The organism is Streptomyces sp. NPDC001700 (genome assembly GCF_053596435.1).
Genome location: NZ_JBSFGE010000037.1, coordinates 1 through 54,018, shown reverse-complemented (window position 1 = coordinate 54,018; position 54,018 = coordinate 1). Strand labels below are relative to the sequence as shown.

Sequence of the window (54,018 nt, the reverse complement as noted above, 5' to 3'; positions counted from 1 at the left end):
AGCGGGCGGCCGGTACGGAGTTCCAGGAGGAGACGCTGCGCGACGCGGACGCCGTCGTCGCCTTCTCCGTCAAGGACACCGGCATCGGCATCGCGCCCGAGAAGCTGCCCGTGATCTTCGAGGCGTTCCAGCAGTCCGACGGCACCACCAGCCGCAAATACGGCGGCACCGGCCTCGGCCTGTCCATCAGCCGCGAGATCGCCGGAATGCTGGGCGGCCGGATCATCGCCGAGAGCGAGCAGGGCGTCGGCTCCTGCTTCACGTTCTACGTGCCCGCGCACTACGCCGGAGTCGTCCCGCCGCCCGATGTCTCGGACCCCCGGGCCACCGGCGCCACCGTCCCGGCGGCGCTGCCCCCCACGGACGAATCACTTCCGGACACCGCCGACCACGCGCCCAGCGGCGTGTTCAGCGACCAGAGCGGCGTGACCGGCGACCGCAGCTCGCTGGAGAATCTGCTGGCCCCGCAGGACCGCGACGGCGACGGCGAAGAGGCACCGCCGGACGCCCCCCGGCTCCAGCAGTGGCAGCGCGGCCGACCCGGCCGGGTGCTGACCGGCCGCCGCATCCTCATCGTCGACGACGACATCCGCAACGTCTTCGCGCTCACCCATGTGCTGGGCCGGGTCGGCATGACCGTGAAGTACGCCGAGAACGGCCGCGAGGGGCTGGACGTCCTGCACCGCAACCCGGATGTGTCCCTGGTGCTGATGGACGTGATGATGCCGGAGATGGACGGCTACGAGACGATCCGGGCCATCCGCGGCACCCCCCGGCTCGCCGATCTGCCGATCATCGCCCTGACCGCCAAGGCCATGCCCGGCGACCGCGAGAAGGCCCTTGAGAGCGGCGCCAACGGCTACGTCCCCAAACCGGTGGACGTCGACCGGCTGATGTCCACGGTCTGCGATCTGCTCGACCCCGCGGGCTGTCCGCCGGAGCCGGTGGAGGCGGGCGAGGCGGCCGACCCGGTGGCGGCTGACCCGGTGGAAGTCGTGGAAGCGGAGGAGCTTGTCGAGGACGGCGACGAGCCCGGCGAAGAGTCCCCCGGCGAAGAATCCGGGGACGAGCCGGGCCCGGACGCGGAGACGCGACCGCCCAGGCAGCGACGGGGGGAGTCATGAGCGCCGCCGCCCCCGACCGGGCCGGAATACTGATCGTCGACGACATGGAAGAGAACCTGATCGCGCTGGAAGCCGTCCTGGGCCCGCTCGATCAGCGTCTGGTCCGCGCCCACTCCGGCGAGGAGGCGCTGAAGGCGATGCTCCGGCAGGACTTCGCCGTCGTGCTGCTCGACGTCCTGATGCCGGGGATGGACGGCTTCGAGACCGCCGCCAACATGAAGCGTCTCGACCAGACCAAGGACGTCCCGATCATCCTGCTGACCGGCACCGACGCCGACTCGGACTACCCCTACCGGGGTTACGCCATCGGCGCCGCCGACTTCCTCACCAAACCCATCGACCCCTGGCTGCTGCGGACCAAGGTCAACGTCTTCCTGGATCTGCACCGCAAGAACCTCCAGCTCGCCGCCCAGGCCGAGCAGCTGCGCAGACAGCTGGCCGGGGAACCGGACCCCTCGGACGTACGGCTGGAGCGGGTGTCCGAGCAGCTCGCCCGCACCGCGGTGGCGCTGCGCGCGGGCGAGGGAAGCGAGGAGGCGCTGGGCCTGGCCGACTGCGTCACCGAGCTGGCCCACACCGTCGAGGAGCTGCGGGCGGCCCGCCAGGCGTTCCAGGGCCGATGATCCCGCCGGGGCCGATGACCCCGCCGGGACGGCTGACGGCCGCCCTATGGCGTCCCCGCGTCCCCCTCCGCCCCTGGCGGCGTGGCCGACATCGCCCGGGTGCAGTCGATCAGCGCGTGGCGCAGCCCGCCGCGCTGTTCCTCGGTCAGCCCGCCGAGCATCCGCTCTTCCAGCAGCCGCACCTGCTCGTCGTAGCTCCGCAGCGCCTCGCGGCCCCGGTCGCTGAGGCTGATGAGCAGCACCCGGCGGTTGGCCGGATCCCGACGGCGCTCGATGAACCCGCGCTCCTCCAGCGTCTGGACCATCTCGTGCATGGTCTGCGGCTTGACGAACGAGCGCCGGGCCAGCTGGGCCGACGACAGCCCGTCCCGGCGCTCCAGGACGGTCAGCGCCGTGTACTGCAGCGTGGTCAGGCCGAGGGGGCGCAGCAGCGCGTCCAGATGGGCCCGTATCGCCTGTTCCAGCCGTTTCACCAGGTAGAGCGTGCCGACCTGGTCCAGCTGCGCCGTGTCGGACTGATCGGAAGTGGTCATCCGGCCATCTTGCCCGACCGGCGGACCGGGCCGACCGGCAGACCGGCGGATCGGCCGAGGGGGGCCGCCCATTGACACCCGACCTCCCGGAGTGCTCCACTCACCATCAGGGATCCTGATGATACTCCGATACCGGAAGGAACCGAAGCCCATGGAGCTGACGGGGAAGACCGCCGTGGTCACCGGCGCGGGGCGCGGCCTCGGCCTCGCGTACGCCCGTGCCCTGGCCCGGGCGGGGGCCAGCGTGGTCGTCAACGACGCCGACGCGGCCACCGCAGAACAGGCGGTCAAGGTCATCACCGACGAGGGCGGTACGGCGGTCGCCGCGCCCGGCGCGGTCGGCACCAGCGAGGTCGCCGACGCGCTCGTGGACCGCGCGGTCGAGGCGTTCGGGCGGCTGGACGTCCTGGTCACCAACGCGGGCATCCTGCGCGACCGGGTGCTGTGGAAGATGACCGACGAGGACTTCGACGCGGTGACCGGCGTCCATCTCAAGGGCACCTTCACCTGTGCCCGCGCCGCAGTCCGGCACATGCGCGAGCGCGGCGGGGGCGGCCGTCTGATCCTCATCGGCTCGCCCGCGGGACAGCGCGGCAACTTCGGCCAGACCAACTACTCCGCCGCCAAGGCAGGCATCGTCGGCATGGCCCGCACCTGGTCGATGGAGTGCGCCAAGGCCGGGATCGGCGTCAACGCGGTGATCCCCGTCGCCGCTACCGCCATGACCGCGACCATCCCCGCCTTCGCGCCGCACGTCGAGGCGTACGAGGAGCGCGGTGAACCGCTGCCCGCCTGGCTGCGGCAGGGCGAGGGCTTCGGCACCGCCGACGACGTCGCCGGGCTCGTGGTCTTCCTCGCCTCGGACGCCGCCGACGGCATCACCGGGCAGGCCATCGGCGTCGGCGGCGACCGGCTGACCCTGTGGACCCACCCCGAGGAGCAGTCGGCGGTCTACCGCGAGGGCGGCTGGGACGCGGACGCCATCGCGGGCGTCTGGGGTACGTCGCTGGGGCGGCGCCCGGAAGGGGTGGGCATCCCCGCGCCCGTCGACCCGACGAGCCCGGAGAGCCCGAAGAACACGGAGAGCCCGAAGAGCACGGAGGGGGTCGGACGGTGAACCCCGACGACCTCGTCGCCATCGACGTCCACACCCACGCCGAGGTCTCGGCGGACGGCCACTCCTCGCTGAGCGGCGAGCTGGCCGAGGCCTCCGCCGCGTACTTCAAGACCCATGGCGCCCGGCAGCCCACCATCCCCGAACTGGCCGCCCACTACCGCGAACGCCGCATCGCCGCCGTCGTCTTCACGGTCGACGCGGAGACCGCCACCGGCCATCCGCCGATCAGCAACGAGGAGGTCGCCGCCTCCTGCGCCGAGCACGCCGACGTCCTCATCCCGTTCGCCAGCGTCGACCCGTGGAAGGGCCGGGCGGCGGTGCGGGCGGCGCGGCGACTGGTCGAGGAGCACGGGGTGCGCGGCTTCAAGTTCCATCCGTCCCTCCAGGCGTTCCACCCGAACGACCAGCGGTTCTATCCGCTGTACGAGGCCATCGAGGAGCTGGGGGTGCCCGCGCTCTTCCACACCGGGCAGACCGGGATCGGCGCGGGGGTGCCCGGGGGCGGCGGGATCCGGCTGAAGTACTCCAACCCGATGGACGTGGACGACGTCGCCGTGGACTTCCCGGAGCTGCGGATCATCCTGGCCCATCCGTCGTTCCCCTGGCAGGACGAGGCGCTGGCCGTCGCCACGCACAAGCCGCACGTCTACATCGACCTGTCCGGCTGGTCGCCGAAGTACTTTCCGCCGCAGCTGGTCCGCTATGCGAATTCGCTGCTCAAGCACAAGGTCCTGTTCGGCTCCGACTATCCGGTGATCGACCCGGACCGATGGCTGGCCGACTTCGACAAACTAGAGATCAAGCCCGAGGTACGGCCGCTGATCCTCAAGGACAACGCGGCGCGGCTGCTCGGTCTCACGAAGGAGTGAGCGGAGATGCTGGAGCAAGGCATCGGCCGGGGCGCCGGAGAGGGCATCGGATCGTGGCCGCGCCGTCGGGCCCGTAAGACCCCCGGGCGGATCGCGGTCGTCCACGGGGACGACACCCAGACCTACCGGGAGCTGGACGAGACCGTCACCCGGTACGCCCGCGCGCTGCGGGCGCGCGGGATCGGGCGCGGCGACCGCGTCGCCTACCTCGGCCCCAACCACCCCTCGTTCCTCCACGCGCTCTTCGCCACCTGCGCGGTGGGCGCGGTCTTCGTCCCGCTCAACACCCGGCTCGCCGCGCCAGAACTGGCCTACATGCTGGACGACTCCGGTGCGCGGCTGCTCCTCCACGATCCGCGCTGCGCGGAGACCGCCGGGGAGGCGGGCGCGGGCATCGCGGTGGCGCTGGACGAGCTGACCGATGGAGGTGACGACTCCCCGGACGAGGTCATGGCCCCCGACGACCCCTGCATGATCATGTATACGTCCGGTACGACGGGCCGTCCCAAGGGCGCGGTGCTCAGCCACGCCAACATCACCTGGAACAGCCTCAACGTCCTGGTCGACACCGATCTCGCCTCGGACGAGATCACCCTCGTCACCGCGCCGCTCTTCCACACCGCCGCGCTCAACATGACCTGTCTGCCGACCCTGCTCAAGGGCGGACGCGTCGTGATCGAGCCCGGCTTCGACGCGGAACGGATGCTCGACCTGATCGAGAGCCAGGGCGTGACCTGTCTGTTCGGCGTGCCCGCCATGTTCGCGGCGGTCGCGGAGTCGCCGCGCTGGGAGACGGCCGACCTGTCGTCCGTCCGCACCCTGATGTGCGGCGGCTCGCCCGTCCCCAAGGCGCTGATCGACACGTATCTGCGGCGCGGGCTCTCGTTCATCCAGGGCTACGGCATGACCGAGGCGTCCCCCGGGACGCTGCTGCTCGACCGTGAGATGAGCGCGGTCAAGGCGGGCTCCGCGGGCGTGCCGCACTTCTTCACCGACGTCCGGCTGGTCCGCTCGGACCTGACCGAGGCGGGCCCCGGCGAGCCCGGCGAGATCCTGGTGCACGGCCCCCACGTCATGCGCGGCTACTACGGCCTGCCGGACGCGACCGCGGACGCGCTCCTGGAGGGCGGGTGGTTCCGCTCCGGGGATGTGGGGGTGCGGGACGAGGACGGCTACGTCTCCATCGTGGACCGCGTCAAGGACATGATCATCTCGGGCGGCGAGAACGTCTATCCGGCCGAGGTCGAGAACGCGCTGTACGACCACCCCGATGTCCTCGAATGCGCCGTGATCGGCATGCCGGACGCCCGGTGGGGCGAGGTCGGCAAGGCCGTCGTCGTCCTCCGGGCCGGAGCCGTCACCGATCAGCAATGCCTGCTCGACCACCTCGCGGGCCGCCTCGCGAAGTACAAGGTGCCGAGGGCGGTCGAGTTCCGGACCGCGCTGCCACGCACCGCCAGCGGAAAGATCCGCAAATCCGCCCTGCGCTGACCTGCGCCGACGCTACGCACACCCTGACGGGAGACCCCGCATGCCCACGACCGTGAACAGCTTCGACGAGCTGAAGCAGCTGACCGGACAGCACCTCGGCCACAGCCAGTGGCACCGGATCGAGCAGAACCGGGTCGACACCTTCGCCGACGCCACCGGCGACCACCAGTGGATCCACGTCGACCCCGAGCGCGCCAAGGACGGCCCCTTCGGCGGCACCATCGCCCACGGCTATCTCACCCTGTCCCTGCTGATCCCGCTGTGGGGCGAGATCCTGGAGCTGGGCGGCGTCCGCATGGCCGTCAACTACGGCCTCAACAAGGTGCGCTTCCCGGCGCCGGTACCGGTCGGCGCCACGATCAGGGCCGGGGCGACGCTCGTCTCCGTGGACGAACTCGGCGACGGCGGCGCCCAGGCCGTCATCGACCTGGTGGTGGAGCAGGACGGCGGCGACAAGCCGTGCTGCGTCGCCCAGGCGGTGCACCGCTACCACTGGTGAGGGTCAGGGGGTGTCCACGGCGGTGACGAGGACGGCCACCGTCGCCGGGGGCGGCGCGGTGGCCGTAACCGCCGCGCGTACCGCGCGGGCCACGTCCAGGGCGCGGTGGCCCGGGGCGACGGCGACTTCGATACGGACATGGCCGCCCTCGACCCGTACCGCCCCGCGCCCCAGCACCGGGGCGAGCCGGGCCACGCCGGGCACGGCGGTGACCGAGGCGGCGATGCCCGAACCATCACCTGGCCGCTCGGCGGGCGGCTGCTCTGCGGGCGGGGACTGATCCTCCGGGACTGCATGCTCCGGAACCTCATCGAGGACGTCCGTCACCCGCACATCCACCGCGCCGACCGCCAGCCCGAGCCGGTCCGTGGCCGCGCCCAGCAGGGCGTCGCGCAGCCGGTCCGCCGCCACCGGCAGGGGCAGATCCGCCGTCGCCGCGCACTCCGCCCAGGCCCGCAGCGGCCCCGGCGGCAGCGCGCTCGGCGGGGCCGGAACCGAGGGCGGCGCGGCGGCCTCCGGGTCGGCCAGGGCGATCCGGAGCGCGCCGAGCCGTACGCCGGGCACGGCGTCGGCCGCCTGGCGCAGCACGGCGTCCGCCGCGCGCTCGGTCAGCCAGGCGCCGTCCTCCGGCCCGCCCAGGGGGAGGAGGCGGCCGAGCCGCAGCTGTTCCCGTACGGCCTGTGCGAGCCGGTCCGCGACCACGGCGCCACCCTTCGGCAGGTGAGTCCCTGAATGATGCATAACAGAAGCTTTCCGGACCAATCACCCCTAGTGTGGCAAGTAGGGAAAATATGCGAGAAAGGGGCGATCGGTGATGTCCGAGACCGCGCCACGGAACCGGCCCCAGGCCGCCGCCACGGAGCCGTCCGCCGCTACGCCGAAGACCCTCGGACGCAGCATCGACCCGGGAGCCCGGGGGCGTACCACCATCGCCGACGGCGTGGTGGAGAAGATCGCCGGGATGGCCGCCCGCGATGTGGTCGGCGTCCACACCATGGGCGGCAACCTCGCCCGCACCTTCGGGGTCGTCCGCGACCGGGTGCCCGGCGGCGGCAAATCGGTCGCCCGTGGAGTGAAGGCCGAGGTGGGCGAGGTACAGACGGCCCTCGACCTGGAGATCGTGGTCGACTACGGCGTCTCGATCGCCGACGTCGCCCGGGCCGTACGGGAGAACGTGATCACCGCCGTCGAGCGGATGACCGGCCTTGAGGTGGTCGAGGTCAACATCGAGGTCAGCGATGTGAAGTTGCCGGACGAGGAAGAGGAAGCGCCGGAGCCCAGGCTGCAATGAGCAGCCGCCCCGGTGCGCTCCAGCAGGGGAGCACACGATGAGCATGGCCGTGATCGGGATGATCGCGGGGATGGCCCTGGGCTTCGCCGGATACTTCGGTGGTTTCGGGGCCTTTCTGCTGGTGGCGGCGTTGGGCGCCGTCGGGTTCGTCGCGGGCCGGTTCCTGGACGGGGACCTGGAACCGGGCGACTTCTTCCGGTCCCGCGACCGTGGCGAACGGCGGCGGTGACCGGTGGGGGCACGCGAGCCGGGGGAGCGGGGCGCGACGCGGATCGCGGACCGCGCCGTCGCGAAGATCGCCTCATGGGCGGCGCGGGAAGCGCTCGGCGGCGGGCTGCCGCACGCCGCCGTCGCGGTCCGCGCGGGCGTCGCGCGCGTACGGGTCGCCATCGAGCTGGGCTACCCGTCCGACATCGGCGCCCAGTGCGGGGCCGTACGGCGCCATGTGGCGACGCGGGTCGGTGAACTGACGGGCATGGAGGTGCCGGACGTGGCGGTCACCGTGGAACGGCTGCGCTCACCGCAGCTGGACCGGGGGAAGGTCCGATGAACCGTCGTCCTGGCCGCCCTGGCCGCTTCTGGTCCGCCCGGCGCGTACCGGCCGGGCTGACCGCCCTCGTGCTGCTCGGCGCGCTCGGGCTGCTCCTGTACGACATCGTCTCCGAACGCACCGGCCACCCCGTGATGGAGTGGCGCCGCTGGCTCGCCGACCAGCTCGCCTCCCGCCCGCTAAACGACGGCTGGATCGTGGGGATCGCGGTGGCGCTGATCGTGATCGGGCTGTGGATGGTGTTGCTGGCCGTGACCCCGGGCCTTCGAAGCCTCCTGCCAATGAACGGAAACGGTGGCGACGACACCCGAGCGGGAATCGACCGCTCCGCCGCCGGTCTGGTGCTGCGGGACCGGGCGATGGCCGTCCCCGGCGTACGGGCCGTACGCGTCGATGTCGGCCGCCGCCGCGTCAGGGCTCGCGCGCAGGCGCACTTCCGTGACCTCGAGGAGGTCCGGGCGGACCTCCTCACCGTCCTCCAGGACGGCATCCGGCAGCTCGGCCTCGCTCGGCGACCGGGGCTGTCCGTCCGCGTCCGGCGACCGGCGAGGTGATGGGGCGCCATGCGTATCGCGAACCGAGTGCTGCTGGGTCTGCTGGGCCTGGCCCTGATCGCCGCAGGCGCGACAGCCCTCCTCGCCGGACGCCGTTCCCCCGACGCCGTTCTCCTCCCCCGCGCGACCCGGGTGCGCTGGCGCTCCATGGACTGGTGGTGGCCGGGCCTCATCGCGGCGCTGGGCGTGCTGGCCCTGCTCGCCCTGTGGTGGGCCCTGGCCCAACTGCGGCGCCGCCGCCTGAACGACATCCTCGTCCCTCTGGGCGACGGCACCGGCGCCTCTCTCCGGGGCCGCGCCCTGGAAGCCGCCCTGCGGGCCGACGCGGAGTCCCTGTCCGGCGTGGCCGGGGCCCACATCCACCTCCACGGCCGCCGAGCCGCGCCGAGGGCCCGCGTGGGCCTGACCCTCGACCCCGGGGCGGACCCCCTGGCGACCCTCCGCCGCCTGGAGTCAGAAACCCTGACCCAAGCCCGAACCTCAGCAGGCCTACCCCACCTCCCAACGGAGGTCCGCCTGCGAGGCGAACGCCACGGAGCAGAACGAGCGCGCTAGCCGTGCGGGCCGGGCCGGGAGGGACCGCCGACTGCCCGGTCGGGTTTCGTGGCCGGGTGCGGCCCGGTGGCCGGGTTGTGCCCACCCGTTCCGCCCCGCGGAACGATTGCCCACAACCGGGGGTACCGGCCGCCTCCGGCGGTGTCGCAACCCACCCCCGGCCCGGGGCATCCCAGTCGCGGCTGGGGCATCCCAGTCGTGGCCGGGGCACCCCAGTCCCGGCCCGGGACATCCCAGTCCAGGCCGGGGCATCTTAGCCCCGGCCGGGACAATCCAGTCCCGTCCGGGATAATCCAGCCCCTCCGGCGATTGAGGAGCGGGGGCCGGGGCGGAGCCCCGGTTTCGGGAAGGGGCGGGGTGGGGAACACGAACCCCCGGCGTCACCAGCCGTGGAGCGCGCCTCCGTCTACCGGGAGCATCAGCCCGGTGAGATAAGAGGCGGCGGGGGACAGGAGGAACGCGGCGGCCTTGCCGAATTCGTCAGGGGTCCCATACCGCCGCAGCGGAATCGCCGCACTGTTCCGCTCCCGCGCCGCATCCGCGTCACCGGACAGCCCATCCAGCTCCCGCACCCGGTCGGTGTCGATACGGGCCGGGAGGAGGCCCACCACACGAACGCCGCGCGGCCCCAACTCCAGCGAGAGGTTCTTGGCGAAGCCCGCGAGCCCCGGCCGCAGGCCGTTGGAGACGGTGAGCCCGGGGACCGGCTCGTGGACGGAGCCGGAGAGGACGAAGCCGATCACACCGCCGGGGGTGAGTTCGGCGGCGGCGGCCCGGGCAAGCCGCACGGCGCCGAGGAAGACCGAGTCGAAGGCGGTCTGCCACTGGGCGTCGGTGATGTCGGCGGTGGGCCCGGCGGGCGGCCCGCCGACGCTGATGAGGATGCCGTCGAAGCGCCCGAACCGCTCGCGGGCGGTGGCGATGAGGCGTTCGGCGGCGTCGGGGTCGGCATTGTCGGCGGCGACGCCGACAACATCCGGCCCCAGACCAGCGGCGGCCGCAGCCGCCGTCTCGGCGTCGCGGCCGGTGATGACGGCCTTGGCACCATCGGCGACCAGCTCAGCGGCGGCGGCGCGGCCCAGCCCACGGGTGGCTCCGGTGACGATGTATACGCGGTCTTTCAGTCCAAGATCCATGGGTTCAGTCTGCCTGGGCCTCATCCGAAAGCGTGAGGGCGGTCCCCACCAACCCGATGTGGCTGAAAGCCTGCGGGAAGTTGCCGAGCAGCCGGTCGGCGACAGGGTCGTACTCCTCGGCGAGCAGCCCGACGTCGTTGCGCAGGGACAGCAGCCGGTCGAACAAGGCAGCAGCCTCCCCACGACGCCCGGCGAGATGGAGAGCATCGGCGAGCCAAAACGAACAGGCCAGGAAGGCCCCCTCGGACCCGGGGAGCCCATCGGCGGTCTCGTCGGTGGAGTACCGGCGGATCACCCCGTCGTGGCTCAGCTCCCTGCGCACCGCGTCGATGGTGCCGACGACGCGCGGATCGTCGGGCGGCAGGAAACCGACGCGGGGGATGAGCAGGGTGGCGGCGTCGAGCGCGGTGGACCCGTAGGACTGGGTGAAGGTGTCGCGGGAGGCGTCGTAGCCCTTCTCGCAGACCTCGCGGTGGACCGCCTCCCGCATGGCCCGCCACCGGTCGGCGTCGCCGTCCAGCTCGGGGTGGGCCTCGGTGGTGCGGACGGCGCGGTCGGCGGCGACCCAGGCCATGACCTTGGAGTGGACGAAGTGACGGCGCGGCCCGCGCACCTCCCACAGGCCCTCGTCGGGGTCCTGCCAGGCGGATTCGAGGAAGTCCATGAGGGCGCTCTGGATCTTCCAGGCGTGCGGCTGCGGCGCCATGCCGTGGGTGCGGGCGAGGTGGAAGGTGTCGAGGACTTCGCCGTAGACGTCGAGCTGGCGCTGGCCCACGGCGTCGTTGCCGACGCGTACGGGGACGGAGTGGCCGTACCCCTCCAGCCAGGGCAGCTCCTGCTCGGGGAGGCGCCGCTCGCCGCCGAGCCCGTACATGATCTGGAGTTCGGCGGGGTCCCCGGCGATCGCGCGGAGCAGCCAGTCGCGCCAGTGGGCGGCCTCCTCGCGGTATCCGGCGGAGAGGAGGGCGTTCAGGGTGAGCGTGGAGTCCCGCAGCCAGCAGTAGCGGTAGTCCCAGTTGCGCACCCCGCCGAGCTGTTCGGGCAGCGAGGTGGTGGGGGCGGCGACGATGCCGCCGGTGGGCGCGTACGTGAGCGCCTTGAGGGTGATGAGGGAGCGTACGACGGCGTCCCGGTAGGGGCCCTGGTAGCGGCAGCGGGCGGCCCAGGCGCGCCAGTCGTGCAGGCTGGAGCGCAGGGCCTCGTACGGGTCCACGAGGCGCGGCCGGGGCTCGTGGGAGGGGTGCCAGGTGAGGACGAAGGCGACCCGCTCACCGGCGGAGACGGTGAACTCGGAGCGGGTGCTGAAGTCCTTGCCGTAGGTGAGCACCTCGGGCTCGGAGCGCAGCCATACGGAGTCGGGCCCGGCGACGGCGATGCGGTGGCCGTCGGTGCGCCGCATCCAGGGGATGACGTGCCCGTAGTCGAAGCGCAGCCGCAGGACGCCCGCCATCTCGACGCTGCCGGAGACGCCCTCGACGATGCGGATCAGGTCGGGTGCGCGGTCGCGCTGCGGCATGAAGTCGATGACTTTCACGGTGCCGGAGCCGGTCTCCCAGACGGTCTCCAGGACGAGCGAGTCGTCCAGGTAGGCGCGGCGGGTGCAGGCACCGGCGCCCTTGGGGGCGAGCCGCCAGTGGCCGTTGTCCTCGTCGCCGAGGAGGGCGGCGAAGCAGGCGGCGGAGTCGAAGCGGGGCAGGCACAGCCAGTCGACCGAGCCCTCGCGGCTGACCAGGGCCGCCGTCTGGTGGTCCCCGATGAGCGCGTAGTCGTCGATGTCCTGTGGCACGTCGGAGCATCTTCCCGGAGAGCGGGAAGGCTACTCCGCATTGGCGGCCGCGGGGGCCTTCCGGGGCTCCTGCTCGGCGCTCTCGGCGCTCTCGGCCGTCTCGGAGGCGGCCTCGGTGGCCTCGGAGGCCTTGGCGGCCTCGGCCGCCCGGTCGCGCCGCTCCCGGCGGGCCAGGACGAACCAGCCGACGGGCACCCCGGCGGTGAACAGCCACCACTGGACGGCGTACGCCATATGCGGGCCGATGTCGTCGTGCTCCGGCTCCGGCACCGGGTCGGGCTGCTTGCCGCCCTTGGGGGAGGACGAGGTCAGCTCGATGTAGCCGCCCTGGAGGGGCCGCCCGAGCGCCTTGGCCTGCTGCTCGCTGTTGATCAGCATGACCTGGCGCGGCGGCAGCCCCGACTTGTCCTTGATGCCGCTGCCCGAGCTGGTCTCGTCGGCCTTGAGGCGGCCGGTGACGGTGACCTTGCCCCGGGGGGCGGCCGGGATCTCGGGGAACTTGGTGAGGTCGGCCCCGGCGGGGATCCAGCCCCGGTTGACGAGGACGGCCCGCTTGCCCTCGATCAGCGGGGTGAGGACGAAGTAGCCGATGCTCTGCTCGTCGGAGCCGGTGCGCTGGCGGACGACGACCTCATGGGCCGTGTCGTACGTCCCGGTGGCGGTCACCGTGCGGAAGGTGTCGTCGCGGGGGACGGTCCGGCCGGGGGCGGTGAGCTGGTCGACCGGCACGGCGGGGGCGCCGAGGTTGTTCCCGATCAGCTGGTTCTGCGCGACCTTGGCCTCGTGGCGGTGCAGCTGCCAGAAGCCCAGCCTGATCATGGTGGGGATCAGCGCGAGCCCGATCAGGGTGAGGATCACCCACTGTCGGGTCAACAGGAAGCGGTACACGTCCTTGACAGTACTCGGCGTGGATTGTCCCCCGGCCATGGGGGGCACCGGACGACAATCCACGCATCCGGCCCGGGCTCATACGTGGCTCATACGTGGTCGACGATGCCCTCCTTCCCCTCCGCGCGGGAGCAGTGGGCGCCGCAGTAGTAATGGCCGTCCACCTCCACCCCCTGGCCGATGATCTGGCACCGGCAGTGCTCGCAGATGGGCGCCATGCGGTGGATGGCGCAGGAGAAGCAGTCGAAGACGTGCACCTGCCCTTGGGCGTGCACCTCGAACGTCATGGTGTAGTCGTTTCCGCAGACCTCACAGCGTGCCATGCGCCACAGCGTGCGGGCCCGGACGGTGCCGAGCGCGCGGCGCGGCGGGCGCGCCGCGCGTATTTCACCTGATTGTCGGCTCGGCCGGGGTGACGTCCAGGAGGAGCTGGGTGAAGGCGGCCTCGTCGACGATGGGCGTGCCGAAGGAGCGGGCCTTGGCGGTCTTGGAGGTGGCCGCGTCCGGATCGTTGGTGACCAGCAGGCTGGTGAGCCGGGACACGCTGGTCGCCACGTGCAGCCCGGCCTCGACGGCCCGGTCCTCCAGCAGCTCCCGGTCGACCGAGGTGTCCCCGGAGAACGCCACCCGCATGCCCTGGGTCAGCAGCCCGCCCGGCTGATAGCGCCCCGGGTTGGGGTAGGGGCAGGCGGGGCGCTTACGGCTGGGGCGCCAGCTCTGCTGCCGGTACGAGCGCTGCGGGCCGACCGAACGGGACGGCGGGTCCGACCATTCGGTGAGCGGCTGACAGGCCAGCAGGGGCAGCCGCAGCCCGGCCTCGGCGGCCCGCCGCAGGCTCGGCCGGAACGTCTCGGCGAGCACGCGCGCGTCGTCCAGCGCGTGGTGGGCCCGCTCCTGGACGACCCCGTAGTGCGCGGCCAGGGTCTCCAGCTTGTGGTTGGCCAGCGGCAGCCCCAGCTCCTTGGAGAGGGCGATGGTGCACAGCCGCTGACGCACCGGTGCCTCGGTCTTCGAGCGGGCGTACTCGCGGGCGATCATCGACCAGTCGAAGGCTGCGTTGTGCGCGACCAGGACGCGCCCGGCGAGGCGCTCTGCGAACGCGGCGGCGATGTCCGGGAAGAGCGGCGCGTCCTTCAGCGTCTCCCGGGTGAGGCCGTGGATCCATACGGGTCCCGGATCGCGCTGCGGGTTGACCAGCGTGTACCAGCGGTCCTGCACGTCGCCCCGGGCGTCGAGCTGGTAGACCGCCGCGGAGACGATCCGGTCGTCGCGGGCGAGACCGGTGGTCTCGACGTCGACCACCGCGTACCCCTGCGGATAGGCCTCCGGCCACGAGGGTGTTGACGCGGTTCGCGGTGCGGCAGCCGTGGGGTCTTCGAGCATGGTCCATGAGGATACGGGCCCGCTCGGACACCGCGGACCGCCGGGTACGTGCCGTCAGCGTTCCGATCGCGGCTCGTTGTTGACAACACGTCTAGCATACTTGTTGGTAACTACCTCTGGCGGTAGGGCGAAAGCGGTTCTATGTTGCCGGTATGCCGCATTTGCCCAACGCCGTGCTGTGGTCGATACCCGCTTTCGTGCTGCTCACCGTCGTGGAGATGGTGAGTTACCGCCTGCGCCCCGATGAGGACGCCGAGGGATACGCGGCCAAGGACGCCGCGACCAGCGTCACCATGGGGCTCGGCAGCCTCGTCTTCGACCTGGTGTGGAAGATCCCGATCGTGGCGGTCTACTCCGCTGTGTACGAACTCACCCCGCTGCGCGTCCCGGTGGAGTGGTGGACGCTGCCGCTGATGCTGCTCGCGCAGGACTTCTTCTACTACTGGTCGCACCGTGGGCACCATGTGATCCGCATCCTGTGGGCCTGTCATGTGGTGCACCACTCCAGCCGCAAGTTCAACTTCACCACCGCGCTGCGACAGCCGTGGACCACCTGGACGGTGTGGCCGTTCTACGTACCGATGATCGCGCTCGGTGTGCATCCGGCGGCGGTCGCGTTCTGCTCGTCGGTGAACCTCGTCTATCAGTTCTGGATCCACACCGAGCGGATCGGCACCCTGCCGCGCCCGATCGAGTTCGTCTTCAACACCCCGTCGCACCACCGTGTCCACCACGCCTCCCAAGGGGGCTATCTGGACCGCAACTTCGGCGGGATCCTCATCGTCTGGGACCGGCTCTTCCGGTCGTTCGTCCCCGAGACGGAAGCCCCGGTCTTCGGGCTCACCAAGAACATCGACACCTACAACCCGCTGCGCGTGGCCACCCATGAGTACGCGGCCATCGCCCGGGACATCGCGGCCGCCCGCGACTGGCGGGAGCGCGCCGGGCGGGTCTTCGGCGGCCCGGGCTGGGCGCCCGCGCCACCGCCCGACGCTCCCGATGCGCCTGGCGCCCCCGGCGCGCCTCACGCGCCGGAGCGGGCGCCGGAGCGCGCCGTATGAGCGCGCCGCGCGCCCTGGGCGGGCTCTTCTACGGGCTCTTCGCGCTGCTGGCCGCCACGCATCTGGGCGCGCTGCTCGCGGACGCCACCACGCTCGTCCAGCTGACGAAGCCCGCCCTGATGCCGGTCCTCGCGGTGTACGCGGCCCTGCGCGGCGCGCCCCGCCCGCTGGTCGCCGCCCTGCTGTGCGGCTGCGGCGGGGACGTACTGCTGCAACTCGGCGGCGAGACCGCCTTCCTGGCCGGAATGGGCTGCTTCGCGGCCGGGCACCTCTGCTACCTCACCCTGTTCGCACGGTCCGGGCGGCGCCGTACGGTGCCCTGGGTGGCGTGTGGTTACGGGGCGGTGTGGCTCGGCAGTACGGCCGCGCTGTGGCCCGGCCTCGACCCCGGGCTGCGCGTGCCGGTCGCCGCGTACAGCCTGCTGCTGACGGCCATGGCGCTGGGCGCGCTGCGGGCGGGGGTGTGGGCCGGGCTCGGCGGGGCGCTGTTCCTGCTGTCCGACGGCCTGATCGCGGCCGGTCTCGCGGACTGGCCGCAGCTCCCCGCACCCCAGTTCTGGATCATGGCCACGTATATCGCCGCCCAGTCCCTGCTGACCACCGGACTGCTGCGCCAGACCGCCCGTGAAGCGCCGCTCAGGCCGCTTCCGGCAGCCGCCTGAGCCGGACGATCCGGGCCGGGCGGCGGCGGCTTCCCGGCCTTCCGGGCGGCCAGCTGCTTGTCGGTCAGCCCGGCGACCTTCTCGTCCGCCCGCGCCCGGTAGTGGTCCGCGTCGCCCTCGTGCCGCAGCTCCGGCCAGGTCACGCACCAGGCGGGCCACAGCTCCAGCGCCTGACGGGCCGCCGGGTGGAAGCGCTGCCCGGCGGCCCGTACATCCTGTCAGCGGGTTACTTCTTGACCGCGTCCAGGGCGTCCACGATTCCGGCCCCGTAGAAGCCGTTGTAGTTCTTGCCGCCCTCGCACACCGCGTCGATCTTGCCGTCGCCGTCGAGGTCGTACGACATCGGGCAGGCGGTGTCGTCGGCCTCGCCCTTCAGGAGGGCCTTCACCATGGCGGCGGAGGCCCGCGGGTGGGTGCTCTTGATGAGCGCCGCGACGCCCGCCGCGTGCGGGGAGGCCATCGAGGTGCCCGCCATGTAGCCGTACTTGCCGCCCGGCAGGGTGTTGTAGATCCGGCCGTCCTGGGCCGGGGGCGCGGGCTTCTGGTAGACCGTGCTGTCGCCGCCGGGGGCCGCGACGTCGATGATCCCGAGCCCGTGGTTGGAGAACGAGGACTTCAGCCCCTTGGCGCCGGTCGAGGCGGTGGTGACCACGCCCGGCAGCTGGGTCGGGATGTCCAGACAGGTGCTGGGGTCCACGACCCGCTCGACGGGGGTGGTGTCGTTCGGGCTGGAGGTGTCGGTGATCGAGTCGGAGGTCAGGTCATAGTTCTCGTTGCCCGCCGCCGCGACGTTGACCACGCCCTTGCGCTCGGCGTACGACGAGGCCCGGCGCACCGCCTCGACCAGGGCCTTCTGGTCCGGGTCACCGGTGCAGTTGAAGTACCACGGGTCGGTGTAATAGCTGTTGTTGGTGACGTCGACACCGCGCTCGGCGGCCCACATGAAGCCGCAGACGACGGCCTCGGTGTAGAACCACCCGGCGGTCGTGGACACCTTGATGCCGGACACCTTGACGCCCGGGGCGACCCCGGTGACGCCGATGCCGTTCTTCGCGGCGGCGATCTCACCCGCGACATGCGTACCGTGCGGGCTCTCCTCCGCGCTCGGCCGCCAGGACCCCTCGGTGGTGTCCGCCTTGCCGGACACACAGTTGGCCGAGGCCTTGCGGTCGAAGTTGGGCGCGAGGTCGGGGTGGGTGTCGTCCACGCCGGTGTCGATGACCGCGACGGTCACCTTGCGGCTGCCGAGGGTCTTCTCATGGGCCTTGTCCGCCTTGATGGCGGGCAGGTCCCACTGCAGCGGCTCCAGCGGGTCCTGACCGGCCTTGGCGCTGGCCGCGACCGCCTTGCGCTCCTTCTCGCTGAGCAGCTTCGGGGTGCCGATGTCGCCGGTGGACTGCGCGGGCAGCGGCGCGGTGCGGGTGGCACCGGCGGAGGCGACGCCACGGACCGTACGGAGCGTCTTGGCGAAGTCCGGGTTGGCCGAGTGGGCGACGATGACGCCGATCCGGTCGTACGAGATGACCACCGTGCCGCCGGCCCGCTTGATGGCCTTCTCGACCCGCGAGCTGTCGCGGTGGCCCGGGCGGACGTTGACGACGTAGCTGAGCGACGGGCCGTCGGCGGTCGCGGCCCGGGCGGCGGGGGCCGGGCTGTCCTGCCCGGTGGCGCCCGCCGAGGTCGGCAGGAACGCCAGCGCGCCGGTGAGCGCCAGGGCGGCGGGTATGGCGACGGCTCGCGGCGTCAGCCCCCGCGATCCGGAAGACTTCATTCGCACAGTGGAACTCGTCCCGGGTCTGGGAGCATCCGATCTCAGCTGAGCCATGGGGTCTCCACCTCATCCGTAGCGACCGCCGCAGCGCGGATGCGCGTGGGCGGGTACATGACGAGCGAAGCTATCGCTGATCATCACCGAGTATCAATACATTCCGGAAGAAAACCCGCCACAGCGCCCGGATCCAAACGCATCAGCGAATCTCTCTCCGTCTTTCAACCACCAGACCCTGTCGCAGACTTCGCTACCGCCTTTACGATGCGTGATCCGGATCACCCTCGCACCGCCGTACGTCCCGTCGGACCCACTCACCAGGAGAGACCGTGGATACCGCACCGGCCAGCGATCGTCCCGACGATCAGCGGCAGCACCAACGCCCCCCGTACGACGAGGTGCAGGCGAGCCCCGAGTTCGGCGAACTGCGCTCCGCACACCGCTCGTTCGCCTTCCCGCTGACCATAGCGTTCGTCAGCTGGTACCTGCTCTACGTCCTGCTGTCCAACTACGCGGGCGGCTTCATGGGCACCAAGGTCGTCGGCAACATCAACGTCGCGCTGGTGTTCGGCCTCGCCCAGTTCCTGACCACCTTCCTGATCGCCTGGTGGTACTCCCGGCACGCCGCCGCCAAGCTCGATCCGCGCGCGGAGGCCATCAAGGCCCGTCTGGGGGACAGCGCATGAGCACGTACCTGCTCGCGGCCGAGAGCGCTTCGGACAACCGGCCGCTGATCATCACGCTCTTCTCGGTCTTCGTCGTGGCGACCCTGGCCATCACCATCTGGGCGGGCCGCCAGACCAAGGACGCCAACGACTTCTACGCCGGTGGCAGACAGTTCACCGGCTTCCAGAACGGGCTCGCGATCTCCGGCGACTACATGTCCGCCGCGTCCTTCCTCGGCATCGCCGGGGCCATCGCGCTCTCCGGGTACGACGGCTTCCTGTACTCCATCGGCTTCCTCGTCGCCTGGCTGGTCGCCCTGCTCCTGGTCGCAGAACCGCTGCGCAACTCCGGCCGCTACACGATGGGCGACGTGCTCGCCTACCGGATGCGCCAGCGCCCGGTGCGCACCGCCGCGGGCGTCTCCACCATCGTCGTGTCGATCTTCTACCTGCTGGCCCAGATGGCGGGCGCGGGCGTCCTCGTCTCGCTGCTGCTGGGCATCACCAGCGAGGCCGGGAAGATCCTCATCGTGGTGCTGGTCGGCGTGGTGATGATGCTCTACGTCACCATCGGCGGCATGAAGGGCACCACCTGGGTGCAGATGGTCAAGGCCGTCCTGCTCATCGCGGGCACGCTGCTGATCACCTTCCTGGTGCTGCTCAAGTTCGACTTCAACGTCTCGGCGCTGCTGGGCGAGGCCGCCAAGAACAGCGGCATGGGCAGCTCGTTCCTGGAGCCGGGGCTCAAGTACGGCATCAACGCCACCTCCAAGCTCGACTTCCTCTCGCTCGGCATCGCGCTGGTCCTCGGCACCGCCGGACTGCCGCACATCCTCATCCGCTTCTACACCGTGCCCACCGCCCAGGCCGCCCGTAAGTCGGTCAACTGGGCGATCGGCATCATCGGCGGCTTCTACCTGATGACGATCGCGCTCGGCTTCGGCGCGGCGGCCCTGCTGGACCGGGACACGATCATCAAGTCCAACAAGTCCGGCAACACCGCGGCGCCCCTGCTCGCCGAGGAGATCGGTGGCGGCGCGTCCTCCACCGGCGGCGCGATCCTGCTCGCGGTGATCTCCGCGGTGGCGTTCGCCACCATCCTCGCCGTCGTCGCCGGGCTCACCCTCGCCTCCTCGTCGTCCTTCGCCCACGACCTGTACGCCAACGTGATCCGCAAGGGCCAGGCGACGCAGAAGGAGGAGATCCGGGCCGCCCGCTGGGCCACCGTCGGCATCGGTACCGTCGCCGTCGTCCTCGGCGTCTTCGCCCGCGATCTCAACGTGGCCGGACTCGTCGCCCTCGCCTTCGCGGTCGCGGCCTCCGCCAACCTGCCGACCATCCTGTACAGCCTGTTCTGGAAGCGTTTCACCACCCAGGGCGCCCTCTGGTCGATCTACGGCGGACTCATCTCCTCCGTCTTCCTGGTGCTCTTCTCGCCCGTCGTCTCCGGCAAGCCGACCTCGATGTTCCCGGACGTCGACTTCCACTGGTTCCCGCTGGAGAACCCCGGCCTGATCTCCATCCCGCTGGGCTTCCTGCTCGGCTGGCTGGGCACTCTCGTCTCCAAGGAGGAGCCGGACAAGGGCAAATACGCCGAACTGGAGGTCCGCTCGCTCACCGGACACGGCGCCCACTGAAGCCCTCCGCACCCCCGGCGGCCCCTCGATGTCACCGCTTTCACGTACGCTGCGGGACAATTGACCTCAGCGCACGCAAGCGAACCGTGAGGGGCCGCCGACATGCTGACCGACACCTATGGTCGGACCGCCACCGACCTGCGTGTCTCCTTGACCGACAGGTGCAACCTGCGGTGTACCTACTGCATGCCGGAAGAGGGGCTTCAATGGCTTGCCAAGCCGGATCTGCTCACCGACGACGAGATCGTCCGGCTGATCCGGATCGCCGTCACCGAGCTGGGCGTCACCGAGGTCCGCTTCACCGGCGGTGAGCCGCTGCTGCGCCCCGGGCTCGTCTCCATCGTCGAGCGCTGCGCCGCGCTCACCCCGCGCCCCGAGATGTCCCTGACCACCAACGGCATCGGCCTGGAGCGCACGGCCGTGGCCCTGCGCGACGCCGGTCTCGACCGGGTCAACGTCTCGCTGGACACCCTGCGGCCCGACGTCTTCCAGACCATGACCCGGCGCAAGCGCCACGGCGATGTGCTGCGCGGCCTCGCCGCCGCGCACGACGCCGGGCTCACCCCGGTCAAGGTCAACGCCGTGCTGATGCCCGGACTCAACGACGACGAGGCCCCCGATCTGCTCGCCTGGGCCGTGGACAACGCCTATGAGCTGCGCTTCATCGAGCAGATGCCACTCGACGCCCAGCACGGCTGGCAGCGCGAGGGCATGATCACCGCCGGGGACATCCTGGAGAGCCTGCGCACCCGCTTCACCCTCACCGCCGAGGGCGACGACGAGCGTGGCTCCGCCCCCGCCGAGCGCTGGCTGGTCGACGGCGGCCCGGCCCGGGTCGGCGTCATCGCCTCCGTCACCCGCCCGTTCTGCCGCGCCTGCGACCGCACCCGGCTCACCGCCGACGGCCAGGTGCGGACCTGCCTGTTCGCGCGCGAGGAGTCCGATCTGCGGGGCGCGCTGCGCTCCGGCGCACCGGACGAGGAGATCGCCCGGCTGTGGCGGGTGGCGATGTGGGGGAAGAAGGCGGGATCCGGGCTGGACGACCCGTCGTTCCTGCAGCCGGACCGCCCGATGTCAGCGATCGGTGGCTGACCATTCTTCCAGCGTCACGACGTCCTTGAGGAAACCGCGCATGCCCAGGAACTCCGACAGGTGCTCGCGGTGCTCCTCGCACGCCAGCCAGGTCTTCCGCCGCTCCGGGGTGTGCAGCTTGGGGTTGTTCCAGGCCAGCACCCAGACGGCGTCGGCGCGGCAGCCCTTGGCGGAGCAGATCGGGGTGTCGGTCTCGGTCTCGGAGGCGGCGTTGAGGATGTTCACACCGCAGATGCTACGGACACCGTCGTCTCTACAGAAAGCGGCGGGGACATGACGACCGGGACATGACCGTGGACATGACGACGCCGGGCAGCCACGGGGGGAGCCGCCCGGCGTCGGTCTGTCGCTCCGACGGGGGATGCGGAGCGCGTACGAAGTATGTCACGAGGGATAGGGCGAGGTGCACCGGAACAGCATGATTGATCTGAGCTTTTCCTGAGCTTGCGGCAACGCGGCAGGTCAGCCGGGCCCGCCGCGTCCATCCTCGCTGGTATGTGCGGCATCTTCCGGACCGGGTTCCGCCGCCGCCGCATCCTCGTCCCGACCGGGACCGAGCATCGGCCGCAAGGGAGTCGGGATGTAGGTCGTGGGAAGCGAAGTGACGTTCTCCCGGCCCGCGTTCGCGATCACGACCGCGACGTACGGCAGGAGCACCCCCAGCACCAGGGCGACGATGGCCACATGGCGTTCGACGTTCCACAGCACGGCCGCGAGCACGACCGCCACCGTCCGCACCGACATCGAGATCACATAGCGCCGCTGCCGTCCGCGCACATCATCGGCCAGCCCCTGGCGGGCCCCGGTGATCCGGAAGACCTCGGCCTCGCTGTGCTTCCGCATCACGTTCCACCACCTGGTCCCCGAGCAGGTACCCCCCGCTCCGATACGTACCCAACGTTACGCCGCGCCCCCGTACGGTTCGAGGCCGGGGCACCCCGACGGGTGGCGAGCCCGGTACGGCAAGGCGCGTACGGGACGCTTCGACATGCGCCGTAGCGAAAACGGTCGAACACTGGGAGGAAACGCGTGTCCCCCGCCGCGTCAGGAGGCGACATGAACTGGCTGTGGGCGATCGTCGTAGGAATCATTCTCGGTGTGATCGCCAGAGCGATCCTGCCGGGCAAGCAAGACATTCCGCTGTGGCTGACCTGCATTTACGGCATCCTCGGGGCCATCGTCGGCAACGCGGTGGCCGGGTGGATCGGGGTCAGGCACACCGGCGGATTCGACTGGATCCGGCATCTGCTGCAGCTGGCCGGGGCCATCGTGATCGTCGCCCTCGGCACCCCGCTGTGGCAGACGATCCGCCACGGCGGCAGGAGAGAGCGGGCCTGAGCCGCGGCGGTCGGCGCGCATGGTGGAAGCGCACCGGCCGCCGCTCCGGCCTCACGGGCTGATCGCCCGGGTCACACGCCCTGGAGAGGGTCACACGCCCTGGAGCTGGGCGATCTTCCGCCCGGCCTTGAGGTAGACCCCGCCGGAGGGCGCGGTGAGCCCGGCGTCCGCCAGCACCTCCGCGACCACCTCGGCCAGCGGGCGCACCGCCTGGGCCTCGGTGAGGACGATGGCCTTCTGGCCCTCCTCGGCCTCGACGACCAGCCGCAGACCGTTCTGCTTGGCGACCCGGCGGGCCGCCGACGCGCTCGGCTGGAACTCCAGGACCTTGCTCAGCACGGTCGCGATGGTCTCGCCGCCGTGCTCCGCGGCGTCGACCACCGGCAGCGTCCCGACGTCGGTGAAGCTCTTCTTGGAGAACTGCGCGATGAAGCCCGCGCGCGCCGCCATCGCCGCCTCGACGCCGTACAGCGCCGCCACGACCTCGCCCGCCAGCACCTTCTTGAGGTCCATCGGGTGCAGCGACTTGGTCTCCAGCCGGGTGGTCGCGGCCGCGATCTCCGCGTCCGTCCACTCCGTCCACGCCTCCAGGTACGGCTTCATCAGCCGGTCCGGGATCGACATGATCTTGCCGAAGACATCCTCGGAGGTCGCGCTGAGCGCCACGTAGTTGCCCTTGGACTTGGACATCTTCGCGCCCGTGCCGTCCGTGCCCTCGATCAGCGGCATGGTGACGACCAGCTGCGGCTGCTGGCCGCGCAGCTCCATCAGCTTGCGGCCCATCTGCAGATTGAGCAGCTGATCGGCGCCGCCCAGCTCCACGTCGCTCTCCAGCGCCACCGAGTCCAGGCCCTGCGCGATCGGGTACAGCAGCTCGGACATGGTCAGCCCGGACCCCGCCGCCAGCCGGTTGCGGAAGTCCTCGCGCTGCAGCAGCTGCGACACCGGCACCTGGGCGAGCAGCCCCAGCAGCTCCGGGAAGGTGTACGGCGACAGCCACTCGCTGTTCTGCCGGAAGTTGACCTTCTCGAAGTCGAAGAACGGCTTGACCTGCCGCTGGTAGCCCGCGAGATTCCGGGCGATGTCGTCGTCGGTGAGCGGCGGGCGCTCGGCCGTACGCCCCGACGGGTCGCCGATCTTGGCCGTGAAGTCACCGATCAGCAGGGTGACATCGTGGCCCATCCGCTGGAAGCGGTTGAGGACGATCATCGGCACGGTGTGGCCGAGGTGCACATCGGCGGCCGTCGGGTCGATGCCCAGCTTGATCGCGAGGCCCTTGCCCGCGGCCCGCCGCTCCTCGATCCGCTCGGCCAGCTCCTTGACCCCCGGCAGGACCTCGACCGTACGGGAGGCGATCAGCTCGGCCTGCTCCTGGGCCGACAGATCGCTCAGATCGAGGGAGCGCCGGGCGGACGTCTCGGCGAGCAGTTGCTCGACGGTCTTGTCGGAGGAGAGGTCCTGGTCGAGCAGCTCGCGGGCGCGGGCGACGGATGCGCCGAGGCGTGTCATGGGGTTCCTGGTGAGAGTGGGGAGCGGACGGATGGGCGGGGACCAGTCTATTCGCCGGTCTCCCGCCGCCGGACGCACTATCGTCCGGCCGGACTCACACCCTGTGAGTGCGGCCGCTCTCACACCCCCTTGCTGACCGAACTCATGTTGAAGTCCGGGACGCGCAGCGCGGGCATCGCGGCACGGGTGAAGTAGTCGCCCCACTCGCGCGGCAGGGTCGGCTCGGTGCGCCCCGCCTCGGTGGCGCGGGACAGCAGGCTCACCGGCGACTCGTTGAAGCGGAAGTTGTTCACCTCGCCGACGACCTCGCCGCCCTCCACCAGATACACCCCGTCCCGGGTGAGCCCGGTCAGCAGCAGGGTGGCCGGGTCGACCTCGCGGATGTACCAGAGGCAGGTCAGCAGCAGGCCCCGCTCGGTCGAGGCGACCATCTCCTCCAGCGTGCGGGTGCCGCCCGCGTCCAGGATCAGGTTGTCGATCCCCGGGGCCAGCGGCAGCCCGGTCAGCTCCGCCGAGTGCCGGGTGGTGACCAGGTGCTTCAGCACTCCGTCCCGGATCCAGTCGGTCGCGGGCAGCGGCAGCCCGTTGTCGAACACCGACGCGTCGTCCCCGGAGGAGTGCGCGATCACGAACGGCGCCGCCTCAAGGCCCGGCGCGTGCGGGTCGCTGCGCAGCGTCAGCGGCAGCTCGGACAGGGTGTCGCCGACCCGGGTGCCGCCGCCCGGCTTGCTGAAGACCGTACGGCCCTCGGCCGCGTCCCGGGCGGAGGCGGACCACAGCTGGTAGATCAGCAGGTCGGCGACGGCGGTCGGGGGCAGCAGCGTCTCGTAGCGGCCCGCCGGAAGCTCGACCTTCCGCTCGGCCCAGCGCAGCCGCTGGGCCAGCTCGGCGTCGATCGCGGCCGGGTCGACGTCCCGGAAGTCGCGGGTCGCCCGCCCGGCCCAGGCCGAGCGCGTCATGTCCGGCGACTTGGCGTTCAGCTCCAGCGTGCCGCTCGGCTGGTCATGGCGCAGCCGCAGCCCGCTGGAGGTGCCCAGATAGCTGGAGATCACCTCATGGCTGGCGAACCCGTACAGCTCCCGGCCGCCCGCGCGGGCGGCGGCGAACGCCTCGCCGAGCGCCGGGGCGAACGCCGCGAACACCTCCGAGGACGTCTCGGCGGGGGAGTCGGTGAAGCCGGGGGAGACGTTCGTATCGCCGACCAGCGGCTGGGCGTCCTCGGCCGGTCCCGCGTCCCGCGCGGCCGCCTCGGCGGCCCGTACCAGCGGCTCCAGATCCTCGGCGGTCACGGCCGACCGGGACACCACCCCGGAGGCGGTGCCCTCCGCGCCGTCCACGGTGGCCACCACGGTCAGGGTGCGGCCGCGGGTGACGCCGTTGGTGGTCAGCGCGTTGCCCGCCCAGCGCAGGTTGGCGGTCGACGTCTCGTTCGCGATCACCACACAGCCGTCCGCGCGGGACAGCTCCAGGGTGCGCTCCACGATCTCGTGCGGCTTCACGCTCATGCTCCCGCCTCCTGGGTGGTGTTGAGGATGTTGACGCCGCGGAAGAGCGCGGACGGGCAGCCGTGCGATACGGACGCGACCTGGCCGGGCTGGGCCTTGCCGCAGTTGAAGGCGCCGCCCAGGACGTACGTCTGCGGGCCGCCGACGGCCGACATCGAGCCCCAGAAATCGGTGGTGCTCGCCTGGTAGGCGAAGTCCCGCACCTGCCCGGCGAGCACCCCGTTCCGAATCCGGTACGCCCGCTGCGCCGTGAACTGGAAGTTGTAGCGCTGCATATCGATCGACCATGAGCGGTCGCCGACCAGATAGAGCCCGTTCTCGACGTCCCCGATCAGCGCCTCGGTCGAAGGCCCCTCGGGGTCGGGCCGCAACGAAACATTGGCCATCCGCTGCACCGGCACATGGCCCGGCGAATCGGCGTAAGCGCACCCGTTCGAGCGGCCGAGACCGGTCAGCCGGGCGATCCTGCGGTCCAGCTGATACCCCACCAGCCTGCCGTCCTTCACCAGGTCCCAGGACTGCGCGGCCACGCCCTCGTCGTCGTACCCGATGGTGGCCAGGCCGTGCTCGGCGGTCCGGTCACCGGTGACGTTCATGATCTCCGAGCCGTAGCGCAGGCTGCCCAGCTGGTCGAAGGTCGCGAACGACGTCCCCGCGTACGCCGCCTCGTACCCCAGCGCGCGATCCAACTCGGTCGCGTGCCCGATCGACTCATGGATCGTCAGCCAGAGGTTGGACGGATCGATCACCAGGTCGTACGCGCCCGCCTCGACCGGCGGCGCCGCCATCTTCTCGGCCAGCAGGACGGGCAGCTCGGCCAGCTCCGCGTCCCAGTCCCAGCCGGTGGTGCCGGTTTCGGTGAGGTACTCCCAGCCCCGCCCGACCGGCGGGGCCAGGGTCCGCATCGAGTCGAACTCCCCGCTCACCGGGTCCACCGCCACCGCGGTCAGCTGCGGATGCAGCCGCACCCGCTGCTGGGTGGTCGTGGTGCCCGCCGTATCCGCGTAGAACTTGTTCTCATGGACGGTCAGCAGCGACGCGTCCGCGTGCGCCACCCCGTCCGCCGCCAGCAGCCGCCCGCTCCACTCGGCCAGCAGCCCGGTCTTGTCCGCGTCCGGCACGCCGAACGGATCGATCTCGTACGACGACACCCACGTCTTCTCGGCATGCACCGGCTCCGCGGCCAGCTCCACCCGCTCATCGGACCCCGCCGCCTCGATCACCTTGGCCGACAGCTTCGCCATCGCCACCGCCTGCGAGGCCACCCGCGCCGCCGCGTCCATCGACAAGTCGACCCCTGACGCGAACCCCCAACTGCCCCCGTGCACCACCCGCACCGCGTACCCGAGGTCCGTGATGTCGGACGACCCCGCGACCCGCGCGTCCCGCAGCCGCCACGAGGCGCTCCGCACCCGTTCGAACCGGAAGTCCGCATGCTCGGCCCCCAACGCCCGGGCCCGCGCGAGCGCCGCGTCGGCGAGCGCGTGCAGCGGCAGCGCGAGGAAGGACGGATCGATCTCGTGCACCACGGCGACCCCTTCGTCGGTCTCGTCGGTGAGTATCCGTGGGAAGTGAATCACGCCGCTACGACACCGGGGGCGTCCCTCGCATGACCCACCGGCGCGCGCCCGGCGAGCCGTCAGGCGGACCGGGGCCAATCGCCCATGCCCTGGTGGTCGCGCGCCGCCTCTTCCAGCGTCCGCATCCCGAGGTCGATGAGCGGGCTCTGACGGCTGCCCCGGCGCAGGCAGGTGAGGATCCGCCGCGTCGGCATGTTCTCGCTCGCCACCGGAACCCGCACCACCGCCTGGCCCGCCGGGCCCTCGGCCAGTCGCGGGATCAGCGAGACGCCCAGCCCGTTCCCGACCAGCGACCAGACGGCAGGCCACTGCGTGGCGGCGTGCACGATCCGCGGCGAGAACCCGGCCGCCGCGCACAGCACCCGCACCCGCTGGGCGTGGTCGCAGGTGCCCGGGTTGGCGACGATCCAGTCCTCGGCCGCCGCGTCCTCCAGGCGTACCGAACCGGCCCGCGCCAGCGGGTGGTCGGCGGGCACCAGCAGGAGATACGGCTCCTCCAGCAGGGGGCTCTGCTCGACCCGCGCGTCATCCGGCTGCGGCCCGCCCTCGATGGGCTCCACGACCGCGATATCCACCTCGCCCGCCACCAGCAGATCCATGCTCTCCACGGTGTCGCACTCGTGCACCCGCACCAGGAGGTCGGGATGGCTGCGCCGCAGCCGCCCGGCCGCGGGGGCGACCAGACCGCTGATCGCGGTGGTGAAGCCCGCGATGCGCAGCGGCCCGGTCATGCCCGCCCGATAGGACTCCAGCTCCGCCTGCGCCTCCTCCCACCGGGCCAGCAGCGCGTCGGCGTGACCGATGAGCAGCAGCGCGGCCGGGGTCAGCCGCACGCCGCGGCCCTGCGGCTCCAGGAGCGGAACCCTCAGCTCGCGCGCGAGTTCGCGCATGTGGTGAGAGACCGCCGACGGGGTGAGGTGCAGGGCCTCGGCGGCCGCGGTGACCGTGCCCTGCTGGTGCACCATGCGGAGCATGTGAAGCCGACGCAGGTCAATCATGCAACTATCTTGCACACACCACCCGCAAAACGTGCAATGGACCGCAACGGTCGTCCGGGCTCATCCTGCTGTTATGCGCACCAACACGCACACCATCGTTTCCCGGCACACCACCAGCGAGGGCGTCGTGGTCTGGACCCGCTGCGGCTGCGGGCGGCTGCAGATGGCCCTGATCCCGTACGGCGCCCGAGGCAAGGGGCTCGCGGCGGGCGGCCACGACCGCCAGTGCCCGCGCTGCGGCCGCTAGCGCCAAGATGCCCTCCCCTCGCCTTACCGCGGTCTGGTCCCTCATAGGCCTGGTACTGCTGACCCTCAACCTGCGTGCGGCCATCACCGGCGTCCCCCCGGTCCTGGGCGAACTCCAGGACCGGTTCGGGCTCTCCGGCGTCGAGGCGGGCGTCCTCGCCACCCTGCCGGAGCTGTGCCTGGGCGTCTTCTCCGCCCTCACCCCCGCGCTCGCGCGCCGCATCGGCACCGAGGCGGCGATCACCGCGGCGCTCCTGGTGATCACCACCGGCCTGCTGCTGCGCGTGGCCCCCGCCGAGGCGGCGCTGTTCACCGGCACCGTGCTGGCCGGAGCCGGGATAGCCACCGGCAACGTGCTGGTGCCCGCGGTCATCAAGCGCGCGTTCCCCCACCGCGTGGGCCCCCTCACCGGCCTGGCGATGATGCTGATGTCGGTCAGCGGCGCCGCCGCGGCGGGCCTCGCCGTCCCCCTCGGCGACCTGGGCGGCTGGCGGCTCGCCCTGGCCGTCTGGGCGGCCCCGTCCCTGATCGCGGCCCTGGTGTGGTGCCCCCTCGCCCTCCACGGACGAAAGCGGCCCCCCGAACCTCCGCCCGCCCACGCGGAGCAGGGCTCCCTGCTGCGCTCGCCCCTCGCGTGGTCCATCACGGTCTTCATGGGCATGACGTCGCTGATGTTCTACACGCTGACGGCGTGGCTTCCCCAGATCATGCGCGACCACGGGTTCTCGGCCGCCACCGCCGGGATGATGAACGCGGTCGTCATCATCATCGGCATCCCCCTCGGCTTCCTCGTACCAGTGATCGCCGCCCGCCTGCGCGACCAACGCCCGCTCGTCCTCGGGGTCGTCGCCCTGATGGCGATCGGCCTCGGCGGCCTGCTCCTGGCTCCGCAGGCCGGATGGGTCTGGGTCGCGATCTTCGGCGTCGCCACCGGCAGCGCGTTCCCGATCGCCCTCACCCTCCTCAACCTGCGCTCACCCACCGCCGCGATCACGGCCCGCCTCTCGGGCATGGCCCAGTCCGGCGGCTACCTCCTCGCCGCGACCGGCCCCCTGACCTTCGGCGTCCTGCACAGCGCGACCGGCGGCTGGAAGCCGTCGATAGCCCTGCTGCTCCTGCTGGTAATCCCCGAGCTGCTATGCGGCCTCCTGGCCGCCCGCCCCGGCACCGTAAGCCCGACCACCCCCGCGCACCCCACCGCTCGTGCGGACACCTCCGCCCGGCCCACCGAAGCAGACCGTTCACACTGACCCCGAACCGACCACGGGCCACGCCGTGGCCAAACGCGAGCCGTCGCCGCACGCCCCGCCCCGGCGCTCGTGTCGTGCCCGACCGCAACAACCACCGGGGCGCCACTGGGCTTGTCACAGCGAGCGCAGACCTACGACGTCATCGAGCCGTCGCCTCCTCGCCGGAATCGAGACCGACGCCGAACCACCCCCGCCATCGGCGGGGACCACCTTTGCCACCTGCGCGAGCAGCGGATCCCGTACCCCACAAGGCGCGCCGCCAGCTCGTGCGGAACTTCAACCGGTGGCCCGTAGGGAGGGCCGCCTACGCCAGGGGCGGTTGGCGTTCGGCGGCTTGGGTGAGGTTGTCCTCGATGCGGGTCAGGGCGTGGATCAGGGTGTGTTGTTCTTCCTCGTCCAGGCCGCAGGTGGTGTTCTCTTCTAGTTCTGCCCAGATCTGCTCGACTTCCTTGCGCAGGGCGAGGCTCGCGGCGGTGGGTTCGATGATGGTGGCGCGCCTGTCGGCTTCGCTGGGGCGGCGGCGGACGAAGCCCGCGTGTTCCAGTCGCTTGATCGTGCGGGTCATGGTGGCCGCGTCCGAGCCGAGCAGGCGTACGAGGTCGGTCTGGCGCTGCGGGCCGAGGTCCCAGAGCTGCATCATGACGAGTTCCTGACCGGGGTGCAGGCCCACGCGGCGCAGGAGTTGACCGGCGAGCATCCGGTGCAGGCGGGCCACGCGGAAGATCGCGTGGTTCATGGCCCCGGCCCGGATCGAGGGCGGCATCGGCGGGCGGGCCATGTCCGCGGCGGAGTCCTCGCACGGGATGGGGCCGGGATCCTTCGGCACGTCCTTCACAACCCCCTCGCGGTGATTATTTGCCTGGGCAGGGGGATTCTATCGCCCGCCTCCGTGACGCGGATCACTCGGTTTGGGGAATGGGGTTGGGGGATTTACCTGTTCGGACAAGTAATGGCATCGTCTGGTGTCACGTCACCGAACCCGCACAGGAGCCCGACCATGACCACGGCCTTCGCCCCCTACGACCTCGGCGGCATCCGCCTGTCCAGCCGCGTCGTGATGGCGCCCATGACCCGCAGCCGTGCCTACGGGCCCGGGCAGAGCCCCACCGGCCTGATGGCGACCTACTACGCGCAGCGGGCGAGCGCCGGGCTGATCGTCACCGAGGGCACGCAGCCGTCGGCGATCGGGCAGGGCTACCCGGATACCCCCGGCATCCACTCCGCCGAGCAGATCGCGGCCTGGCGCACGGTCACCGACGCCGTGCACGCCGAGGGCGGCAGGATCTTCCTGCAGCTCATGCACACCGGCCGGGTCGGTCACCCGAGTCTGATGGGCCTCACACCGGTCGGTGCCTCCCCGGTCACGGCCAAGGGGCAGGTCTATACGCACGACGGTCCGAAGGACTTCGTCACCCCGCACGAGCTGACCGACACCGAAATCGCCGAAACCATCGCCGACTTCGCCGCCGCCGCGCGCAACGCCATCGAGGCGGGCTTCGACGGCGTGGAGCTGCACGGCGCCAACGGCTACCTGATCCACCAGTTCCTCGCGCCCAACTCCAACCAGCGCACCGACGCCTGGGGCGGCAGCCCCGAGCGGCGGATCCGCTTCGCCGTCGAGACCGCGAAGGCCGTTGCCGAGGCCATCGGCGGGGACAAGGTCGGCTTCCGGATCTCGCCCGGCAACCCCTTCAACGACATCGACGAGAGCGACCGGGAGGACGTGGAGGTCACGTACACCGCCCTTGTCGACGCGCTCGCCCCGCTCGGCCTGGCCTACCTCCACCAGATGGAGGCCTCCGAGATCCGCGACCTGACCGTGCGGCTGCGCAAGGCATGGCCGAGCACCTTCGTCCTCAACCCCTCCACCGGTACGGATCCCACCGGCCCCGACGAGCTGGCACTCATTGAGGACGGCGCCGCCGACCTGATCGCCTACGGGGCGCTCTTCCTCGCCAACCCCGACCTGCCCGCCCGCCTCGCCGCCGGTGGCCCCTTCAACACCCCGGACCGCGCCACCTCCTTCGGCGGCGACCACCGCGGCTACACCGACTACCCCGCCCTCGGCTGACCCGACCGCCACGGTGCGGGTGCCCGCCGCGACGGGCACCCGCACCCTGTGCTCAGCCCCTCAGCCGCTCAGTCCTATAGCTGCTCGGACAAGGAGACACGACATGAGCTTCACGACCCGACCCGGAACGTACGGCGCACGACAGCCCGGAGCCGCGGTTCGCTGGCTGAACAAGGTGACCATGCGCCAGATCGTCCGCAAGGGCGGCGGGAAGATGCTCGGCGGTCTGGACGCCCTCGTACTGACCACGGTCGGCAAGAAGAGCGGCGAGCCCCGCAAGTCCCCGGTGTGCTGGTTCCCCGGCGAAGACGGCAGCTGGCTGATCGTGGCCTCGGCCAACGGAGCCGCGAAGAACCCCGCCTGGTACTACAACCTCGCCGCCCACCCCGACAAGGCGTCCATCACCCTCACCGGCCGGACCGTGCCCGTCGCCGCCGAACAACTCCACGCCGACGAACGCGAACGCGCCTGGAGCGAGATCGTCCATGCGTCGGCACGCTTCGCCCAATACCAGCAGAAGACCGACCGCGAACTCCCCGTCATCCGCCTCACCCCGAGACTCACTGGATGAAGTGCACCTCGGGGTGGGCTGGGGAGGGGCCGTTCAACAGGTCCTGTGGCCGACCCCGCAGATGCTGGTCGAAGAACGCCCCGACGTACGCGCGCTGGGCGGCGACGCTGCGCCCCGGGTCCACGGTGCCGACGTACTGCTCACGGAGGTGCGCGGGGATGTCCAGGGTCTCGTCCAGGGCGGGCACGAACGACTGGGCGTCGGTGTAGCTGAAGTGGCTGCCCCGCTCCAGGCTCAGATCGTGCTTCCAGCCGGTCGAGCGGTCCCAGAACGACCGCCAGGACGGCTTGTTGAGATGCGTCTGATTGGCCTTGCCCATGAGCATGAACGGGCGGTTCAGCCCTTCCAGGGCCACCGGGAGGAATTCGGTCGCGCTGTACTGAAGCGTGCCGTCCATGTTGATCCCCGCGTCGATACGGCGGTCCACGCGCATGGTCTCCGCAGCGGTCAGCCCTCCGGCCGAATGGCCGTACATGCCGATGCGCTCCAGGTCGAGCGCCCTGCCCAGACCGCGCGGCAGAGGGCGCCCCTCGGCGTCCGGGTTGCGGCCGTCCCGCAGGGCGGCGAGCTGGTCGAGGACGAAGCGGGTGTCGCGTACCCGGGTGTCGATCGCCTTCTTGGTCCGCCCGGGGGTGCCCGCCTCCTTCTCCAGCTCGACCCGGCCGTCCGGGAACTCCACCGGATAGGTCTCATAGGTGTGATCCATGGTGACCACCACATAGCCACGGCTCGCCAGCTCCATGGCCGTCGAGGTGCCCAGCGCGCGGAGGCTGCCCCCGCCCGGTGAGTACAGCAGGACCGGCCGTTTGCCACGGCTGTCGGCCGGGGCTCCCGCGCCCGCGTCCGTACGGATCCCGGCCCAGTCCACCTCGCCGGGGCGCGCCAGACCGTACGAGCCCGACTCGTCCAGGTAGCGCGCGGCACCGGGCCGCAGATACGGCTGGCGCGGATACCCGTGCGCCGAGCGCGCCGGATACCAGACGCTGACCATCAGCTCCCGGTCCCGCCCGGCGACCCAGGGGTCGGGCCGGTCGCGGTCGACGAGATGCAGCTCCGTACTCCCGACCGGATGCCTGCCGGTCGGCTCGGGCAGCTCGAACCGGACGGCCTCATGGGCCGCGGAAGGCGCGGGGGCGGCGGTGGCGACCGTACCGGCGGTGAGGGCGAGGGCGAGGCCCGCCGCGGTGGCTAAAACTCTATTGATGCGCATGGGGGCCAATCTGGCTCCGCGCCCCGCGCCGCGACATCCGGCGGCAGGAGGAGCCGACCCCGGCATTCCCCTGGGGGTTTCTACCAAGCGCTTCTGTAGGAAGTCGACAGGGACCGGCTGGCGCCCCTGTGCGTGCTCGATTCTCCGGAGCCGCCCCGGGCCCGATAGTTTTCGTTAGTGCAAGGGTCGGCACCCGTACACACGGCGTGGGCGACCGGCATGACTTCTACAAGAGAGGGTGGTCCCTTGAGCCGCTCGGTTCTCGTCACCGGAGGCAACCGCGGCATCGGCCTCGCCATCGCCCGGGCCTTCGCCGACGCAGGCGACAAGGTCGCCATCACCTATCGGTCCGGTGAGCCGCCGGCCGGCTTCCTCGCGGTGAAGTGCGACATCACCGAGCCCGAGCAGGTCGAGCAGGCGTACAAGGAGATCGAGGAGAAGCACGGCACGGTCGAGGTGCTGGTGGCCAACGCCGGGGTCACCCGTGACCAGCTGCTGATGCGGATGTCGGAGGAGGACTTCTCCGCCGTCCTCGACACCAACCTCACCGGTACGTTCCGTATGGTCAAGCGGGCCAACCGGGGCATGCTCCGGGCCCGTAAGGGGCGCGTGGTGCTGATCTCGTCGGTGGTCGGGCTCATGGGCTCCGCAGGGCAGGCGAACTACGCCGCGTCCAAGGCGGGCCTGGTGGGCTTCGCCCGGTCGCTCGCCCGTGAGCTGGGCTCGCGGAACATCACCGTCAACGTGGTCGCGCCCGGTTTCGTCGACACCGACATGACGCGCGCGCTCAGCGACGAGCAGCGCGACGGCATCGTCAAGCAGGTGCCGCTCGCGCGCTACGCGCAGCCCGAGGAGATCGCCGCCTCGGTCCGCTTCCTGGCCTCCGACGAGGCCGCGTACATCACTGGAGCCGTCATCCCTGTCGACGGCGGATTGGGCATGGGTCACTGAACGTCATGAGTGGAATTCTCGCCGGTAAGCGCATCCTCGTCACGGGCGTCCTCACCGAGTCCTCGATCGCCTTCCACGCCGCGAAGCTCGCCCAGGAGGAGGGCGCCGAGGTCATCCTGACCGGCTTCGGCCGGCTCTCGCTCGTCGAGCGGATCGCCAAGCGGCTGCCCAAGCCCGCGCCGGTCATCGAGCTGGACGTGCAGAACCAGGAGCACCTCGACGGGCTCGCCGACAAGGTGCGCGAGCACCTGGGCGAGGGCGTCGACCTCGACGGGGTCGTGCACTCCATCGCCTTCGGTCCGCAGGGCGCGTTCAACTTCCTGGAGGGCAGCTGGGAGGACGTCGGCACCGCCGTGCACGTCTCGGCGTACTCGCTGAAGGCGCTCACCATGGCCTGTCTGCCGGTCATGCCGCGCGGCGGCTCCATCGTGGGTCTGACCTTCGACGCCCAGTTCGCGTGGCCGAAGTACGACTGGATGGGCGTGGCCAAGGCCGCCCTGGAGTCGACCAGCCGCTACCTCGCCCGCGACCTGGGCGAGAAGAACGTGCGCTGCAACCTGGTCTCGGCCGGGCCCATCAAGTCCATGGCCGCGAAGTCCATCCCGGGCTTCGAGGAGCTGGCGGACGTGTGGAACCACCGGGCCCCGATCGGCTGGGACCTGGCCGACCCGGAGCCCGCCGGGCGCGGTGTCGTCGCCCTGCTGTCCGACTGGTTCCCGCGCACCACCGGCGAGATCGTGCACGTCGACGGTGGCGTGCACATGATGGGCGCCTGAGTCCCGGATTCGTCGATACGGCCGCCGTCCCGTCCCGCGCGCGAGCGGGGAGGGGACGGCGGCCGTTCGTATGCCGGTGAGCATGGCGGCGTTCACCCGTTCGGAAGAGCGGGCGGGCGCGTGGATGGCGCGGCGCGCAGGGTGGAGGGACCACACCACACGACACCGGCACGACAAGGCACGACACGACGAGGCACGACAGCCCGGCCGAGGAGGTCCTGCCATGCGTACGCCCCGGCGCTTCGCGGCCGCCTCGCTGTTCGCCGCCGCGGTCGGGTGCGTACTCGCCGCCTCCGGCTCCGTCGCGTCCGTCGCGCAGGAACGCCCCCGGCCGCGCGAGGCCGCCTGCGCCACCTCGGTGCGCGGCTCGCACGCCACCGCCAGCTGCTTCAACCCCAACCCGGGCGCCGACCGGGTCCAGCTGCACGTCGAATGCGCCCGCTGGTGGGACCCGGACATGGACAGCCGCCGAGTGGAGGTGGGCCCGGCGCAACACGTGGAGCTGGGCGAGCGCTGCTGGAAGGAGATCCGCAAGGCGTGGGTGAGCCACCGTCGCTGAGCGGCCCGCGCGTACGAGAGCTGGGAGCCCTGTGCGTACGAGAGTCGAGCGGCCTGCGCGTACGCCCGCTGAGCGGCCCGCGCGTACGAGTTCAGTCGCCGTCCGGCGCGAGGCGGCAGGCGAACGGATGGGTGCTCGCCTCGGCCGCCGCCCGCTCCCCGTCCCGCTCCCGGATGGCCTCCACCAGCCGCGCGTGGTCCACGTACGCCTCGGGGCTCAGGCCGCCCGCCACATCGGCGCGCAGGAAGTCCCGTACGACCGACCCCAGGTCCGCGTAGAGCGCCGCCAGTACGTCGTTGTGGGCGGCGGCGACGATCGCCATGTGCAGCGTCGCGTCCGCCTCCACGAACGCGTCCGCGTCGCCGGACTCCCAGGCCCGCTCGCGCCGGTCCAGCTGCGCGTCGATCTGCTTGACGTCCTGCTCGGTACGGCGCTCCGCGGCCAGCTGCGCGGCCTTCGTCTCCAGGGCGCTGCGCAGCTCGGCCACGTGCCGCGGTTCGGCGCTCGCGAAGCGGCGGTGCATCACCCCGGCCAGCTCGCTGGTCGCGAGGACGTACGTACCGGAGCCCTGGCGGATGTCCAGCAGGCCGTTGTGCGCCAGCGCGCGCACCGCCTCGCGTACCGTGTTGCGCGCCACCCCGAGCTGTTCGACCAGCTCGGGCTCGGTGGGGATGCGCGAGCCCACCGGCCAGTCGCCCGAGGTGATCTGGGCGCGCAGCTGGGAGATCACCTGATCGGCGAGGGCGGAGCGCTGGGGCGACGTCAGCGGCATGACTCTCCTGTGCCTGGGACTGCTGGGGCTGCGTTCTGCAACGGGTCGTTCCATGATGCCGTCCCGTTGTCATCTCGTGGTCACAGATCAACTGGACAGGCATTCATCCCATGATTCTATGATGGTCCGCATGTCCAACGACGACCTCGCGACGCTCGACGCCGCGGCCCCCGCCCGACGGGACCATGAACAACGCCCCGAGCCCGCGCCCTCGCCGTGGCGCGGTCGCATCGTGGTCGTCGGCCTGCTGCTGGCCGCGCTCAACCTGCGCCCCGCCGTCACCAGCCTGGGCCCGCTCCTCAAGGAGGTCCGGGCCGACCTCGGCATGAGCGGAACCGTCGCCGGACTGCTCACCTCGATGCCCGCCGCGTGCTTCGCCCTCTTCGGGGTCACCGCGCCCCGGCTGGCCCGCCGCTTCGGGCCCGGAGCCGTCGTCTGCACCGGTCTCGCGGCCATCGCGACGGGCCTGGCGCTGCGCCCGTTCGCGGGCGGGACGGTGGCGTTCCTGTGTGCCAGCGCGCTGGGCCTCGCCGGGATCGCGGTGAGCAACATCCTGATGCCGGTGATCGTCAAGAGCTGGTTCCCGAACCGGGTCGGCTCGATGACCGGCCTCTACTCCATGGGTCTTTCGCTGGGCACGGCCAGCGCCGCCGCCGCCACGGTGCCCATGACCGACGCGCTGGGCGGCAGCTGGCGGGCCGGGCTCGGGGTGTGGGCGATGCTCGCCGGGGTCGCGATGCTGCCGTGGCTGTTCCTCGCCCGGGGCGGTACGAACCGCAACGAGCGGCCCGAGGCCGCACAGCCCGCGCCGGAGTCCGCCGCCCGGATCACCCGGATCACCCGGAGCCCCACCGCCTGGGCGATGGCCGTCTTCTTCGGCCTCCAGTCCACGGCCGCGTACATCACCATGGGCTGGATGCCGCAGATCTTCCGTGACGCGGGCGTCTCGGCCTCCACCTCCGGGGTGCTGCTCGCGGTCATCATGGCCATGGGCGTCCCGCTGGCGTTCGTGCTGCCCCGGGCGGCTGCCCGGCTGCGCAACCAGGGCGTGCTGGCCGTGGTCCTCGGTGTCTGCGGGCTCATCGGCTACGCGGGGCTGTGGCTGGCCCCGGCCGAGGGCGCCTGGGTGTGGGCCGTCCTGCTCGGCGTCGCCAACTGCGCCTTCCCGCTCGCCCTCACCATGATCAGCATGCGGGCGAGGACCAGCGCGGGTGTGGTCCGGCTCTCCGCCTTCGCCCAGAGCACCGGCTATCTGCTGTCCATCCCGGGCCCGCTGCTGGTCGGCACGCTGTACCAGCACAGCGGCGGCTGGGGGCCGCCGCTGGCGCTGATGGCCGGGCTGATGGTGCCGCAGATCGTGACGGGCCTGCTGGCCGGGCGTGACCGTACCCTCGAGGACGAGATCTGACCGGCGGGTGGGACACTGGCCCCATGCCAGTGCTCGATGAGAACCCGCAGGACGGCCAGAAGAAGTTCCTCCTCATCCTGGGTGTGATGTTCGGGATCACGGTGGTCATCGGCGTGGTCGCCACCATCGCCTCACCCTGAGCCCCGCCTCACCCTGAGCCCCGCTCCCGCCGCCCGGGGGTGGGGCTGGCCCCACCATCCCCTAGGGGGTGAGGGTCAGGGGGAACTGGGTGGATCACCGGATGGGAACCGATACCCCCGCTCCGTAGCGTCGAACCATACGAAGCACCACGGTTCACCGACCCGGAGGCGATCCCCATGTCCGCCCGCACCCACACCCGGCCCGCGACCCCGGCGGACGGCGGCATGGACGTACGGCTGCCCTGGTGGGCCGTCGCGCTGCCCGCCCTCGCCTTCGTGGCGCTGCTGCTTCTGCTCGCCGGGCCCTCCGACGCACACGCCGCGAGCGGGTCCGGCGCCCTCTCGCAGTTCCTGGAGCTGCTGCGCCAGACCCTCGGCCGCCTGGGGGCGTGACCGACGGTGTACGAGGGGACCCGTCTGGTGCTCACTTAGGTGAGCACCGTTTCAACACCCTGCGCCTCGCCAGCCGTTTCATGCGAAGCTGGGACGCATGAGCGTCGATGTGCCCCGCAGGATTGTCATTCTCCGACACGCCAAGGCCGACTGGCCCCAGGTGGCAGACCATGAGCGGCCGCTCGCGGAGCGCGGCCGCAAGGACGCCCCACTCGCCGGGCGCCGGCTCACCGAAGCCGGGCTCGTTCCCGAACTCACCCTCTGCTCCACGGCCGTGCGCACCCGGGAGACCTGGAAGCTCGTGGTCCACGAGCTGCCGCAGCGCCCCAAGACGGTCTACGAGGAGCGGCTGTACGACGCCTCGCTCGGCGAACTGATCGCGGTCCTCAACGAGACGTCCGACGACATCACCGACCTGCTGGTGGTCGGCCACAACCCCGGGGTGCACGCCCTCGCCGACGCCCTCGCGGGCCAGGCGGCGGAGGGCACCCGGGAGCGGATGGCCCGCACCGGATTCCCGACCTCGGGCATCGCGGTGGTGTCCTTCAGCGGCTCGTGGAAGTCGGTCGAGCACGGCGTCGGCCGCCTGGACGACTTCTGGGCGCCGCACGAGTAGGACACCGCCGCACAACCGCCCGCCTTGCCGAGCAAGGCGGGCGGGACGGGGGCCGGTCAGCGGAGGGGCCAGCGGAGAGGGATCAGTCCTCTACGTGCGCGTCCGCGGCCTCGACCTCGTCACGGGTCACGCCGAGCAGATACAGCACGGTGTCCAGGAACGGCACGTTCACCGCGGTGTGCGCGGCCTCCCGCACCACCGGCTTGGCGTTGAAGGCGACCCCGAGCCCGGCCGCGTTCAGCATGTCCAGGTCATTCGCCCCGTCGCCGATCGCGACGGTCTGTACCAGCGGCACCCCCGCCTCGTCCGCGAAGCGGCGCAGCAGCCGGGCCTTGCCCGCCCGGTCCACCACGTCGCCGATCACGCGGCCGGTGAGCTTGCCGTCCACGACCTCCAGGGTGTTGGCGGAGGCGAAGTCCAGCCCCAGCCGCTCCTTGAGGTCGTCGGTGACCTGCGTAAAGCCCCCGGAGACCACTCCCACCTGGTAGCCCAGGCGCTTGAGGGTACGGATCAGGGTGCGGGCGCCGGGCGTCAGCCGGACCTCCGTACGCACCTTGTCCACCACGGACTCGTCGATCCCCGCCAGCAGCGCGACCCGGGCGTGCAGGGACTGCTCGAAGTCCAGCTCACCGCGCATCGCCCGGGCCGTGACCTCGGCGACCTCGGCCTCGCAGCCCGCGTGGGCCGCGAACAGCTCGATCACCTCGTCCTGGATCAGCGTCGAGTCGACGTCCATGACCACCAGCCGCTGGGCCCGGCGCTGCAGCCCCGACGCCACGACCGCCACATCGACCCCGATGTCGGCGGCCTCGGTGGCCAGCGCGGTGCGCAGGGGCTCCGTCTCGGCGCCGGAGACCTCGAACTCCACGGCCGTCACCGGATACTTCGCCAGCCGGAAGATACGGTCGATGTTGCCGCCGGTGCCGGTGATACGGGAGGCGATCGCGGCCACGGCCTCGGCGGTCAGCGGATGCCCCAGCACGGTGACGTGGGACCGGCCGGTGCCGCGCGGCCGGTTGTCGCCCCGGCCGGAGATGATCTCGGCCTGCATCCGCAGCGACTCGGCCCAGCTGTGCACGGTGGCCCGCAGCTCCCCCTCGGCCCCGTCGGCCTTCGGGGCCGTGACCAGCACGCACAGCACGATGCGGCCCCGGGTGACGACCTGCTCTATATCGACTATGTCCACGCCGTACGCGGCGAGGGTGTCGCAGAGCCCGGCGGTGAGGCCGGGGCGGTCCTTGCCGAAGATCTTGACAAGGAGGGTGGGGTCGTCGTCGGCGGGGACGGCGGTGGCAGGGGGAATCTGCGATGCGCTCATGGTCTTCCCACCGTATCCGGACGCCCCCGCCCGGCGCGCGGCAGCCCAGGTCGTGGACGGCCATACGGTGCGGAACGTTCATCTACCGGACGCCACACCGTCACCGCCGGTCCGTACCTGGCCGCTGTTCGTGATCACTCCAGGCGGTACGAGATGGCCAGCATGCGGTCTTGTCAAAACCCGACTTCCAGTTAAGCGACTGAGCCTGAAATAGTTCCTCACGATGTTCGCCATCCCTAGACTCCCTGTGCAGGGGGTAGCTCGGGGGACAACTAGTGGGGCATGGAGTGCCGGAACTCGTACTGGAATTGAACGGACAGACCTGGACGCTTGATCCATCCAGGTCATACAGCGTGGGGCGTGACCCACAAGGCGACATGGTGCTGGACGACGCCAGAGTCTCCTGGCGGCACGCCACGGTGCGCTGGGGCGGGGGCAGTTGGATCGTCGAAGATCACGGCAGCACCAACGGCACTTATGTGCAAGGCCAGCGAATCCAACAGGTGGAAATCGGCCCGGGCGCGGCGGTGCATCTCGGCAACGCGTCCGACGGGCCCCGCCTGAACGTTTCTGGCGCTGGCGCGGGGGCCAGCGCGTACAGCCAGCAGGCGGCCATGGGCGCACCTCAGCAGGCCCAGCAACAGCCCCAGCAGTATCAACAGCAGCCCCCGCAGCAGCCCTATCAGCAGCCCGGCGCGGGCTGGCCGCAGCAGGGCCAGCAGGGCCAGCAGCCCCAGGGGTGGCAGCAGCCCCAGGCCCCGCACCAGCAGCAGCCGTTCGTACCGCAGCAGCCGAGCCCGCGCGACAACCTCGCGCAGAACGGCGCCGGCGGCGGACCGGGCGGATCCGGCGGACCCGCTGGTTCCGGCGGTTCCGGCGACGGGCGGAGCGGCCAGGGCGACCGCAGCCCGACGACGTTCCACCAGCTGGACGCGGGCCGGGTGATGCGCATCGGCCGTGCGCTGGAGAACGAACTGGTCGTCTCCGACCTCCAGGTCTCCCGTCTCCACGCGGAGTTCCGGGCGCTGCCCGACGGCCGCTTCGAGATCCGCGACCTCGGCAGCCACAACGGTACGTACGTCAACGGTCAGCCGGTCCGCCATCAGGTGATCGGCCCGAACGACACCGTCGGCGTCGGTCACTCCACCTTCCGGCTGGTCGGCGACCGGCTGGAGGAGTTCGTCGACACCGGCGACGTCTCCTTCTCGGCCCGCCACCTGACCGTCACGGTCGAGGGCGGCAAGCAGATCCTGAAGGACGTCTCCTTCGGCGTTCCCGAGAAGTCGCTGATCGCGGTCATCGGCCCGTCCGGCTCCGGTAAGTCCACGCTGCTGAAGGCGCTCACCGGTTACCGCCCGGCCAACGAGGGCGACGTCCTCTACGACAACCGGAACCTCTACAAGCAGTTCGCCGAGCTGCGCCAGCGCATCGGTCTGGTCCCGCAGGACGACATCCTGCACAAGGAACTGACCGTTCAGAAGGCCCTCCGGTACGCCGCGAAGCTCCGCTTCCCCGGCGACACCGCGACCGCCGAGCGCGAGGCCCGGATCGACGAGGTGCTGCGCGAGCTGAAGCTCGACATCCACCGCGACAAGAAGGTCACCGCGCTCTCCGGCGGTCAGCGCAAGCGGGTGTCGGTCGCGCTGGAGCTGCTCACCAAGCCGTCGCTGATCTTCCTGGACGAGCCGACCTCCGGTCTCGACCCGGGCATGGACCGCGACGTCATGCAGCTGCTGCGCGGCCTCGCCGACGACGGCCGCACCGTCCTGGTGGTCACCCACTCGGTCGCCGAGCTGGCGCTGTGCGACAAGCTGCTGGTGATGGCGCCGGGCGGTTCGGTGGCCTACTTCGGCCCGCCGAACGAGGCGCTCAACTTCTTCGGTTACGACAGCTGGGCGGACGTCTTCTCGGCGTTCGAGAACTACCGCGACTACGACTGGTCGGGCCGCTGGCGCGGTTCGCAGCACTACCAGATGTACGCCGCGGACATCGACGCCGTCGCCCCGCAGTCCGTCGACGTGCAGGCGCCGCCCGCGCGGATGCAGAAGTCGCAGAGCTGGGGCTCCCAGCTATGGACCCTGATACGCCGCTACGTCTCCGTCATCGCGTCCGACCGCGGCTTCTTGGCACTGATGGTGATCCTGCCCGCCGTGCTCGGCGCGGTCAGTACCGTGATCCCCTCGGACTTCGGCTTCCTCCCGGCGCCGAAGGGGATGTTCAACCAGGACTCGGGCACGATCACCCTGATTCTCGTGGTCGGCATGTGCTTCTCGGGCGCGGCCAACTCCGTACGAGAACTGATCAAGGAACGGGTGATCTACGAACGGGAACGGGCGGTCGGCCTGTCCCGCTCCGCCTATCTGATGTCCAAGGTGATCGTGCTCGGCGTGATCACCGCCTTCCAGGGCGTGATCATCTGCGCGATCGGCTTCGCGCCGCGCGAGCTGCCCGAAGACGGGCTGATCATGCCGCCCGCCGTCGAGATGTGCGTGGCCATCATCGCGATCGGCTTCACCTCGATGATGGTGGGCCTGGTGATCTCCTCGCTGGTGAAGACCGCCGAGAAGACCATGCCGCTGCTGGTCATGTTCGCGATCATCCAGGTCGTCTTCACCGGCGTCCTGTTCAAGATCTACGGATCGCCCGGCATCGAGCAGTTCGCCTATCTGATGCCCGCCCGCTGGGCGGTCGGCGCGGTCGGCGCGACGCTGGACCTCGGTCCAGGACCGGGCCATCTGATGGCGCCCTGGGACCGCAAGAAGCCGCTGGACACGGACCCGCTGTGGGAGCACACCACCGCTCAGTGGAGCATCGACATGGCTGTCCTGCTGGCGCTCGGCATCATCTGCGCGTTCGTGGTGGCGCGGCTGCTGCGCCGCCATGAGCCGGAGGTCATGCGCAAGTAGCGGAAGGCGCAAGGGGCGGAAGGCCCCGGAACGAAGCGCCCGAAGGGCGGCGGCACCCCTCGCACACAGGGGGTGCCGCCGCCCTTCGGCGTGTGGACGCCGGGCTTAGTACGGGCCGTTGACGTTGTCGATGGAGCCGTACCGGTCGGCCGCGTAGTTGCACGCGGCGACGATGTTGGCGACCGGGTCGTACTGGTCGAAGGGCGTGCCCTCGACGTGGTACGTCTGGAAGGTCGGCAGGATGACCTGGAGCAGACCCTTCGAGGGGACACCGTTCTGGGCGTTGATGTCCCAGTTGTTGATGGCCCGCGGGTTGCCGCCGGACTCCCGGATGATGTTCTTGTGGATGCCGTTGTAGGTGCCCGGAATGCCCTTCTTCTTCATGATGTCGAGGGATTCCCGGATCCAGCCGTCAAGGTTGTTCGGGTAGGTCTTCTTGGCGGCGGCCAGCTTGGCGCGCGCGGCGGCACGGCTCGCGGCCTCCGCCGCGGCGCGCTCCTTGGCGGCCTTGGCTGCCGCGGCCTTCTTGGCGGCCGCCTGCGCGGCGGCCTTCTCCGCGGCGGCTTCCGCGGCCTTCTTCTGCGCGGCCTCGGCCTGCGCCTGCTTGCTGGCAAGGGTCGCCTGCTTGAGCAGAACCTCCTGCTGGGCCTTGCTGTCGACCTTCTGCGAGGTGAAGGCGACCGGTTTGGCCGGAAGGTCCTGGGCCTTCGAAGTGGCGTCGGCGTTGCCACCGGGGACGAGGGTGGCGGCCAGGGCGGCAGCGCCGACCGCGGCGATACCGGCGGCGGAGTACTTGGTCTTCTTGTTCAGGCGGTTGTAGCCGGAGATGCTGGGGAGGGGCATGGCGGAGTAGACCTCTTCCAATCGCTATGTGTCGCAGGCCAAATCGGCGCCTTGTGCGCCGTTTCTGGATCTACGGCGCCGTGCGACTGGGGGAAATTCTTAGCGGTCGCAAAATGCTGTGGCAAAGGTGTGACATACGATGCTGCTTAGTGGGTAAGTAGGTCTTCGCTGCCCATGCGGGCAGGCGTTGTCCCCGCTCATGCCGGGTTAAAACATCCACTAACTGACTTCGTAAGTGATATGGATCCTGTGTCAGGCGTCACATTGCAGAGTCTTTAATATTGCGAGGTGTGCCTGCGCAAATGCGGAGTGTGGCTGAATTTCCGGGCCTTGTAACGGCCCCTTCGAGCGCCATCGCCGCATCCCCCGTCCTAGGTCTCAGGTCGCAACGAAGTGCTGCTGAAAGGCCTATACGCACGGTTCGGCGGCGCCGGTACGGTGAAGCGCATGACCAAAGGACCGGGTGGTGGAGCCGGGGCGGGCCTGGCCTGGGTGAGCAGTGCGCTCCTCGCGATGAGCAGACATCTGGAAGTCCGGGATGTCCTAAAGACAATCGTTGTGTCCGCCCGTGAGCTGCTTGACGCGGAGTACTCGGCACTGGGGGTTCCGGACGACCACGGGGGTTTCGCCCAGTTCGTAGTAGATGGCGTCAGCGACGAGCAGTGGAAGGCCATCGGGCCGCTGCCCCGGCAGCACGGGATCCTCGCCGCGATGCTCCATGACGCCACCCCGCAGCGGCTGGCCGATGTCCGCCAGGATCCGCGCTTCGAGGGCTGGCCCGCAGCACATCCGGACATGTCCGACTTTATTGGACTCCCTATCGCGGACGGCGACGAAGTCCTCGGCGCGCTTTTCCTGGCCAACAAGCGCTGCGCCAAGCCGGCGGGCGGCTGCGGCTTCACCACCGAGGACGAGGAACTGCTGGGCATCCTCGCCCAGCACGCCGCCATCGCCCTCACCAACGCCCGGCTCTACGAGCGCAGCCGCGAGCTGACCATCGCGGGGGAGCGCGCCCGGCTCGCCCATGAGCTGCACGACGCCGTCGCCCAGAAGCTCTTCTCGCTGCGGCTGACCGCCCAGGCCGCCGCCGCGCTCGTGGACCGCGACCCGGCCCGCGCCAAGGAGGAGCTGCAACAGGTGGGGGCCCTCGCCGCCGAGGCCGCCGACGAGCTGCGCTCCGCCGTCGTGGAGCTGCGCCCCGCCGCGCTCGACGAGGACGGCCTGGTCGCGACCCTGCGTACCCAGGTCCAGGTGCTGGACCGGGCCCACACCGCCCGGGTCACCTTCGAGGCCTGCGGCGTACGGGCGCTGCCCGCCGCCCAGGAGGAGGCGCTGCTGCGGGTGGCCCAGGAAGCCCTGCACAACGCGCTGCGCCACGCCGAAGCGGGCCAGGTCGGCGTCACCCTCGCCCGGCACGGCCAGGGCGCCCTGCTGCGGGTGAGCGACGACGGCCGCGGCTTCGACCCCTCGGCGGTGCGCCAGGCGGGACGGCACCTGGGGCTGGTGTCGATGCGCGACCGGGCGAGCGGCGTCGGCGGCGGGCTGACCGTGGAGTCGGCGCCCGGAAAGGGAACGGTGATCGAGATGGAGGTGCCCGGTGGCTGAGCGAGGGGACGGAGTGGCGGTCAGGGTGCTGCTCGTCGACGACCACCAGGTGGTGCGGCGCGGCCTGCGGACCTTCCTGGAGGTGCAGGACGATATAGCGGTGGTCGGCGAGGCCTCGGACGGCGAGGAGGGCATCGCCCGGGCCGAGGAGCTGCGCCCCGATGTCGTCCTGATGGACGTCAAGATGCCCGGCATCGACGGCATCGAGGCGCTGCGCAAGCTGCGTGACCTCGGCAACCCGGCCCGGGTGCTGGTCGTGACGAGTTTCACCGAGAAGCGCACCGTGGTCCCCGCCCTGCGCGCGGGAGCCGCCGGGTACGTCTACAAGGACGTGGACCCCGACGCCCTCGCGAGCGCCATACGGTCCGTCCACGCCGGACACGTGGTGCTCCAGCCCGAAGTGGCCGACGCGCTGCTCTCCCAGGACGAGGCGGGCGGCGGCCAGGGGCGCGGGGGATCCCTCACCGAACGGGAGCGGGAAGTGCTCGGGCTGATCGCGGACGGCCGGTCCAACCGGGAGATCGCCCGTGCGCTCGTACTGTCCGAAAAGACCGTAAAGACACATGTGTCCAACATTCTTATGAAGCTGGACCTGGCCGACCGCACTCAGGCCGCACTCTGGGCGGTACGCCATGGAATCGGGGCATGAACAGCGTTTCTCCGTGCAATCACACCAACGTGTGTATGTCACCCGAACAGCGCAACTCCGCCCACCCTGGCGCCGTTCTTCAGGGCGTACTGCGGTGCTTCGCCGCAGCGACGCGTTATGGACGAAGGGTCTTGAGAAGTGAAGAACATCAAGAGGATCGCTGCCATCACCATTGCGGCCGGCGGTCTCGCCGTCGCCGGTGCGGGTGTCGCTTCCGCCCAGGACGGCCCCATGGCTGACGGCCGGGCCACCATGTCCCCGGGCGTCGCGTCGGGCAACAACGCCCAGGTGCCCGTCCATGTGCCGGTCGGCGTCTGCGGCAACACCATTTCCGTTATCGGGACGATGAACCCCGCCTTCTGCTGAGCCCCTCCTCGGGCCAGATATACCGCTCAGCACGGACCGGCCCCGGAGGCATCGCCTCCGGGGCCGGCCCCATGCTGCTGGGATGCTCCGGCCCAGGGCGTCAGGAGCCGCCCCGCTCCAGCTCCTCCACATACGCGTTGTACGCCGCCACCTGCGCCCGCCGCGCCGTGCGCTCCACCGGCCGCAGCGCCTCCGCCCGGGCCCCGATCTCCGACGCGCTCACCGCCCCGCCGTGGTCCTTGCCGTCCCCGCCCGGCGCGTACGCGATGTCGATCAGCGCGCCCACCCGCTGCGCCAGCTCCAGCACCCGCAGCGCCCGCGGCGGATAGCCCGGCGCCAGCACCTCGCGCCCCCGCTCGGCCCGCGCCCGGTACGCCTCCAGCGCCGCCTGGGCGGCAGGGCCCGCCCCGGCCACATTCAGCCGGGACAGCACCTCGGTCGCCTCCCGCAGCGCCTCGGCCAGCTCCCGCTCGGCCTCGCCCAGCGACGGCACATCGGCGGGCGGAGCCTCCCGCACCGGCAGACAGCGCCACATCACCTCGATGTGCTGATCGCCCTCGGGCCCGGCCGCCGACACCTCGGGCACCAGGCCCAGCGCCACCCCCGTGGCCAGCGCCGCCTCGCCCGCGTCGAGCGCCTTCTCGTTGAACTCCGGCGGCCCGCTCAGCCCCAGCGGATGCCCCGCTATCGGCAGCGCCACCCGCAGCCCCTTGGCCCCGAGCGCTCTCAGCCGCCCCAGCGCCAGCGTCAGTCCGACCGGCCCGGACTCGCCGGGCAGCGCCGCCACCCGGTGCGACGTGTCCTCCCCGGCGATCCGGTGCGCGGCCTCGTCCGGTGAGACAAGTCCGGCGAGAAGGGCATTTCCCCAGGCTGCGAGGCGCCCTGAACGTGGTTCATCGAGCATGGAACCAGCCTAAGGACTGCCACCGACAACGCGTGGCGTAGGTTTTCCTCTGGGGGCTGCGCCCACAGGCGCACGCGACACTCGAGACTGCAATGGGAGACAACGCGCTCATGAGCGAGGTTCTGGAGCTGGTGGACGTATCCGTGGTCCGCGACGGTCGGGCTCTGGTGGACGACGTCTCCTGGTCAATCAAAGAAGGCGAGCGCTGGGTGATCCTCGGCCCCAACGGTGCCGGGAAGACCACCCTGCTCAACCTCGCGTCGAGCTACCTCTACCCGAGCGCCGGGTCCGCCCGGATCCTCGGCGAGCAGCTCGGCGCGGTGGACGTCTTCGAGCTGCGCCCGCGCATCGGCATGGCGGGCATCGCCATGGCCGACAAGCTGCCGCGCAGCCAGACCGTCCTGCAGACCGTGCTCACCGCCGCGTACGGCATGACCGCGCACTGGCAGGAGAACTACGACGCGGTCGACGAGACCCGGGCCCGGGCGTTCCTGGACCGCCTCGGCATGAACGAGTACCTCGACCGCAAGTTCGGCACCCTCTCCGAGGGAGAGCGCAAGCGCACCCTCATCGCCCGCGCGATGATGATCGACCCCGAACTGCTGCTCCTCGACGAGCCGGCGGCCGGGCTCGATCTCGGCGGCCGCGAGGACCTCGTACGGCGCCTCGGACGGCTCGCCCGCGACCCGTACGCGCCGTCGATGATCATGGTGACACATCACGTCGAGGAAATCCCCCCGGGCTTCACCCACGTCCTGATGATCCGTCAGGGCAAGGTGCTCACCGCCGGACCCATCGACATGGAGCTGACCTCCCGTAACCTCTCGCGCTGCTTCGGGCTCCCGCTGCTCGTCGAGCGCAACGGCGACCGGTGGACCGCCCAGGGCCTGCCGCTGACCTGAAACCGATCCCCGATGGCCTGAACGCCCGCCCCGAACACGGCGCATGTCCTGCGCGCCCCGCATCGCGCCCTGTTCCCAGACGGACCATGAGAACTACCATGACCTTGTGGATCCGTGGGTGTGGTGGCTGATCGCCGCCGTAGGACTGGGCATTCCGCTCGTGCTGACCGCGATGCCCGAATTCGGGATGGTCGCGGTCGGCGCGGTAGCCGGTGCGATCACTGACGCGCTCGGCGGCGGCGTCGTGCTCCAGGTCATCGTCTTCTGCGCCGTCTCGGTGGCGCTGGTCGCCGTCGTCCGGCCGATGGCTGTCCGCAGCCGCCGCCAGCAACCAGGGCTGCGCAGCGGCGTCGAGGCGCTGAAAGGACGGCAGGCCGTCGTCCTCGAGCGCGTCGACGACAGCGGCGACGGCCGCATCAAGCTGGCCGGTGAGATCTGGTCCGCGCGGTCGCTCGACCCCGGCCAGGCCTATGAACCGGGCCAGCAGGTCGATGTCGTCGAGATCGACGGCGCCACCGCCGTCGTCATGTAGACGTCGTAGTACCAAGAGCTGAGCGCCACCCCGCTCAGCTGCGGAGTCGGCCGTCGATCTGACAGACTCCACCCACAAGACCGGACTTGATCATCCCGATCATCCAGAAGCACGCATGAAGGGCACGGGGAGCCGCTGTGGAACCGATCATCATCGTCCTGATCATCCTGGTGGTGCTCGTCTTCATCGCACTGATCAAGACGATCCAGGTCATCCCGCAGGCCAGTGCCGCCATCGTGGAACGCTTCGGCCGCTACACCCGCACCCTCAACGCGGGCCTCAACATCGTCGTCCCGTTCATCGACTCGATCCGCAACCGCGTCGATCTCCGGGAACAGGTCGTCCCGTTCCCGCCGCAGCCGGTGATCACCCAGGACAACCTGGTGGTGAACATCGACACCGTCATCTACTACCAGGTGACCGACGCCCGCGCCGCGACCTACGAGGTCGCCAGCTACATCCAGGCGATCGAGCAGCTGACCGTCACCACCCTGCGGAACATCATCGGCGGCATGGACCTGGAGCGCACCCTGACCTCCCGTGAGGAGATCAACGCGGCGCTGCGCGGCGTCCTCGACGAGGCCACCGGCAAGTGGGGCATCCGCGTCAACCGCGTCGAGCTGAAGGCCATCGAGCCGCCGACCTCCATCCAGGACTCGATGGAGAAGCAGATGCGCGCCGACCGTGACAAGCGCGCCGCGATCCTCCAGGCCGAAGGTGTCCGGCAGTCCGAGATCCTGCGCGCCGAGGGTGAGAAGCAGTCCGCGATCCTGCGGGCCGAGGGTGAGTCCAAGGCCGCCGCGCTGCGCGCCGAGGGCGAGGCCCAGGCGATCCGTACGGTCTTCGAGTCCATCCACGCCGGAGACCCGGACCAGAAGCTGCTCTCTTACCAGTACCTCCAGATGCTGCCGAAGATCGCCGAGGGCGACGCCAACAAGCTCTGGATCGTGCCCAGCGAGATCGGCGACGCCCTCAAGGGCCTCGGCGGAGCCATGGGCAACTTCAACCCGCTGGGCGGCGGGAACGGCGGCGGCTCCGCCCCGGCCGCCCCGGCGCCCACCGGCAAGGAGGCCGCCCCGCGCCGCGAGCAGCCGAGGATCGACTGACACGCCGCATGACTGAAGGGCCGGTACCCGTGCGGGTACCGGCCCTTCGGCCGTCTCAGCGCCTCAGTGACGCAACGCCTCAGCGACGCAACGCCTCAGCGACGCAACGCCTCAGCGACGCAACGCCTCAGCGCGTGAGGGCGCTCAGGCGGGCAGCGCCAGCCACTCCGGCAGCCCCTCCCGCTCCGCCGCCCCCAGCGCCAGCAGCAGCGCGTCCGAAGGCGTCGGCTCGAACGGCGAGTTGAGCAGCCGCATCCCCGCCTGCTCCGGAGTCCGGTCCGCCTTGCGGTGGTTGTCCTCCGCACACGACGCGACCGTGTTCAGCCAGGTGTCCCCGCCCCCGCGCGACCTCGGCACCACATGGTCCACGGTCGTCGCCCGCCGCCCGCAGTACGCGCACCGGTGCTGATCCCGCACCAGCACCCCGCGCCGCGACCACGGAGCCCGTCTTCGGAACGGCACCCGTACGTAACGGCACAGCCGGATCACCCTCGGCACCGGCAGATCGACCTCCGCGGCGCGCACCCGCAGCCCGGGATGGGCGCGTTCGACGACGGCCTTCTCCTGGAGGACCAGCACCACCGCACGCCGCAGCGTCACCGTCGACAGCGGCTCGAAGCTCGCGTTCAGAACCAGCGTCTCGCGCATCCCGACCACCTCCCGCGTCCCGGCCACGCCCGCCGCTCCATGACGGGCGGGCCGGGATCAACTCTGGCCGGGAGGATGGCCGAGGACAACGCAATTTCGCGGCGGGTCAGCCCGCCGCGGGCACCTCGTACTCGCCGATCAGGTGGGCACGGCCCAGCGTGTGGAACCGCAGGTTGAAGCCGACCACCGCGGGCGACGCGTCCGCGTCCGGGCCCAGCTTCTCGGTGTCCACCGCGTACACCGTGAACACATAGCGGTGCGGACCGTCCCCGGGCGGCGGCGCGGCCCCGCCGAAGTCCCGGGTGCCGAAGTCGTTACGGGCGTGCACGGCACCCTCGGGAAGCCCCGCGAAGCCGCCGGTGCCCGCGGCGGTCGGCAGCTCCGTGACGGTCGCCGGAATGTCGAACAGCACCCAGTGCCAGAACCCGCTGCCGGTCGGCGCGTCCGGGTCGTAGCAGGTGACGGCGAAGCTCTTCGTCCCCTCCGGGAAACCCTCCCAGCGCAGCTGCGGCGAGGTGTTGCCCTCCGCGTACACCTGGGCCGACGGCAGCGTGCCGCCCGCCGCCACATCGTCGCTCACCACGGCGAACGACGGCACCGGCGGATGGAAGTCATGGGGGAGCGGACGCCGGTTCTGGTCGGACACGTCGAAAACCTCCTGAGGATCGCGGTTGATCAGCTGTCCGGCCAGCCTAACGAGACCCGGCCGCCGCGGGCTGGCACCATGGCGCCCATGACCGGCCCGACCCCAGTCCTCCCCCTGCACCTCGACGGTGTGGCCGACAAGGACGGCTTCCTTGAGCGCTGCGCCCGGGATCTGCGCTTCCCCGACTGGTACGGGCACAACTGGGACGCCCTCGCCGACTGCCTCACCGACCTCTCCTGGTGGGGCGAGGGCGCCGAACCCAGCGGCTATCTGCTGCGGGTCCGGGGCTGGGCGGAGTTCCGCGACGCGGCACCCGAGGCCGCGGCGATCGCGGCGGACATCCTCAGCGACGCCGTGACGTACTGGTCGGCCCGGGGCACACCGCTGACCATCTGGTACGACGACGGCCCGGACGACGCATAGCGCGCGGGGCGCACACCGGACCCATCCGGTGCACGCCCCGCGGGGAACCGTGGTGGCGGAATCCGCCAGGGCTCACAACCAGTTGCGCTTGCCGCCGACCTCGGCGAGCCACTGGTTCAGGTACGCGGCCCAGTCCGTCTCCTGGTACGAGTCCAGGCCGACCGTGAAGGACCGGTACGAGTCGCTGCCCGAGCTGAACAGCCCTGGCTTCTTGTCCATCTCCAGGACGACGTCCATCTCGCGGTCGTCCGCGACGAAGGACAGCTCCACCTGGTTGAGCCCCCGGTACTGCTGCGGCGCGTGGAACTCGATCTCCTGGTAGAAGGGCAGCCGCTGGCGCGTCCCGCGGATGTGCCCCTTCTCCAGGTCGGCGTTCTTGAACCGGAAACCGAGCGAACCGAACGCGTCCAGGATCGCCTGCTGGGCGGGGAGCGGATGCACATTGACCGGGTCCAGGTCGCCCGAGTCCACCGCGCGCGCGATCGCCAGCTCCGTCGTCACGCCCACGTTCATCCCGGTCAGATGACGTCCCAGGAACGTCGTGACCGGAGTCTCCCAGGGGATCTCCAGACCGAACTGCACCGCGTGCACCGCACCGGCCTGCACCTCGAAGGCGCCGCCCAGCTGCTGCCGGGTGAACTCGATGTCCTGCTTGGTCTCCTGGTCGTTCTGCTCCACCTCGACCCGGGCTTGAAGGCCGACGGCGAGCCCCTCGATCTGCTGCGCGACAGAGCCCCCCTGGATCCGGACCTCGCCCTGCACGACGCCACCCGGGACGACGTTCTCCTCGGTCAGCACCGTCTCCACCGAGGCGCCACCGGCACCCAAACTCGCGAGCAGCTTCTTGAAGCCCATGTTCTTCCTCTCAAGGACGCACTGTTGAACAGTAGATACGCGGAACAGCCACCGGCGGTTCCCGCAGGTCATACCCTCGCAGCGCGGCGGGCCCGGCTCCAACCACCGGTACCTATCGGTTCCACTACGCTCGGACCGCGTGACCGACGGAGCTGAGGGAGCTGACGGAGCCGACGTGACCGATGGACCCGACCGCGCGCCGCTGGCCCGCGCCTTCTTCGACCGCCCGGTCCTGGAAGTCGCGCCGGACCTGCTCGGCCGCACCCTCGTGCGCCGCACCCCGGACGGCCCGGTCGCCCTGCGCCTGACCGAGGTCGAGGCGTACGCGGGCCCGGCCGACCCCGGCTCGCACGCCTACCGGGGCCGCACCGAGCGCAACGCCGTGATGTTCGGCCCCCCGGGTCACGCGTATGTCTACTTCACCTACGGCATGTGGCATTGCCTCAACCTGGTCTGCGGCCCCGAGGGCTCACCGAGCGGGGTACTGCTGCGCGCGGGGGAGGTGCTGTACGGACACGAGTACGCCCATGAGCGCCGGCCGAAGGCGCGCAACGACCATGAACTGGCCAAGGGCCCCGCCCGGCTCGCCACGGCACTGGGTGTCGACCGCAGGCTGGACGGCAGCGATGTGTGCGCGGGCTCCGAGGCCCCGCTGCGGATACTCACGGGCCACCCTGTCCCGCCCGAGCAGGTGCTCAGCGGACCCCGCACGGGAGTCGGCGGCGAGGGCGCCACCCACCCGTGGCGCTTCTGGATCGACGGCGATCCCTCGGTCAGCCCGTACCGGGCGCACGCCCCGAAGCGCCGTGGTCCGACGCGCCGTCAGGTCGGAACTTGACTCCGGTCGGCCGGGGGCCTAACGTAGCCCGAGCCGCTTGAGACGGGCAGCGCTGTCGGCGCGACCAGCAGGTCGGGTCCCAGTAGCCCCAGGTGGCCAACCACTACTGACACTTCCCGGACAGGGTCCTATTTCGCTGCGCGAAATCATGCCCTGGGGCTCCGATTAGGAGCTGAGCGGGAAATTCGCTAAAGTGGTGGACACCCCGGAAGGCGCGAAACACCCCGCTCCAACAGGGGGCCGGAAACGGAATTCGGACCGGAAACGGAACGGAAAACGGATCTGGTAAGGTTGGAAACA

General features: G+C 71.0%; 60 protein-coding genes (1 of these 60 only partly in view). 37 read left to right on the top strand and 23 right to left on the bottom strand.

Annotation, left to right across the window (positions count from 1 at the left end):
* Positions 1–1,124, top strand: the 3' portion of a protein-coding gene (locus ACWC5C_RS39300) for a HAMP domain-containing protein (protein ID WP_450883685.1). Its footprint begins 3,187 nt before the window's first position; only the last 1,124 of its 4,311 coding nucleotides appear in the window; its start codon lies beyond the left edge, outside the window; the stop codon is at positions 1,122–1,124.
* Entirely contained in the window at positions 1,121–1,747 is a 627-nt protein-coding gene (locus ACWC5C_RS39295; protein ID WP_385448115.1) for a response regulator, read from the top strand. The genes ACWC5C_RS39300 and ACWC5C_RS39295 overlap by 4 nt, the downstream gene beginning before the upstream one ends.
* A 44-nt stretch (positions 1,748–1,791) precedes the next feature.
* Here ACWC5C_RS39295 and ACWC5C_RS39290 read toward each other — a convergent pair whose 3' ends face one another.
* Complete coding sequence (locus tag ACWC5C_RS39290) at positions 1,792–2,280, bottom strand: MarR family winged helix-turn-helix transcriptional regulator (RefSeq protein WP_450883683.1); 489 nt, start codon at positions 2,278–2,280, stop codon at positions 1,792–1,794.
* A gap of 151 nt (positions 2,281–2,431) precedes the next feature.
* On the opposite strand from ACWC5C_RS39290, the gene ACWC5C_RS39285 reads away from it, so the two are divergent.
* The 4 genes from ACWC5C_RS39285 to ACWC5C_RS39270 are packed head-to-tail and all read left to right on the top strand — an operon-like array spanning position 2,432 to position 6,256.
* Positions 2,432–3,397, top strand: coding sequence for an SDR family NAD(P)-dependent oxidoreductase (locus ACWC5C_RS39285; RefSeq protein WP_450883681.1), 966 nt, complete (start codon positions 2,432–2,434; stop codon positions 3,395–3,397).
* On the top strand, positions 3,394–4,266 hold the full coding sequence (locus ACWC5C_RS39280) for an amidohydrolase family protein (RefSeq protein WP_450883679.1): 873 nt from the start codon (positions 3,394–3,396) through the stop codon (positions 4,264–4,266). Before ACWC5C_RS39285 ends, ACWC5C_RS39280 begins: the two co-directional genes overlap by 4 nt.
* A 6-nt stretch (positions 4,267–4,272) precedes the next feature.
* Positions 4,273–5,757 carry an acyl-CoA synthetase gene (locus ACWC5C_RS39275; protein ID WP_450883677.1) on the top strand — a complete coding sequence of 495 codons (1,485 nt, stop codon included), beginning with the start codon at positions 4,273–4,275 and terminating at the stop codon, positions 5,755–5,757.
* Between the two features lie 40 nt (positions 5,758–5,797).
* Positions 5,798–6,256, top strand: a complete 459-nt coding sequence (locus ACWC5C_RS39270) for a MaoC family dehydratase (protein ID WP_450883675.1) — start codon at positions 5,798–5,800, stop codon at positions 6,254–6,256.
* Positions 6,257–6,259: 3 nt separating this feature from the next.
* On the opposite strand, the gene ACWC5C_RS39265 is transcribed toward ACWC5C_RS39270, so the two are convergent.
* The gene (locus ACWC5C_RS39265; RefSeq protein WP_450883673.1) at positions 6,260–6,997 is read right to left on the bottom strand and encodes a hypothetical protein; all 738 of its coding nucleotides are present in this window, start codon (positions 6,995–6,997) and stop codon (positions 6,260–6,262) included.
* Positions 6,998–7,070: 73 nt separating this feature from the next.
* On the opposite strand from ACWC5C_RS39265, the gene ACWC5C_RS39260 reads away from it, so the two are divergent.
* From ACWC5C_RS39260 to amaP, 5 genes are read left to right on the top strand one after another with little or no spacing between them, the layout of a single operon-like run.
* Positions 7,071–7,547 carry an Asp23/Gls24 family envelope stress response protein gene (locus tag ACWC5C_RS39260; protein ID WP_450883671.1) on the top strand — a complete coding sequence of 159 codons (477 nt, stop codon included), beginning with the start codon at positions 7,071–7,073 and terminating at the stop codon, positions 7,545–7,547.
* Positions 7,548–7,584: 37 nt separating this feature from the next.
* The gene (locus tag ACWC5C_RS39255; protein ID WP_385448092.1) at positions 7,585–7,776 is read left to right on the top strand and encodes a hypothetical protein; all 192 of its coding nucleotides are present in this window, start codon (positions 7,585–7,587) and stop codon (positions 7,774–7,776) included.
* 3 nt (positions 7,777–7,779) lie between these two features.
* Positions 7,780–8,097 (top strand): hypothetical protein, encoded by a 318-nt coding sequence (locus ACWC5C_RS39250; RefSeq protein WP_450883669.1) that lies wholly within the window; start codon positions 7,780–7,782, stop codon positions 8,095–8,097.
* Positions 8,094–8,651, top strand: a complete 558-nt coding sequence (locus ACWC5C_RS39245; protein WP_450883667.1) for a DUF6286 domain-containing protein — start codon at positions 8,094–8,096, stop codon at positions 8,649–8,651. The genes ACWC5C_RS39250 and ACWC5C_RS39245 overlap by 4 nt, the downstream gene beginning before the upstream one ends.
* Before the next feature lie 9 nt (positions 8,652–8,660).
* On the top strand, positions 8,661–9,206 hold the full coding sequence (amaP, locus tag ACWC5C_RS39240; RefSeq protein ID WP_450883665.1) for an alkaline shock response membrane anchor protein AmaP: 546 nt from the start codon (positions 8,661–8,663) through the stop codon (positions 9,204–9,206).
* 380 nt (positions 9,207–9,586) lie between these two features.
* Here amaP and ACWC5C_RS39235 read toward each other — a convergent pair whose 3' ends face one another.
* From ACWC5C_RS39235 to ACWC5C_RS39215, 5 genes are all read right to left on the bottom strand, one after another.
* A complete protein-coding gene (locus tag ACWC5C_RS39235; RefSeq protein WP_450883663.1) occupies positions 9,587–10,342 on the bottom strand; it encodes an SDR family oxidoreductase in 756 nt (251 codons plus the stop codon).
* Between the two features lie 4 nt (positions 10,343–10,346).
* On the bottom strand, positions 10,347–12,128 hold the full coding sequence (locus tag ACWC5C_RS39230) for a glycoside hydrolase family 15 protein (RefSeq protein WP_450883661.1): 1,782 nt from the start codon (positions 12,126–12,128) through the stop codon (positions 10,347–10,349).
* A gap of 30 nt (positions 12,129–12,158) precedes the next feature.
* Positions 12,159–13,016 (bottom strand): SURF1 family cytochrome oxidase biogenesis protein, encoded by an 858-nt coding sequence (locus ACWC5C_RS39225; protein ID WP_450883659.1) that lies wholly within the window; start codon positions 13,014–13,016, stop codon positions 12,159–12,161.
* A gap of 89 nt (positions 13,017–13,105) precedes the next feature.
* The gene (locus ACWC5C_RS39220; RefSeq protein ID WP_385446508.1) at positions 13,106–13,339 is read right to left on the bottom strand and encodes a hypothetical protein; all 234 of its coding nucleotides are present in this window, start codon (positions 13,337–13,339) and stop codon (positions 13,106–13,108) included.
* Between the two features lie 64 nt (positions 13,340–13,403).
* Positions 13,404–14,399, bottom strand: a complete 996-nt coding sequence (locus ACWC5C_RS39215; protein WP_450883657.1) for a DEDDh family exonuclease — start codon at positions 14,397–14,399, stop codon at positions 13,404–13,406.
* 152 nt (positions 14,400–14,551) lie between these two features.
* Here ACWC5C_RS39215 and ACWC5C_RS39210 point away from each other — a divergent pair, with 152 nt between their 5' ends.
* Positions 14,552–15,460, top strand: a complete 909-nt coding sequence (locus ACWC5C_RS39210) for a sterol desaturase family protein (protein ID WP_450883655.1) — start codon at positions 14,552–14,554, stop codon at positions 15,458–15,460.
* Positions 15,457–16,122 carry a lysoplasmalogenase gene (locus ACWC5C_RS39205; RefSeq protein ID WP_450883653.1) on the top strand — a complete coding sequence of 222 codons (666 nt, stop codon included), beginning with the start codon at positions 15,457–15,459 and terminating at the stop codon, positions 16,120–16,122. Before ACWC5C_RS39210 ends, ACWC5C_RS39205 begins: the two co-directional genes overlap by 4 nt.
* A 226-nt stretch (positions 16,123–16,348) precedes the next feature.
* On the opposite strand, the gene ACWC5C_RS39200 is transcribed toward ACWC5C_RS39205, so the two are convergent.
* The gene (locus tag ACWC5C_RS39200; protein ID WP_450883651.1) at positions 16,349–17,893 is read right to left on the bottom strand and encodes a S8 family peptidase; all 1,545 of its coding nucleotides are present in this window, start codon (positions 17,891–17,893) and stop codon (positions 16,349–16,351) included.
* 326 nt (positions 17,894–18,219) lie between these two features.
* Between ACWC5C_RS39200 and ACWC5C_RS39195 the strand changes: the two genes are divergently transcribed.
* The 3 genes from ACWC5C_RS39195 (at position 18,220) to moaA (ending at position 21,284) form a co-directional block, all read left to right on the top strand.
* Positions 18,220–18,576 (top strand): DUF485 domain-containing protein, encoded by a 357-nt coding sequence (locus ACWC5C_RS39195; protein WP_450883649.1) that lies wholly within the window; start codon positions 18,220–18,222, stop codon positions 18,574–18,576.
* On the top strand, positions 18,573–20,192 hold the full coding sequence (locus tag ACWC5C_RS39190) for a solute symporter family protein (RefSeq protein WP_450883647.1): 1,620 nt from the start codon (positions 18,573–18,575) through the stop codon (positions 20,190–20,192). Before ACWC5C_RS39195 ends, ACWC5C_RS39190 begins: the two co-directional genes overlap by 4 nt.
* 102 nt (positions 20,193–20,294) lie before the next feature.
* The gene (gene moaA, locus ACWC5C_RS39185) at positions 20,295–21,284 is read left to right on the top strand and encodes a GTP 3',8-cyclase MoaA (protein WP_450883645.1); all 990 of its coding nucleotides are present in this window, start codon (positions 20,295–20,297) and stop codon (positions 21,282–21,284) included.
* Here the strand turns inward: moaA and ACWC5C_RS39180 are convergent.
* On the bottom strand, positions 21,267–21,509 hold the full coding sequence (locus ACWC5C_RS39180; RefSeq protein ID WP_450883643.1) for a hypothetical protein: 243 nt from the start codon (positions 21,507–21,509) through the stop codon (positions 21,267–21,269). The genes moaA and ACWC5C_RS39180 overlap by 18 nt on opposite strands.
* Positions 21,510–21,746: 237 nt before the next feature.
* On the bottom strand, positions 21,747–22,127 hold the full coding sequence (locus ACWC5C_RS39175; RefSeq protein ID WP_450883641.1) for a DUF3099 domain-containing protein: 381 nt from the start codon (positions 22,125–22,127) through the stop codon (positions 21,747–21,749).
* Positions 22,128–22,340: 213 nt separating this feature from the next.
* Between ACWC5C_RS39175 and ACWC5C_RS39170 the strand changes: the two genes are divergently transcribed.
* Complete coding sequence (locus tag ACWC5C_RS39170; RefSeq protein ID WP_009718963.1) at positions 22,341–22,622, top strand: GlsB/YeaQ/YmgE family stress response membrane protein; 282 nt, start codon at positions 22,341–22,343, stop codon at positions 22,620–22,622.
* A gap of 90 nt (positions 22,623–22,712) precedes the next feature.
* Here the strand turns inward: ACWC5C_RS39170 and tyrS are convergent, their stop codons facing one another.
* From tyrS to ACWC5C_RS39150, 4 genes are all read right to left on the bottom strand, one after another.
* Positions 22,713–24,131, bottom strand: coding sequence for a tyrosine--tRNA ligase (tyrS, locus tag ACWC5C_RS39165; protein WP_450883639.1), 1,419 nt, complete (start codon positions 24,129–24,131; stop codon positions 22,713–22,715).
* A gap of 119 nt (positions 24,132–24,250) precedes the next feature.
* Complete coding sequence (locus ACWC5C_RS39160) at positions 24,251–25,636, bottom strand: metallopeptidase TldD-related protein (protein ID WP_450883637.1); 1,386 nt, start codon at positions 25,634–25,636, stop codon at positions 24,251–24,253.
* Entirely contained in the window at positions 25,633–27,165 is a 1,533-nt protein-coding gene (locus ACWC5C_RS39155; RefSeq protein ID WP_450883708.1) for a TldD/PmbA family protein, read from the bottom strand. Before ACWC5C_RS39155 ends, ACWC5C_RS39160 begins: the two co-directional genes overlap by 4 nt.
* Before the next feature lie 110 nt (positions 27,166–27,275).
* Complete coding sequence (locus ACWC5C_RS39150) at positions 27,276–28,214, bottom strand: LysR family transcriptional regulator (protein ID WP_450883635.1); 939 nt, start codon at positions 28,212–28,214, stop codon at positions 27,276–27,278.
* Between the two features lie 73 nt (positions 28,215–28,287).
* Between ACWC5C_RS39150 and ACWC5C_RS39145 the strand changes: the two genes are divergently transcribed.
* Both ACWC5C_RS39145 and ACWC5C_RS39140 read left to right on the top strand, forming a co-directional pair.
* On the top strand, positions 28,288–28,461 hold the full coding sequence (locus ACWC5C_RS39145; RefSeq protein WP_450883633.1) for a hypothetical protein: 174 nt from the start codon (positions 28,288–28,290) through the stop codon (positions 28,459–28,461).
* A 7-nt stretch (positions 28,462–28,468) separates the two neighbouring features.
* The gene (locus ACWC5C_RS39140) at positions 28,469–29,710 is read left to right on the top strand and encodes a CynX/NimT family MFS transporter (protein WP_450883631.1); all 1,242 of its coding nucleotides are present in this window, start codon (positions 28,469–28,471) and stop codon (positions 29,708–29,710) included.
* 304 nt (positions 29,711–30,014) lie between these two features.
* On the opposite strand, the gene ACWC5C_RS39135 is transcribed toward ACWC5C_RS39140, so the two are convergent.
* A complete protein-coding gene (locus ACWC5C_RS39135; protein WP_450883706.1) occupies positions 30,015–30,473 on the bottom strand; it encodes a MarR family winged helix-turn-helix transcriptional regulator in 459 nt (152 codons plus the stop codon).
* Between the two features lie 234 nt (positions 30,474–30,707).
* Here ACWC5C_RS39135 and ACWC5C_RS39130 point away from each other — a divergent pair, with 234 nt between their 5' ends.
* Both ACWC5C_RS39130 and ACWC5C_RS39125 read left to right on the top strand, forming a co-directional pair.
* Positions 30,708–31,781, top strand: coding sequence for an alkene reductase (locus ACWC5C_RS39130; protein ID WP_450883629.1), 1,074 nt, complete (start codon positions 30,708–30,710; stop codon positions 31,779–31,781).
* Between the two features lie 103 nt (positions 31,782–31,884).
* Positions 31,885–32,352: a nitroreductase/quinone reductase family protein gene (locus ACWC5C_RS39125; RefSeq protein WP_450883627.1), complete on the top strand. Its 468-nt coding sequence runs from the start codon at positions 31,885–31,887 to the stop codon at positions 32,350–32,352.
* Here ACWC5C_RS39125 and ACWC5C_RS39120 read toward each other — a convergent pair.
* On the bottom strand, positions 32,342–33,562 hold the full coding sequence (locus tag ACWC5C_RS39120) for an alpha/beta hydrolase family protein (protein ID WP_450883625.1): 1,221 nt from the start codon (positions 33,560–33,562) through the stop codon (positions 32,342–32,344). The two genes, ACWC5C_RS39125 and ACWC5C_RS39120, sit on opposite strands and share 11 nt — an antisense overlap.
* Before the next feature lie 246 nt (positions 33,563–33,808).
* On the opposite strand from ACWC5C_RS39120, the gene fabG reads away from it, so the two are divergent.
* From fabG to ACWC5C_RS39105, 3 genes are all read left to right on the top strand, one after another.
* Positions 33,809–34,513, top strand: a complete 705-nt coding sequence (gene fabG / locus ACWC5C_RS39115; protein ID WP_385446538.1) for a 3-oxoacyl-[acyl-carrier-protein] reductase — start codon at positions 33,809–33,811, stop codon at positions 34,511–34,513.
* A gap of 5 nt (positions 34,514–34,518) precedes the next feature.
* Complete coding sequence (gene fabI, locus ACWC5C_RS39110) at positions 34,519–35,289, top strand: enoyl-ACP reductase FabI (RefSeq protein ID WP_450883622.1); 771 nt, start codon at positions 34,519–34,521, stop codon at positions 35,287–35,289.
* A 223-nt stretch (positions 35,290–35,512) separates the two neighbouring features.
* On the top strand, positions 35,513–35,848 hold the full coding sequence (locus ACWC5C_RS39105; RefSeq protein ID WP_385446540.1) for a hypothetical protein: 336 nt from the start codon (positions 35,513–35,515) through the stop codon (positions 35,846–35,848).
* Between the two features lie 91 nt (positions 35,849–35,939).
* Here ACWC5C_RS39105 and ACWC5C_RS39100 read toward each other — a convergent pair whose 3' ends face one another.
* Positions 35,940–36,620 carry a FadR/GntR family transcriptional regulator gene (locus ACWC5C_RS39100; RefSeq protein ID WP_450883620.1) on the bottom strand — a complete coding sequence of 227 codons (681 nt, stop codon included), beginning with the start codon at positions 36,618–36,620 and terminating at the stop codon, positions 35,940–35,942.
* A gap of 130 nt (positions 36,621–36,750) precedes the next feature.
* Between ACWC5C_RS39100 and ACWC5C_RS39095 the strand changes: the two genes are divergently transcribed.
* The 4 genes from ACWC5C_RS39095 (at position 36,751) to ACWC5C_RS39080 (ending at position 39,177) form a co-directional block, all read left to right on the top strand.
* On the top strand, positions 36,751–38,028 hold the full coding sequence (locus ACWC5C_RS39095) for a CynX/NimT family MFS transporter (RefSeq protein WP_450883618.1): 1,278 nt from the start codon (positions 36,751–36,753) through the stop codon (positions 38,026–38,028).
* Positions 38,029–38,051: 23 nt separating this feature from the next.
* Positions 38,052–38,168 (top strand): SGM_5486 family transporter-associated protein, encoded by a 117-nt coding sequence (locus ACWC5C_RS39090; RefSeq protein WP_385446543.1) that lies wholly within the window; start codon positions 38,052–38,054, stop codon positions 38,166–38,168.
* Positions 38,169–38,345: 177 nt separating this feature from the next.
* On the top strand, positions 38,346–38,561 hold the full coding sequence (locus ACWC5C_RS39085) for a hypothetical protein (RefSeq protein ID WP_385446544.1): 216 nt from the start codon (positions 38,346–38,348) through the stop codon (positions 38,559–38,561).
* A 97-nt stretch (positions 38,562–38,658) separates the two neighbouring features.
* Positions 38,659–39,177, top strand: coding sequence for a SixA phosphatase family protein (locus tag ACWC5C_RS39080; RefSeq protein WP_385446545.1), 519 nt, complete (start codon positions 38,659–38,661; stop codon positions 39,175–39,177).
* 82 nt (positions 39,178–39,259) lie between these two features.
* On the opposite strand, the gene serB is transcribed toward ACWC5C_RS39080, so the two are convergent.
* The gene (gene serB / locus ACWC5C_RS39075) at positions 39,260–40,495 is read right to left on the bottom strand and encodes a phosphoserine phosphatase SerB (protein ID WP_385446546.1); all 1,236 of its coding nucleotides are present in this window, start codon (positions 40,493–40,495) and stop codon (positions 39,260–39,262) included.
* A 275-nt stretch (positions 40,496–40,770) separates the two neighbouring features.
* Here serB and ACWC5C_RS39070 point away from each other — a divergent pair, with 275 nt between their 5' ends.
* The gene (locus ACWC5C_RS39070) at positions 40,771–43,401 is read left to right on the top strand and encodes an FHA domain-containing protein (protein WP_450883615.1); all 2,631 of its coding nucleotides are present in this window, start codon (positions 40,771–40,773) and stop codon (positions 43,399–43,401) included.
* A 105-nt stretch (positions 43,402–43,506) separates the two neighbouring features.
* On the opposite strand, the gene ACWC5C_RS39065 is transcribed toward ACWC5C_RS39070, so the two are convergent.
* Positions 43,507–44,244 carry a transglycosylase SLT domain-containing protein gene (locus ACWC5C_RS39065; protein WP_450883613.1) on the bottom strand — a complete coding sequence of 246 codons (738 nt, stop codon included), beginning with the start codon at positions 44,242–44,244 and terminating at the stop codon, positions 43,507–43,509.
* 447 nt (positions 44,245–44,691) lie between these two features.
* On the opposite strand from ACWC5C_RS39065, the gene ACWC5C_RS39060 reads away from it, so the two are divergent.
* From ACWC5C_RS39060 to ACWC5C_RS39050, 3 genes are all read left to right on the top strand, one after another.
* Positions 44,692–45,849 (top strand): GAF domain-containing sensor histidine kinase, encoded by a 1,158-nt coding sequence (locus tag ACWC5C_RS39060; protein ID WP_450883611.1) that lies wholly within the window; start codon positions 44,692–44,694, stop codon positions 45,847–45,849.
* Positions 45,842–46,498, top strand: coding sequence for a response regulator (locus ACWC5C_RS39055; protein WP_450883609.1), 657 nt, complete (start codon positions 45,842–45,844; stop codon positions 46,496–46,498). Before ACWC5C_RS39060 ends, ACWC5C_RS39055 begins: the two co-directional genes overlap by 8 nt.
* 138 nt (positions 46,499–46,636) lie before the next feature.
* Positions 46,637–46,864, top strand: a complete 228-nt coding sequence (locus ACWC5C_RS39050; RefSeq protein WP_450883607.1) for a chaplin — start codon at positions 46,637–46,639, stop codon at positions 46,862–46,864.
* 100 nt (positions 46,865–46,964) lie between these two features.
* On the opposite strand, the gene ACWC5C_RS39045 is transcribed toward ACWC5C_RS39050, so the two are convergent.
* Positions 46,965–47,768 (bottom strand): hypothetical protein, encoded by an 804-nt coding sequence (locus tag ACWC5C_RS39045; protein WP_450883605.1) that lies wholly within the window; start codon positions 47,766–47,768, stop codon positions 46,965–46,967.
* Positions 47,769–47,878: 110 nt separating this feature from the next.
* On the opposite strand from ACWC5C_RS39045, the gene ACWC5C_RS39040 reads away from it, so the two are divergent.
* From ACWC5C_RS39040 to ACWC5C_RS39030, 3 genes are all read left to right on the top strand, one after another.
* The gene (locus tag ACWC5C_RS39040; RefSeq protein ID WP_385446553.1) at positions 47,879–48,670 is read left to right on the top strand and encodes an ABC transporter ATP-binding protein; all 792 of its coding nucleotides are present in this window, start codon (positions 47,879–47,881) and stop codon (positions 48,668–48,670) included.
* A 106-nt stretch (positions 48,671–48,776) separates the two neighbouring features.
* Positions 48,777–49,202, top strand: a complete 426-nt coding sequence (locus tag ACWC5C_RS39035; protein ID WP_385446554.1) for an NfeD family protein — start codon at positions 48,777–48,779, stop codon at positions 49,200–49,202.
* Positions 49,203–49,339: 137 nt separating this feature from the next.
* Positions 49,340–50,308: an SPFH domain-containing protein gene (locus tag ACWC5C_RS39030; protein ID WP_450883602.1), complete on the top strand. Its 969-nt coding sequence runs from the start codon at positions 49,340–49,342 to the stop codon at positions 50,306–50,308.
* A 144-nt stretch (positions 50,309–50,452) separates the two neighbouring features.
* Here the strand turns inward: ACWC5C_RS39030 and ACWC5C_RS39025 are convergent, their stop codons facing one another.
* The gene (locus tag ACWC5C_RS39025) at positions 50,453–50,956 is read right to left on the bottom strand and encodes an HNH endonuclease (RefSeq protein WP_450883704.1); all 504 of its coding nucleotides are present in this window, start codon (positions 50,954–50,956) and stop codon (positions 50,453–50,455) included.
* Positions 50,957–51,062: 106 nt separating this feature from the next.
* Complete coding sequence (locus ACWC5C_RS39020) at positions 51,063–51,602, bottom strand: YbhB/YbcL family Raf kinase inhibitor-like protein (RefSeq protein ID WP_385446556.1); 540 nt, start codon at positions 51,600–51,602, stop codon at positions 51,063–51,065.
* Between the two features lie 87 nt (positions 51,603–51,689).
* Here ACWC5C_RS39020 and ACWC5C_RS39015 point away from each other — a divergent pair, with 87 nt between their 5' ends.
* Positions 51,690–52,025, top strand: a complete 336-nt coding sequence (locus ACWC5C_RS39015; protein ID WP_450883600.1) for a barstar family protein — start codon at positions 51,690–51,692, stop codon at positions 52,023–52,025.
* Between the two features lie 72 nt (positions 52,026–52,097).
* Here the strand turns inward: ACWC5C_RS39015 and ACWC5C_RS39010 are convergent, their stop codons facing one another.
* Positions 52,098–52,880 (bottom strand): sporulation protein, encoded by a 783-nt coding sequence (locus tag ACWC5C_RS39010; protein ID WP_385446558.1) that lies wholly within the window; start codon positions 52,878–52,880, stop codon positions 52,098–52,100.
* 175 nt (positions 52,881–53,055) lie between these two features.
* On the opposite strand from ACWC5C_RS39010, the gene ACWC5C_RS39005 reads away from it, so the two are divergent.
* Positions 53,056–53,718 carry a DNA-3-methyladenine glycosylase gene (locus tag ACWC5C_RS39005; protein WP_450883597.1) on the top strand — a complete coding sequence of 221 codons (663 nt, stop codon included), beginning with the start codon at positions 53,056–53,058 and terminating at the stop codon, positions 53,716–53,718.
* The last annotated feature ends 300 nt before the right edge of the window (positions 53,719–54,018 follow it).

Excerpts from the sequence above, each read along its gene's own strand:
- ACWC5C_RS39260 (WP_450883671.1), top strand. The coding sequence starts at position 7,071 with ATGTCCGAGACCGCGCCACGGAACCGGCCCCAGGCCGCCGCCACGGAG.
- ACWC5C_RS39170 (WP_009718963.1), top strand. The coding sequence starts at position 22,341 with ATGAACTGGCTGTGGGCGATCGTCGTAGGAATCATTCTCGGTGTGATC.
- tyrS (WP_450883639.1), bottom strand. The coding sequence starts at position 24,131 with ATGACACGCCTCGGCGCATCCGTCGCCCGCGCCCGCGAGCTGCTCGAC.
- ACWC5C_RS39140 (WP_450883631.1), top strand. The coding sequence starts at position 28,469 with ATGCCCTCCCCTCGCCTTACCGCGGTCTGGTCCCTCATAGGCCTGGTA.
- ACWC5C_RS39015 (WP_450883600.1), top strand. The coding sequence starts at position 51,690 with ATGACCGGCCCGACCCCAGTCCTCCCCCTGCACCTCGACGGTGTGGCC.
- ACWC5C_RS39255 (WP_385448092.1), top strand. The coding sequence starts at position 7,585 with ATGAGCATGGCCGTGATCGGGATGATCGCGGGGATGGCCCTGGGCTTC.
- ACWC5C_RS39270 (WP_450883675.1), top strand. The coding sequence starts at position 5,798 with ATGCCCACGACCGTGAACAGCTTCGACGAGCTGAAGCAGCTGACCGGA.
- ACWC5C_RS39045 (WP_450883605.1), bottom strand. The coding sequence starts at position 47,768 with ATGCTCGATGAACCACGTTCAGGGCGCCTCGCAGCCTGGGGAAATGCC.
- ACWC5C_RS39175 (WP_450883641.1), bottom strand. The coding sequence starts at position 22,127 with ATGCGGAAGCACAGCGAGGCCGAGGTCTTCCGGATCACCGGGGCCCGC.
- ACWC5C_RS39215 (WP_450883657.1), bottom strand. The coding sequence starts at position 14,399 with ATGCTCGAAGACCCCACGGCTGCCGCACCGCGAACCGCGTCAACACCC.
- ACWC5C_RS39205 (WP_450883653.1), top strand. The coding sequence starts at position 15,457 with ATGAGCGCGCCGCGCGCCCTGGGCGGGCTCTTCTACGGGCTCTTCGCG.
- ACWC5C_RS39040 (WP_385446553.1), top strand. The coding sequence starts at position 47,879 with ATGAGCGAGGTTCTGGAGCTGGTGGACGTATCCGTGGTCCGCGACGGT.
- ACWC5C_RS39125 (WP_450883627.1), top strand. The coding sequence starts at position 31,885 with ATGAGCTTCACGACCCGACCCGGAACGTACGGCGCACGACAGCCCGGA.
- ACWC5C_RS39190 (WP_450883647.1), top strand. The coding sequence starts at position 18,573 with ATGAGCACGTACCTGCTCGCGGCCGAGAGCGCTTCGGACAACCGGCCG.
- ACWC5C_RS39220 (WP_385446508.1), bottom strand. The coding sequence starts at position 13,339 with ATGGCACGCTGTGAGGTCTGCGGAAACGACTACACCATGACGTTCGAG.
- amaP (WP_450883665.1), top strand. The coding sequence starts at position 8,661 with ATGCGTATCGCGAACCGAGTGCTGCTGGGTCTGCTGGGCCTGGCCCTG.
- ACWC5C_RS39060 (WP_450883611.1), top strand. The coding sequence starts at position 44,692 with ATGACCAAAGGACCGGGTGGTGGAGCCGGGGCGGGCCTGGCCTGGGTG.
- fabI (WP_450883622.1), top strand. The coding sequence starts at position 34,519 with ATGAGTGGAATTCTCGCCGGTAAGCGCATCCTCGTCACGGGCGTCCTC.
- ACWC5C_RS39065 (WP_450883613.1), bottom strand. The coding sequence starts at position 44,244 with ATGCCCCTCCCCAGCATCTCCGGCTACAACCGCCTGAACAAGAAGACC.
- ACWC5C_RS39100 (WP_450883620.1), bottom strand. The coding sequence starts at position 36,620 with ATGCCGCTGACGTCGCCCCAGCGCTCCGCCCTCGCCGATCAGGTGATC.
- moaA (WP_450883645.1), top strand. The coding sequence starts at position 20,295 with ATGCTGACCGACACCTATGGTCGGACCGCCACCGACCTGCGTGTCTCC.
- ACWC5C_RS39290 (WP_450883683.1), bottom strand. The coding sequence starts at position 2,280 with ATGACCACTTCCGATCAGTCCGACACGGCGCAGCTGGACCAGGTCGGC.
- ACWC5C_RS39010 (WP_385446558.1), bottom strand. The coding sequence starts at position 52,880 with ATGGGCTTCAAGAAGCTGCTCGCGAGTTTGGGTGCCGGTGGCGCCTCG.
- ACWC5C_RS39085 (WP_385446544.1), top strand. The coding sequence starts at position 38,346 with ATGTCCGCCCGCACCCACACCCGGCCCGCGACCCCGGCGGACGGCGGC.
- ACWC5C_RS39090 (WP_385446543.1), top strand. The coding sequence starts at position 38,052 with ATGCCAGTGCTCGATGAGAACCCGCAGGACGGCCAGAAGAAGTTCCTC.
- ACWC5C_RS39265 (WP_450883673.1), bottom strand. The coding sequence starts at position 6,997 with ATGCATCATTCAGGGACTCACCTGCCGAAGGGTGGCGCCGTGGTCGCG.
- ACWC5C_RS39145 (WP_450883633.1), top strand. The coding sequence starts at position 28,288 with ATGCGCACCAACACGCACACCATCGTTTCCCGGCACACCACCAGCGAG.
- ACWC5C_RS39160 (WP_450883637.1), bottom strand. The coding sequence starts at position 25,636 with ATGAGCGTGAAGCCGCACGAGATCGTGGAGCGCACCCTGGAGCTGTCC.
- ACWC5C_RS39235 (WP_450883663.1), bottom strand. The coding sequence starts at position 10,342 with ATGGATCTTGGACTGAAAGACCGCGTATACATCGTCACCGGAGCCACC.
- ACWC5C_RS39245 (WP_450883667.1), top strand. The coding sequence starts at position 8,094 with ATGAACCGTCGTCCTGGCCGCCCTGGCCGCTTCTGGTCCGCCCGGCGC.
- serB (WP_385446546.1), bottom strand. The coding sequence starts at position 40,495 with ATGAGCGCATCGCAGATTCCCCCTGCCACCGCCGTCCCCGCCGACGAC.
- ACWC5C_RS39025 (WP_450883704.1), bottom strand. The coding sequence starts at position 50,956 with ATGCGCGAGACGCTGGTTCTGAACGCGAGCTTCGAGCCGCTGTCGACG.
- ACWC5C_RS39295 (WP_385448115.1), top strand. The coding sequence starts at position 1,121 with ATGAGCGCCGCCGCCCCCGACCGGGCCGGAATACTGATCGTCGACGAC.
- ACWC5C_RS39130 (WP_450883629.1), top strand. The coding sequence starts at position 30,708 with ATGACCACGGCCTTCGCCCCCTACGACCTCGGCGGCATCCGCCTGTCC.
- ACWC5C_RS39120 (WP_450883625.1), bottom strand. The coding sequence starts at position 33,562 with ATGCGCATCAATAGAGTTTTAGCCACCGCGGCGGGCCTCGCCCTCGCC.
- ACWC5C_RS39095 (WP_450883618.1), top strand. The coding sequence starts at position 36,751 with ATGTCCAACGACGACCTCGCGACGCTCGACGCCGCGGCCCCCGCCCGA.
- ACWC5C_RS39210 (WP_450883655.1), top strand. The coding sequence starts at position 14,552 with ATGCCGCATTTGCCCAACGCCGTGCTGTGGTCGATACCCGCTTTCGTG.
- ACWC5C_RS39200 (WP_450883651.1), bottom strand. The coding sequence starts at position 17,893 with ATGAAGTCTTCCGGATCGCGGGGGCTGACGCCGCGAGCCGTCGCCATA.
- ACWC5C_RS39275 (WP_450883677.1), top strand. The coding sequence starts at position 4,273 with ATGCTGGAGCAAGGCATCGGCCGGGGCGCCGGAGAGGGCATCGGATCG.
- ACWC5C_RS39135 (WP_450883706.1), bottom strand. The coding sequence starts at position 30,473 with ATGCCGCCCTCGATCCGGGCCGGGGCCATGAACCACGCGATCTTCCGC.
- ACWC5C_RS39150 (WP_450883635.1), bottom strand. The coding sequence starts at position 28,214 with ATGATTGACCTGCGTCGGCTTCACATGCTCCGCATGGTGCACCAGCAG.
- ACWC5C_RS39285 (WP_450883681.1), top strand. The coding sequence starts at position 2,432 with ATGGAGCTGACGGGGAAGACCGCCGTGGTCACCGGCGCGGGGCGCGGC.
- ACWC5C_RS39080 (WP_385446545.1), top strand. The coding sequence starts at position 38,659 with ATGAGCGTCGATGTGCCCCGCAGGATTGTCATTCTCCGACACGCCAAG.
- ACWC5C_RS39105 (WP_385446540.1), top strand. The coding sequence starts at position 35,513 with ATGCGTACGCCCCGGCGCTTCGCGGCCGCCTCGCTGTTCGCCGCCGCG.